The organism is Streptomyces sp. NPDC002054 (assembly GCF_040296685.1).
Lineage (GTDB): Bacteria > Actinomycetota > Actinomycetes > Streptomycetales > Streptomycetaceae > Streptomyces.
In genome coordinates this window covers 230,686-285,139 of record NZ_JBEOXT010000002.1, presented here as the reverse complement: position 1 = coordinate 285,139, position 54,454 = coordinate 230,686, and the positions used below count along the sequence as shown (strand labels likewise).

The 54,454-nt window shown below is 72.7% G+C and carries 59 protein-coding genes (2 of these 59 running past the window's edge); 26 read left to right on the top strand and 33 right to left on the bottom strand.

The window, feature by feature from the left end:
- On the bottom strand, positions 1–890 hold the 5' portion of the coding sequence (locus ABT123_RS02905; RefSeq protein ID WP_351308820.1) for an alkaline phosphatase D family protein. The gene continues 694 nt to the left of window position 1, outside the view; only the first 890 of its 1,584 coding nucleotides appear in the window; its start codon is at positions 888–890; its stop codon lies beyond the left edge, outside the window.
- A gap of 97 nt (positions 891–987) precedes the next feature.
- Positions 988–1,896 carry an alpha/beta fold hydrolase gene (locus tag ABT123_RS02900; RefSeq protein ID WP_351308817.1) on the bottom strand — a complete coding sequence of 303 codons (909 nt, stop codon included), beginning with the start codon at positions 1,894–1,896 and terminating at the stop codon, positions 988–990.
- 338 nt (positions 1,897–2,234) lie between these two features.
- Here ABT123_RS02900 and ABT123_RS02895 point away from each other — a divergent pair, with 338 nt between their 5' ends.
- The gene (locus ABT123_RS02895) at positions 2,235–2,996 is read left to right on the top strand and encodes a GntR family transcriptional regulator (protein ID WP_351308814.1); all 762 of its coding nucleotides are present in this window, start codon (positions 2,235–2,237) and stop codon (positions 2,994–2,996) included.
- Positions 2,997–3,093: 97 nt separating this feature from the next.
- On the opposite strand, the gene ABT123_RS02890 is transcribed toward ABT123_RS02895, so the two are convergent.
- From ABT123_RS02890 to ABT123_RS02880, 3 genes are all read right to left on the bottom strand, one after another.
- Positions 3,094–4,248 carry an ROK family transcriptional regulator gene (locus tag ABT123_RS02890; protein ID WP_351308811.1) on the bottom strand — a complete coding sequence of 385 codons (1,155 nt, stop codon included), beginning with the start codon at positions 4,246–4,248 and terminating at the stop codon, positions 3,094–3,096.
- 246 nt (positions 4,249–4,494) lie between these two features.
- The gene (locus ABT123_RS02885) at positions 4,495–5,145 is read right to left on the bottom strand and encodes a response regulator transcription factor (protein WP_351308808.1); all 651 of its coding nucleotides are present in this window, start codon (positions 5,143–5,145) and stop codon (positions 4,495–4,497) included.
- A 4-nt stretch (positions 5,146–5,149) separates the two neighbouring features.
- Complete coding sequence (locus ABT123_RS02880; protein WP_351308805.1) at positions 5,150–6,331, bottom strand: sensor histidine kinase; 1,182 nt, start codon at positions 6,329–6,331, stop codon at positions 5,150–5,152.
- 108 nt (positions 6,332–6,439) lie between these two features.
- Here ABT123_RS02880 and ABT123_RS02875 point away from each other — a divergent pair, with 108 nt between their 5' ends.
- From ABT123_RS02875 to ABT123_RS02865, 3 genes are read left to right on the top strand one after another with little or no spacing between them, the layout of a single operon-like run.
- Positions 6,440–7,351, top strand: a complete 912-nt coding sequence (locus ABT123_RS02875; RefSeq protein ID WP_351308802.1) for an ABC transporter ATP-binding protein — start codon at positions 6,440–6,442, stop codon at positions 7,349–7,351.
- A gap of 32 nt (positions 7,352–7,383) precedes the next feature.
- Positions 7,384–8,136, top strand: a complete 753-nt coding sequence (locus ABT123_RS02870) for an ABC transporter permease (RefSeq protein ID WP_351308799.1) — start codon at positions 7,384–7,386, stop codon at positions 8,134–8,136.
- Between the two features lie 40 nt (positions 8,137–8,176).
- Positions 8,177–8,614 carry a hypothetical protein gene (locus ABT123_RS02865; RefSeq protein WP_351308796.1) on the top strand — a complete coding sequence of 146 codons (438 nt, stop codon included), beginning with the start codon at positions 8,177–8,179 and terminating at the stop codon, positions 8,612–8,614.
- Between the two features lie 12 nt (positions 8,615–8,626).
- Here ABT123_RS02865 and mug read toward each other — a convergent pair whose 3' ends face one another.
- The 5 genes from mug to ABT123_RS02840 all read right to left on the bottom strand — a co-directional run bounded on the left by mug (position 8,627) and on the right by ABT123_RS02840 (position 13,854).
- Positions 8,627–9,172, bottom strand: coding sequence for a G/U mismatch-specific DNA glycosylase (gene mug, locus ABT123_RS02860; RefSeq protein WP_351309031.1), 546 nt, complete (start codon positions 9,170–9,172; stop codon positions 8,627–8,629).
- A 5-nt stretch (positions 9,173–9,177) separates the two neighbouring features.
- On the bottom strand, positions 9,178–10,611 hold the full coding sequence (gene purB / locus ABT123_RS02855; protein WP_351308793.1) for an adenylosuccinate lyase: 1,434 nt from the start codon (positions 10,609–10,611) through the stop codon (positions 9,178–9,180).
- Positions 10,612–10,682: 71 nt separating this feature from the next.
- Positions 10,683–11,450, bottom strand: a complete 768-nt coding sequence (locus tag ABT123_RS02850; protein WP_351308790.1) for an SGNH/GDSL hydrolase family protein — start codon at positions 11,448–11,450, stop codon at positions 10,683–10,685.
- A 38-nt stretch (positions 11,451–11,488) separates the two neighbouring features.
- Positions 11,489–12,502, bottom strand: a complete 1,014-nt coding sequence (locus ABT123_RS02845; RefSeq protein WP_351308787.1) for a hemolysin family protein — start codon at positions 12,500–12,502, stop codon at positions 11,489–11,491.
- The gene (locus ABT123_RS02840; RefSeq protein WP_351308784.1) at positions 12,499–13,854 is read right to left on the bottom strand and encodes a hemolysin family protein; all 1,356 of its coding nucleotides are present in this window, start codon (positions 13,852–13,854) and stop codon (positions 12,499–12,501) included. Before ABT123_RS02840 ends, ABT123_RS02845 begins: the two co-directional genes overlap by 4 nt.
- Before the next feature lie 229 nt (positions 13,855–14,083).
- On the opposite strand from ABT123_RS02840, the gene ABT123_RS02835 reads away from it, so the two are divergent.
- A complete protein-coding gene (locus ABT123_RS02835; protein ID WP_351308781.1) occupies positions 14,084–14,515 on the top strand; it encodes a GNAT family N-acetyltransferase in 432 nt (143 codons plus the stop codon).
- Here ABT123_RS02835 and ABT123_RS02830 read toward each other — a convergent pair.
- From ABT123_RS02830 to bioB, 5 genes are all read right to left on the bottom strand, one after another.
- Positions 14,512–15,198, bottom strand: coding sequence for a class I SAM-dependent methyltransferase (locus tag ABT123_RS02830; protein ID WP_351308778.1), 687 nt, complete (start codon positions 15,196–15,198; stop codon positions 14,512–14,514). The two genes, ABT123_RS02835 and ABT123_RS02830, sit on opposite strands and share 4 nt — an antisense overlap.
- 69 nt (positions 15,199–15,267) lie before the next feature.
- Complete coding sequence (locus ABT123_RS02825) at positions 15,268–16,356, bottom strand: SUKH-4 family immunity protein (protein ID WP_351308775.1); 1,089 nt, start codon at positions 16,354–16,356, stop codon at positions 15,268–15,270.
- Positions 16,357–16,428: 72 nt separating this feature from the next.
- The gene (gene bioD, locus ABT123_RS02820; RefSeq protein ID WP_351308772.1) at positions 16,429–17,148 is read right to left on the bottom strand and encodes a dethiobiotin synthase; all 720 of its coding nucleotides are present in this window, start codon (positions 17,146–17,148) and stop codon (positions 16,429–16,431) included.
- Between the two features lies 1 nt (position 17,149).
- Positions 17,150–18,463 (bottom strand): adenosylmethionine--8-amino-7-oxononanoate transaminase, encoded by a 1,314-nt coding sequence (locus ABT123_RS02815; RefSeq protein WP_351308769.1) that lies wholly within the window; start codon positions 18,461–18,463, stop codon positions 17,150–17,152.
- Positions 18,456–19,751 carry a biotin synthase BioB gene (gene bioB / locus ABT123_RS02810; RefSeq protein WP_351308766.1) on the bottom strand — a complete coding sequence of 432 codons (1,296 nt, stop codon included), beginning with the start codon at positions 19,749–19,751 and terminating at the stop codon, positions 18,456–18,458. The genes ABT123_RS02815 and bioB overlap by 8 nt, the downstream gene beginning before the upstream one ends.
- 158 nt (positions 19,752–19,909) lie before the next feature.
- On the opposite strand from bioB, the gene ABT123_RS02805 reads away from it, so the two are divergent.
- On the top strand, positions 19,910–21,076 hold the full coding sequence (locus tag ABT123_RS02805; protein WP_351308764.1) for an 8-amino-7-oxononanoate synthase: 1,167 nt from the start codon (positions 19,910–19,912) through the stop codon (positions 21,074–21,076).
- Between the two features lie 4 nt (positions 21,077–21,080).
- Here ABT123_RS02805 and ABT123_RS02800 read toward each other — a convergent pair whose 3' ends face one another.
- Both ABT123_RS02800 and ABT123_RS02795 read right to left on the bottom strand, forming a co-directional pair.
- Complete coding sequence (locus ABT123_RS02800; RefSeq protein ID WP_351308761.1) at positions 21,081–21,299, bottom strand: DUF397 domain-containing protein; 219 nt, start codon at positions 21,297–21,299, stop codon at positions 21,081–21,083.
- A gap of 13 nt (positions 21,300–21,312) precedes the next feature.
- Entirely contained in the window at positions 21,313–22,194 is an 882-nt protein-coding gene (locus tag ABT123_RS02795; RefSeq protein ID WP_351308758.1) for a helix-turn-helix domain-containing protein, read from the bottom strand.
- Positions 22,195–22,393: 199 nt separating this feature from the next.
- On the opposite strand from ABT123_RS02795, the gene ABT123_RS02790 reads away from it, so the two are divergent.
- On the top strand, positions 22,394–22,840 hold the full coding sequence (locus ABT123_RS02790) for an ATP-binding protein (RefSeq protein WP_351308755.1): 447 nt from the start codon (positions 22,394–22,396) through the stop codon (positions 22,838–22,840).
- Between the two features lie 27 nt (positions 22,841–22,867).
- On the opposite strand, the gene ABT123_RS02785 is transcribed toward ABT123_RS02790, so the two are convergent.
- Positions 22,868–23,257 (bottom strand): VOC family protein, encoded by a 390-nt coding sequence (locus ABT123_RS02785; RefSeq protein WP_351308752.1) that lies wholly within the window; start codon positions 23,255–23,257, stop codon positions 22,868–22,870.
- A 46-nt stretch (positions 23,258–23,303) separates the two neighbouring features.
- Positions 23,304–23,783, bottom strand: coding sequence for a C40 family peptidase (locus tag ABT123_RS02780; protein WP_351308749.1), 480 nt, complete (start codon positions 23,781–23,783; stop codon positions 23,304–23,306).
- A 485-nt stretch (positions 23,784–24,268) separates the two neighbouring features.
- Between ABT123_RS02780 and ABT123_RS02775 the strand changes: the two genes are divergently transcribed.
- The 7 genes from ABT123_RS02775 to ABT123_RS02745 all read left to right on the top strand — a co-directional run bounded on the left by ABT123_RS02775 (position 24,269) and on the right by ABT123_RS02745 (position 30,639).
- Positions 24,269–24,571: an urease subunit gamma gene (locus ABT123_RS02775; RefSeq protein WP_351308746.1), complete on the top strand. Its 303-nt coding sequence runs from the start codon at positions 24,269–24,271 to the stop codon at positions 24,569–24,571.
- 19 nt (positions 24,572–24,590) lie between these two features.
- Positions 24,591–24,902 (top strand): urease subunit beta, encoded by a 312-nt coding sequence (locus ABT123_RS02770; protein WP_351308743.1) that lies wholly within the window; start codon positions 24,591–24,593, stop codon positions 24,900–24,902.
- Positions 24,895–26,616 (top strand): urease subunit alpha, encoded by a 1,722-nt coding sequence (locus ABT123_RS02765; RefSeq protein ID WP_351308740.1) that lies wholly within the window; start codon positions 24,895–24,897, stop codon positions 26,614–26,616. Before ABT123_RS02770 ends, ABT123_RS02765 begins: the two co-directional genes overlap by 8 nt.
- 13 nt (positions 26,617–26,629) lie before the next feature.
- Complete coding sequence (locus ABT123_RS02760) at positions 26,630–27,304, top strand: urease accessory protein UreF (protein ID WP_351308737.1); 675 nt, start codon at positions 26,630–26,632, stop codon at positions 27,302–27,304.
- 45 nt (positions 27,305–27,349) lie between these two features.
- Positions 27,350–28,036, top strand: coding sequence for an urease accessory protein UreG (gene ureG / locus ABT123_RS02755; protein WP_351308734.1), 687 nt, complete (start codon positions 27,350–27,352; stop codon positions 28,034–28,036).
- Entirely contained in the window at positions 28,033–28,824 is a 792-nt protein-coding gene (locus ABT123_RS02750; protein ID WP_351308731.1) for an urease accessory protein UreD, read from the top strand. The genes ureG and ABT123_RS02750 overlap by 4 nt, the downstream gene beginning before the upstream one ends.
- A gap of 201 nt (positions 28,825–29,025) precedes the next feature.
- Positions 29,026–30,639, top strand: a complete 1,614-nt coding sequence (locus ABT123_RS02745) for an alpha/beta hydrolase (RefSeq protein ID WP_351309028.1) — start codon at positions 29,026–29,028, stop codon at positions 30,637–30,639.
- 29 nt (positions 30,640–30,668) lie between these two features.
- On the opposite strand, the gene ABT123_RS02740 is transcribed toward ABT123_RS02745, so the two are convergent.
- From ABT123_RS02740 to ABT123_RS02710, 7 genes are all read right to left on the bottom strand, one after another.
- Positions 30,669–31,379, bottom strand: a complete 711-nt coding sequence (locus tag ABT123_RS02740; RefSeq protein WP_351308728.1) for a lysophospholipid acyltransferase family protein — start codon at positions 31,377–31,379, stop codon at positions 30,669–30,671.
- A 14-nt stretch (positions 31,380–31,393) separates the two neighbouring features.
- Positions 31,394–31,861, bottom strand: coding sequence for a DUF6328 family protein (locus ABT123_RS02735; RefSeq protein WP_351308725.1), 468 nt, complete (start codon positions 31,859–31,861; stop codon positions 31,394–31,396).
- A 118-nt stretch (positions 31,862–31,979) separates the two neighbouring features.
- The gene (locus ABT123_RS02730; protein ID WP_351308722.1) at positions 31,980–32,138 is read right to left on the bottom strand and encodes a hypothetical protein; all 159 of its coding nucleotides are present in this window, start codon (positions 32,136–32,138) and stop codon (positions 31,980–31,982) included.
- 32 nt (positions 32,139–32,170) lie between these two features.
- A complete protein-coding gene (locus ABT123_RS02725; RefSeq protein WP_351308719.1) occupies positions 32,171–33,127 on the bottom strand; it encodes a cytochrome c oxidase assembly protein in 957 nt (318 codons plus the stop codon).
- An 82-nt stretch (positions 33,128–33,209) separates the two neighbouring features.
- Positions 33,210–34,235 (bottom strand): 6-phosphofructokinase, encoded by a 1,026-nt coding sequence (locus tag ABT123_RS02720; RefSeq protein WP_351308716.1) that lies wholly within the window; start codon positions 34,233–34,235, stop codon positions 33,210–33,212.
- 192 nt (positions 34,236–34,427) lie between these two features.
- Complete coding sequence (locus ABT123_RS02715; protein ID WP_351308713.1) at positions 34,428–35,156, bottom strand: type 1 glutamine amidotransferase; 729 nt, start codon at positions 35,154–35,156, stop codon at positions 34,428–34,430.
- A gap of 23 nt (positions 35,157–35,179) precedes the next feature.
- On the bottom strand, positions 35,180–36,418 hold the full coding sequence (locus tag ABT123_RS02710; RefSeq protein ID WP_351308710.1) for a MurT ligase domain-containing protein: 1,239 nt from the start codon (positions 36,416–36,418) through the stop codon (positions 35,180–35,182).
- Positions 36,419–36,542: 124 nt separating this feature from the next.
- Between ABT123_RS02710 and def the strand changes: the two genes are divergently transcribed.
- Positions 36,543–37,082 (top strand): peptide deformylase, encoded by a 540-nt coding sequence (gene def, locus ABT123_RS02705; RefSeq protein WP_351308707.1) that lies wholly within the window; start codon positions 36,543–36,545, stop codon positions 37,080–37,082.
- Between the two features lie 135 nt (positions 37,083–37,217).
- Here the strand turns inward: def and ABT123_RS02700 are convergent, their stop codons facing one another.
- Complete coding sequence (locus ABT123_RS02700; RefSeq protein WP_351308704.1) at positions 37,218–37,865, bottom strand: TetR/AcrR family transcriptional regulator; 648 nt, start codon at positions 37,863–37,865, stop codon at positions 37,218–37,220.
- A 214-nt stretch (positions 37,866–38,079) separates the two neighbouring features.
- Between ABT123_RS02700 and ABT123_RS02695 the strand changes: the two genes are divergently transcribed.
- Positions 38,080–39,309 carry an acyl-CoA dehydrogenase family protein gene (locus tag ABT123_RS02695; protein WP_150211047.1) on the top strand — a complete coding sequence of 410 codons (1,230 nt, stop codon included), beginning with the start codon at positions 38,080–38,082 and terminating at the stop codon, positions 39,307–39,309.
- On the opposite strand, the gene ABT123_RS36700 is transcribed toward ABT123_RS02695, so the two are convergent.
- Positions 39,289–39,573: a hypothetical protein gene (locus ABT123_RS36700; protein ID WP_502970839.1), complete on the bottom strand. Its 285-nt coding sequence runs from the start codon at positions 39,571–39,573 to the stop codon at positions 39,289–39,291. The genes ABT123_RS02695 and ABT123_RS36700 overlap by 21 nt on opposite strands.
- A gap of 319 nt (positions 39,574–39,892) precedes the next feature.
- Between ABT123_RS36700 and ABT123_RS02685 the strand changes: the two genes are divergently transcribed.
- On the top strand, positions 39,893–40,084 hold the full coding sequence (locus ABT123_RS02685) for a DUF5999 family protein (RefSeq protein ID WP_351308698.1): 192 nt from the start codon (positions 39,893–39,895) through the stop codon (positions 40,082–40,084).
- Positions 40,085–40,210: 126 nt separating this feature from the next.
- On the opposite strand, the gene ABT123_RS02680 is transcribed toward ABT123_RS02685, so the two are convergent.
- Positions 40,211–42,328, bottom strand: coding sequence for an ATP-binding protein (locus tag ABT123_RS02680; RefSeq protein ID WP_351308695.1), 2,118 nt, complete (start codon positions 42,326–42,328; stop codon positions 40,211–40,213).
- 87 nt (positions 42,329–42,415) lie between these two features.
- On the bottom strand, positions 42,416–43,390 hold the full coding sequence (locus tag ABT123_RS02675) for a fibronectin type III domain-containing protein (RefSeq protein ID WP_351308692.1): 975 nt from the start codon (positions 43,388–43,390) through the stop codon (positions 42,416–42,418).
- Between the two features lie 155 nt (positions 43,391–43,545).
- Between ABT123_RS02675 and ABT123_RS02670 the strand changes: the two genes are divergently transcribed.
- From ABT123_RS02670 to ABT123_RS02640, 7 genes are all read left to right on the top strand, one after another.
- Entirely contained in the window at positions 43,546–45,153 is a 1,608-nt protein-coding gene (locus tag ABT123_RS02670) for an ABC transporter substrate-binding protein (protein WP_351308689.1), read from the top strand.
- Positions 45,154–45,176: 23 nt separating this feature from the next.
- On the top strand, positions 45,177–46,142 hold the full coding sequence (locus tag ABT123_RS02665; RefSeq protein ID WP_351308687.1) for an ABC transporter permease: 966 nt from the start codon (positions 45,177–45,179) through the stop codon (positions 46,140–46,142).
- Positions 46,135–47,034 (top strand): ABC transporter permease, encoded by a 900-nt coding sequence (locus ABT123_RS02660; RefSeq protein ID WP_351308684.1) that lies wholly within the window; start codon positions 46,135–46,137, stop codon positions 47,032–47,034. Before ABT123_RS02665 ends, ABT123_RS02660 begins: the two co-directional genes overlap by 8 nt.
- A 278-nt stretch (positions 47,035–47,312) precedes the next feature.
- Positions 47,313–48,350 carry an ABC transporter ATP-binding protein gene (locus ABT123_RS02655; RefSeq protein WP_351309025.1) on the top strand — a complete coding sequence of 346 codons (1,038 nt, stop codon included), beginning with the start codon at positions 47,313–47,315 and terminating at the stop codon, positions 48,348–48,350.
- On the top strand, positions 48,343–49,002 hold the full coding sequence (locus ABT123_RS02650) for an ABC transporter ATP-binding protein (protein ID WP_351308681.1): 660 nt from the start codon (positions 48,343–48,345) through the stop codon (positions 49,000–49,002). The genes ABT123_RS02655 and ABT123_RS02650 overlap by 8 nt, the downstream gene beginning before the upstream one ends.
- Positions 49,003–49,101: 99 nt before the next feature.
- Complete coding sequence (locus ABT123_RS02645; RefSeq protein WP_351308679.1) at positions 49,102–49,296, top strand: hypothetical protein; 195 nt, start codon at positions 49,102–49,104, stop codon at positions 49,294–49,296.
- Positions 49,297–49,441: 145 nt separating this feature from the next.
- Positions 49,442–51,010, top strand: coding sequence for a PQQ-binding-like beta-propeller repeat protein (locus ABT123_RS02640; RefSeq protein ID WP_351308676.1), 1,569 nt, complete (start codon positions 49,442–49,444; stop codon positions 51,008–51,010).
- Positions 51,011–51,113: 103 nt separating this feature from the next.
- Here the strand turns inward: ABT123_RS02640 and ABT123_RS02635 are convergent, their stop codons facing one another.
- On the bottom strand, positions 51,114–51,287 hold the full coding sequence (locus ABT123_RS02635; RefSeq protein ID WP_351308673.1) for a CsbD family protein: 174 nt from the start codon (positions 51,285–51,287) through the stop codon (positions 51,114–51,116).
- A gap of 141 nt (positions 51,288–51,428) precedes the next feature.
- Between ABT123_RS02635 and ABT123_RS02630 the strand changes: the two genes are divergently transcribed.
- Both ABT123_RS02630 and ABT123_RS02625 read left to right on the top strand, forming a co-directional pair.
- On the top strand, positions 51,429–52,970 hold the full coding sequence (locus tag ABT123_RS02630) for an FAD-dependent oxidoreductase (protein ID WP_351308670.1): 1,542 nt from the start codon (positions 51,429–51,431) through the stop codon (positions 52,968–52,970).
- Positions 52,970–53,248 (top strand): hypothetical protein, encoded by a 279-nt coding sequence (locus ABT123_RS02625; RefSeq protein WP_351308667.1) that lies wholly within the window; start codon positions 52,970–52,972, stop codon positions 53,246–53,248. Before ABT123_RS02630 ends, ABT123_RS02625 begins: the two co-directional genes overlap by 1 nt.
- Before the next feature lie 19 nt (positions 53,249–53,267).
- Here ABT123_RS02625 and ABT123_RS02620 read toward each other — a convergent pair whose 3' ends face one another.
- Positions 53,268–53,900 (bottom strand): sigma-70 family RNA polymerase sigma factor, encoded by a 633-nt coding sequence (locus ABT123_RS02620; protein WP_502970838.1) that lies wholly within the window; start codon positions 53,898–53,900, stop codon positions 53,268–53,270.
- A gap of 161 nt (positions 53,901–54,061) precedes the next feature.
- On the bottom strand, positions 54,062–54,454 hold the 3' portion of the coding sequence (locus ABT123_RS02615) for a hypothetical protein (protein WP_351308664.1). The gene runs 261 nt beyond the window's last position; 393 of the gene's 654 nt are visible here — the last part of the coding sequence; its start codon lies off the right edge, out of view — the gene reads right to left on this strand; the stop codon is at positions 54,062–54,064.

Sequence of the window (54,454 nt, the reverse complement as noted above, 5' to 3'; positions counted from 1 at the left end):
GTGACCGGGAAGTACTCGGAGAACGCCCGGCGGGCGCGGTCGGCGAGGACGTCCACCTCTTTGACCGTGTACCGGGGGTCTTCGAGCAGCTGGCCCGGGTACCAGTTGTTGCGGACCTCGTGGTCGTCCCACTGGGCGATCACCGGTACCTGAGCATTGAAGGCGCGCAGGTTCCCATCCAGCAGGTTGTAGCGGAAGTTCCCGCGGAACTCGGCGAGGGTCTCGGCGACCTTGGCCTTCTCCTCGGTGGTGATGTTCCGCCAGACGGTGCCGTCGCGCAGGGGGACGGTGGCCTGGATCGGGCCGTCCGCGTACACCGTGTCTCCGCTGAAGAGGAAGAAGTCCGGGTTGCGCCGGCGCATCTCGTCGAAGACCCGGAAGCCGCCGCGGTCCGGGTTGATGCCCCAGCCCTGGCCGGCCAGATCGCCGGACCACAGGAAGCGGACCCCGGAGCGGCGGGTGACCGGGGTGGTCCGGAAGGTGCCGTACACGGGCTCGCCGGTACGGCGCGGATCCTCCGGGTCGGCGAGCAGCACCCGGTAGTGGATCTGCTGCCCGGGTGGCAGGCCGTGCAGGGTGGCGGTGCCGGTGAAGTCGGTGGCCGGGCCGAGGTAGGGGCCCGGGTGCCGGCGTACCGCGTACCGGAAGGATTCGCTGGGGGAGGTCTCCACGGACATCCGGGCGGGCCGGTCGGAGCGGGTCCAGACGCCGGCCGAGAACGGGGTGATCTCGCCGGACTGGACGCCCCAGGGAGCGCTCGGGCGGCCCGAGCGGGCGAAGGCGGGGGCGGTGGGACCGGTGGCGGCCAGCGCGGCGGGCGCGCCGGGCAGGGCGAGGACGGCGGACGCGGCAAGGGAGCCGCGGAACAGGGACCGGCGGGTGTGCGGCATCGGTGCGCCTCCAGTGACGGGTCGGGCCAGTGTGCCGCCGGTACCCCGGCCCGACCGCGTCGCCGACGCGAACCGCTGGTGAACAGCCCTCAGACATTCACCTCGCGGCGCCGGCGGCGGTGTCGGAGGCGGTGTCTGAGGTGGTGTCGGCGCCGGTGTCGGTACGGGGCCGGGGGGTGCGGGCGGTGTCGAGGATGACCCGGGCGACGAGTGCCGGGTCGTCGTTCATCGGGACGTGCCCGCAGCCGGGCAGCCGGACCAGCCGGGCGTCCGGGAGGGTGTGCTTGGCCCGGATGCCCTGGCGCGGCAGCAGCAGCCGGTCCCGGGAGCCCCAGGCGATGGTCACCGGCAGGCCGGGCACGTCGTCGGTGAAGCGGACCGAGCCGCCGGCGGCCAGGGTCTGGCGGAAGCCGGTGGCGCCCCGCAGGGCGAGGGTCTCCGCGACCACGGCCTCCGGTGCGCGGCGGGCGGGCCGGGCGTAGATGGTGCCGGTGAGGGCGGCCCGGCCGGCCGCGCTGCGGGCGAGGCCCTCGATGGCGGGCAGCGGCAGGGCCTTCGCTCCGGCCCGCATGGCGAGCAGGGCTGCGAAGGCGTACCGCCGCTCGGGCTCGGTCCAGAAGCCTGCGGGGGAGAGCGCGGTCACCGAGCGGACCAGTCCGGCCCGGCCCATCGCGAGGGCGAGCAGCCCGCCGAGCGAGTTCCCGGCGACGTGGGGCCGCTCCACTCCGAGGGCCGTGCAGAGCGCGGCGAGGGCGGGGACGACGGTGGCGAGGTCGTACGGGACGCCGTCCGGGAGCGGCTCCGAGGCGCCGAACCCGGGCAGGTCGACGGCGATCACGTCGTGCTGGGCGGCGAGGATCCCGGTGACCGGCTGCCAGGCCTGGAGGTGGTGGCCGATGCCGTGGAGCAGCAGGAGGGGTTCGCCCGCGCCCTTGCGCTCGTAGGCCGCGGTGGCGGTGCGCGGCCCGAGCGGGGAATCGATGGTGAAGGACACCGTGGCGGTCATGCTGCTCCTCTGCTCCGGGCGGGTGCGGCGTTGCGGGACTCTCCGTCCGTCATGACTACCGTATGGATCACCGCATTGGCTACCGGCCGGTAGCGCCCGGTGACGCCCGGACACAAGGCCCCGGCAGGCCACCGGCCGATCCGCGAACATCCCGTGAACGGCTTGATACGTATGCCCGATCTGCCCGGCAAAGGGATGAGGATTGGTCTTGACCAAGGGGGTGCGCCGCCCTATGGTCGCAGGGATAGTGCAGGAACCTTTAATAAATAAGGGCGCGAAACCACGGCGCGAACTGCCGCTGGAACACGGCGATTGCAGCGATCGCAGGAGGAGTCAGGGTGGGGACCACGCAGCTCGAAACGGTGCCGGAGCCGAAGTACTGGCACCTCAAGACCGTGCTCAGCGAGGCGCTCGATCAGGACTTCGCGGTGGGCGAGGTACTGCCCAACGAGCGTGATCTCGCGGCCCGCTTCGGCGTCGCCCGCGCGACCCTGCGGCAGGCGCTGGAGCAGCTGGAACTCGAAGGCCGGCTGCAGCGCCGCCGCGGTGTCGGCACCACCGTCGCCCCGCCGCGCGTCGGCGTGGCCGTCGGCAGCGCCCGGCACGGCTGGCCCGGCGAGAGCGGCGACGGCTGGCAGCCCGTCGACGCCACCGAGTCCCTGCCCACCGCCGCGGTCGTCAAGCTGCTCGGCGGCCCCGCCGACCAGCCGGTGCACACCGTGCGGCGGACCCGTGTGACCCAGGGCCAGGTCGTCGCCGCCGAACTGCTCCACGTCCCGGCCTCCTCGGTGCCCGGACTCTCCGCCATCGACGCCCCCTCCGGGCCGGCCCGCGCCCGCGCGGTCCTGCGTGAACTGCAGCGCCTGGTGCTGGAAGGCCAGGACCGTGCGGTGGAGCTGGGCTCCGCCCGCGCCGACGACGCCAAGGAACTCGACCGGCTGCCCGGCGCCCCGGTCCTGCTGGTCACCACCCGCTACATCACGGCCGCCGGCACCGCCGCGGTCTCGGTGGCCACGTACCGCGCGGACACCTGCCGGCTGACCTTCGGCGACTCGGGCGACGTCGAGATAGCGCACCAGCCCGACCGCGTCGCCTCCTGAGGCGCTTGCGCCCTGAGGTGCCTGCTCCCTGAGGCGCTTGCGCCCGGAGGCCCGGGCACTGAGCCATCGGCCCGTCGCCGACCGCTGCCGAAGCGGTTCAGCGGCGGGCCGTGACCGTCTTCTCGACGGCGAACAGCTCTTCCTCCGCCTGGTCCAGCGCCAGCCGCAGCGCCCCGGTCGCCACCGCCGCCTCGCCCAACAGCGAGAGCGCCACCCGCGGCGGGCGCAGGCAGTACCGCTCCAGCTCCCGCCGCAGCGGGTCCAGTACGCCGTCCAGGCCGGCCGCCCAGCCGCCGACCACGACCAGCTCCGGGTCCATGGCCAGCACCAGCGCGGCCACATCGTGCACCAGCCGCTGGATGAACCGGTCCAGCGCGGCCACCGCCCGCTCGTCACCGCGGCGTGCCATGGCGAAGACCTCGGCCACCGCCTGCTCGTCCAGCGGATGCAGCGGTTCACCGGTCGTCGACAGCAGCTTCTCCGGGGTGACCTCCCGGCCCAGCAGATGCAGCGCGCCGATCTCGCCCGCCGCCCCGCCGAAGCCCCGGTGCAGCCGACCGCCGATCAGCGACCCGGCGCCCGGGCTGAGCCCGGCCATCACGAACACCATGTCGTCCGTGTCGCGCGCGGAGCCCTTCCAGTGCTCGCCGACCGCCGCCGCGTTCGCGTCGTTCTCCACTTGTACCGGGCACCGGAACGACCGTTGCAGCCGTTCGCCGAGCGGCAGCCCGGTCCAGCCCGGCAGGGCCGTACCCAGCCGGACCGTGCCGTCCGCCTGCACGATCCCCGGGCTGGCCACGCCGACCGCCCGCAGTGAGTCCCGCGGCACACCGGCCCGCCGCAGCAGGTCGGCGACCATGGACCGGACCTTCTCCAGCCGCTCGTCGGCGGACGCCGTCTCGGCGACCTCCTTGGTACCGGCGCCGATCACCCGCCCGTCCAGACCCGACAGCAGGGCCGCGACCCGGTGCGAACCGATCTCGATGCCCAGCAGGTGGCCCGCCTCGGCCCGGAACCGGAACCGTCTGGCCGGCCGGCCCTGCCGGCGCGCGCCTTCCTCGGCGGAGGCCTCCACCACCAGCCCGGTGCCCATCAGCCCCTCGACGACCCCCTCCACCGTCGGCCGGGACAGCCCGGTCACCCGAGTGAGGTCGGTGAGGGTCGGCGCTTCGGCCGCGCGCAGCGCGCGCAGCACCACGGCGGAATTGATCCGCCGGAGCAGAGAGGGATCCCCGCCGGTCAGCTGCCCCAACGTGTGTCCTCCCAGCTAGGCCCTGTCCGGGCGATCTCCGCGGGCCCGCGCCGCCTGGCACGGCACCTCGCTGCGTTGTCGCATCGCGCAAGTACATCCAGTACGAGCCGCGAAGCTCCGCCTTGCGATGCACCGCACCAGACGACGCGGGCTGATCCACGGAGATCGCCCGGACAGGGCCTAGTGCGCTGTCAGGCGGATCGTACTGCCCACTCCGGGCAACGGCGAGAAGCAGCCCCCCTCAGGTCAGGCGGGGGCGACGAAACCCGACTCGTACGCCGCGATCACCGCCTGGGTCCGGTCTCGCGCGCCCAGCTTCGCCAGCACCGCACTCACATGGGACTTCACGGTCTCCGTCCCCACGAACATCTCGCCCGCGATCTCCGCATTGGTGAGCCCCCGCGCCATCAGCCGCAGCACCGCCTCCTCCCGTTCGGTCAGCGCGGCCCGCTCCAGAGCCGCCCGCGCCTTGCTGTTCCCGTACTCGCCTGCCAGCGCCCGTACCGCCGCCGGGAACAGCAGGCTCTCGCCCTCTGCGACCAGCCGCACCGCGTGCACGATCTCCGCGGGCCGGGCCCGCTTCAGCAGGAACCCGTCCGCCCCGGCCCGCAGCGCCCGGTACACGTACTCGTCGTTCTCGAAGGTGGTGACCACCAGGATCTTCGGCGGGTCGGCGACGGTCTTCAGGACCGCCTTCGTGGCCTCGATCCCGTCCATCAACGGCATCCGCACGTCCATGGCCACCACATCCGGCCGCAACTGCCGGACCAGGGGGATCACCGCCGCCCCGTCGGCGGCCTCTCCCACCACCTCGATATCGGGCTGGGCATCGAGCACGGCGCGCAGACCCGCGCGCACCAGGGGTTCGTCGTCAACGAGCAATACGGTAACCGGCATCCGGTCAGCGTATTGGCTCCAGCGGAAGCCGCACGCGCACCCTCCAATTGCCCCCGGCCGGACCGGAGTCCGCGGCTCCGCCCAGCAGCGCAGCCCGCTCCCGGATCCCCCGCAGCCCGGTTCCGCTGCCGCCTGCGTCGGCTGCCGCCCCGCTGGCCGGCAGCGGGTTGACCACCTCCAACTCCAGTCCCCCGTCCGTCATCTCCACCCTCACCCGGACCGGCACCGGACCGGAATGCCGCAACACGTTTGTGAGCGCCTCCTGCAGGATCCGGTACGCCTCCCGGGTGACCGGACCCGGCAACGACTCCAGGGGACCGTGCAGTTCGGCCTCCACCACGGCCCCGGAGGCCCGGGTCGAATCGAGCAGCCGGTCCGCGTCGGCCAGGGTGGGGCGTTGGGAGGGACGCGACCCGCTGTCCCGCAGCACCGCCAGGACCCGTTCCAGATCCTCCAGCGCCGCCCGGCCCGTCTCCTCAATCGCGCACAGAGCCCGGTCGGTGAACTCCGGGTCCCCGGCCGCCCGCGCCGCGCCGGCCTGCACCACTGCCACCGTCAGGGCATGCCCGATCGTGTCGTGCAGCTCCCGCGCGATCCGGGTCCGCTCCAACAGCTGCTCCGTACGCAGCTCCAGGGCGGTCATCCGCTCGGCGGCCGAGGGCCCCAGCAGCCGGGCCGCCGTGGCGGTGATCAGCCGGCCGAGCAGATGCACGGTCAGCAACAGCAGGACCAGCGGCACCGGCACCAGCACCGCGGCCAGCCAGCGCGGCGGGACCACCGGCAGCGCCACGTCACCCTGGACCGGATACCCGCAGGCGGTGGTGATCAGCTCGACGGTGAACATCGGCAGCCAGACGGTCGGGAACATGGCGGCGAAGGCCAGCACGAGCCGTATCTCCAGCCACAGCACGGTCCGCCAGCGGTCGCCCCAGCGCTTCGAGGCCTTGGTGGATATGGCGCTGTCCTCCGACCCCCGGTCCTGCGGGGTGAGGAGGAACTGGGCCTGCAGTCCCTCCGCCATCCGCACCCAGGGGACCAGTCCGAAGGGGGCGATGATCAGAGCCGGCGCCCAGATGGCCTCCGGCTCTATGAACATCCAGATCGCCACCAGCAGCACGGGCACGCACAGGTGCAACCAGCGTGAGTACGTGACCGGTTGGAACGGGGATCGGAGCAGTTGGTACATGCCCACATCGTGACAGCCCGACCAGCACGGCCGTCTCCCCCGTGTGGGGGAGACGTTCCCCCCGCACGGGGGAGGAACAGGGGTGGGGCGGGCGGCGAATCTTGAGCCATGAACAGCATCGAGATCCGCCGACTGACCAAGGAATACGGCACCACCCGGGCCGTGGACCACCTCTCCTTCGACGTGCTGCCCGGCCGGGTCACCGGCTTCCTCGGGCCGAACGGCGCCGGCAAGTCCACCACGATGCGCCTGCTGCTGGGCCTGGACCGGGCCACCTCGGGCACGGCCACCATCGGCGGGCGGCGGTTCACCGAATTCACCGAGCCGCTCCACCACGTGGGGGCCCTGCTGGACGCCCAGGCCGCGCACGGCGGCCGGAGCGGCCGGAACCATCTGCGGGCCCTGGCAGCCGCCAACCGGATCCCGGTGCGGCGGGTGGACGAGGTGCTGGAGCAGGCCGGTATCGCCTCCGCGGCCGGCCGGCGTATCAAGACGTACTCCCTGGGCATGCGGCAGCGACTCGGGATAGCCGCCGCACTGCTCGGCGACCCCGGTGTGCTGCTGCTGGACGAGCCGACCAACGGCCTCGACCCCGAGGGCATCATCTGGGTCCGCGAGCTGATCCGGGGCCTGGCCGCCCAGGGCCGTACCGTGCTGGTGTCCAGCCACCTGATGTCCGAGACCGCCGCCTGTGTCGACCACCTCGTCGTCCTCGGCCGCGGCAAGCTCCTCGCCGACACCTCGATGGAGGAGTTCATCGACGAGCGGAGCACCGCCCGGGTGCGGCTGCGCACCTCGGATCCGATCCGCCTGCGGGCCACCCTGGCCCGGGACGGCCTGGAGCTGATCGAGGCGCCGGAAGGCCGCTGGACGGTCGACGGGATCCAGGCCGAGCAGATCGGCGCGCTCGCCGCCCGCGAAGGCATACCGATGTTCGAACTCGCCGACGAGCGGGCCTCGCTGGAGCAGGCCTACCTCGACCTCACCGCCGACCACGCCGAATTCGCCGCAGCCCACTGACCCACCGCACCACCGAAGGAGCCAGTACCGCCATGTCCACCACCGCCCTGCCCACCCGCCCCGTTCTGCACGCGGAATGGATCAAGATACGGTCGCTGCGCGGCACCTTCTGGTCGCTGATCGCCGTCTTCGTGGCCACCGCCGGGATCCAGGTGCTCACCGCCGCCGCCATCGGTACCGCCGAGGAGGGCAGCATGGGAGAGGACCCGCTGCTCGCAGCCTTCTACGGCCTTAACTTCGGGCAGATAGCCGCCATCGCCTTCGGCGCGAGCGCGTTCTCGAACGAATTCCACAACAACGCCCTGAGGGTCACCCTGACGTCGGTGCCGGACCGCACCCGCTTCTACCTGTCGAAGGTCCTCACGGTGGGCGGGCTCGCGCTGCTGGTGGGCCAGGTCACCGGGGTCGTCACCTTCCTCGCCGGCCAGGCCTTCATGGGGCAGTACGCCATCGGGCTCGGAGATGAGGGCGCGGTCCGTGCCATGGTCGGCAGCGGGGTCTACCTGGCCCTGATGGCGCTGTTCGCCGCCGGCCTGACAGCGATCCTGCGCAGTGGTACCGCGGTGCTGAGCATGCTCATACCGTTCATCCTGATCGTCTCCTTCGTCGTGGGTGAAGTCGTGGGCGGCATCAGCCAGTACCTGCCGGACCGTGCCGGTCAGATGATCATGCGTATCGAGCCGCACGGCGAGCTCGGTCCCTGGACCGGACTGGGAGTGACCGCGCTGTGGGCGCTGGCCGCCCTGGCCGGCGGCTTGCTGGCGGTGCGCCGTCGGGACGCATGACATCACGCCAGTTGTCAGTGGCCCCACGGATACTGACGGCATGACCACGGCAGAGCATCTAGAGACGATCGACCGGCTCCGGACGCGCGAGTTCCCCGCGGTCCGAGGCCGGTCGGGGCCGGTCATCAGCGGGCCCGGATACCACCTCGCCGAGCTGGGAGGGAGCCGCTGGTACGGGGACGAGGACGCGGCCGACCGACTGGCCGGCGAGGAGCAGGTGGCGGCGGAGTACGGGGCGCTGACCGAACGGCTGACGGACCGCTGGGGGAGACCGGAGGTGCTCGGCCTCCAGGGGCTGCTGACCCGGAGCGGAGCGGGCGAGGAACTGGCGGAACCCTGGCAGGAGCTGTGCGCCACGGCCGGGCACATCCACCTGTGGCGCGCCCAGGACCGGTGGGTGGCCCTCTACACGGCCCACTGGGGTGCCGACCACTCCCCACAGCTGATGGCCGCGGTGACCGTGATCGACCCGCCCTAGGGGACGACGCCCCTAGTCCGCCGGCGCCTCCGCTGCGGCGCGCAGGCGGGCGTACTCCTGGGCCATGGTCTCCGCGGTCCAGTGGGCGTTGAGGCCGCTGGGGTTGGGGAGGGCCCAGATGCGGGTGGACCCGATGGTGCGGGGCTGCTCGCCGATCGCGGCGCGGCGCTCGCCGAAAGCGGTGCGGTAGGCGGTCACGCCCACCACGGCCAGCCACTGCGGGCGCAGGAGCTCGACCTTGGCCGTCAGGATCCGGCCGCCCTCGCGGAATTCCTCCGCCGAGAGCTCGTCCGCCCGCGCGGTGGCCCGGGCCACCACATTGGTGAGGCCGAGGCGGTGGGTGAGCAGCTCCTCCTGCTCGGCGGGGGCCAGCCGGCGGGGGGTGAAGCCCGAAAGATGCAGCACCGGCCAGAAGCGGTTGCCGGGGCGGGCGAAATGGTGGCCCGTCGCGGCGGAAAGGAGACCCGGATTGATACCGCAGAAGAGCACGCGGAGACCACCCGCGACCACGTCCGGCAGGACGCGGTCACGGGCGGCGTTCAGCTTCTCGGGCGTCAGGGGGCTCAGAGGATCGACCCCGGGGTGTACCCGGCGGCCTCCGGGTGCTGCTTGGCGATCTCCTCGATGCGGGAGACCACGGTGGCGACCTGGTCGCCCGCCGCGCCCGTGAAGGACAGCTTGTCGGCCATCAGCGCGTCGAGCTGCGCCCGGTCCAGCGGGATCCGCTCGTCGGCGGCCAGCTTGGCCAGCAGCTCGTTGCGCTCGGCACCCTGCTCGCGCATGGCGAGGGCGGAGGCCACCGCGTGCTCCTTGATGACCTCGTGGGCCACCTCGCGGCCCACACCGGCACGCACGGCACCCATCAGGACCTTGGTGGTGGCCAGGAAGGGGAGGTAGCGGTCGAGCTCGCGGGCGACGACCGCCGGGAAGGCGCCGAACTCGTCGAGGACGGTCAGGAAGGTCTCGAGCAGGCCGTCGAAGGCGAAGAACGCGTCGGGCAGGGCCACCCGGCGGACCACCGAGCAGGAGACGTCGCCCTCGTTCCACTGGTCGCCGGCCAGCTCGCCGGTCATCGAGGCGTAGCCGCGCAGGATGACCATCAGGCCGTTCACACGCTCGCAGGAGCGGGTGTTCATCTTGTGCGGCATTGCCGAGGAGCCGACCTGGCCCGGCTTGAAGCCCTCGGTGACCAGTTCGTGCCCGGCCATCAGGCGGATGGTCTTGGCGATCGAGGACGGGGCGGCGGCCAGCTGCACCAGCGCGGTCGTCACGTCGTAGTCGAGGGAGCGGGGGTAGACCTGGCCGACCGAGGTGAAGGCATGGGCGAAGCCGAGGTGGGCGGCGATCCGCTGCTCCAGGTCGGCCAGCTTGGCGGCGTCGCCGCCGAGCAGGTCCAGCATGTCCTGGGCGGTGCCGACCGGGCCCTTGATCCCGCGCAGCGGGTAGCGGCCCAGCAGGTCCTCCAGGCGGCCGTAGGCGACCAGGAGCTCGTCGGCGGCGGTCGCGAAGCGCTTGCCCAGGGTGGTGGCCTGCGCGGCGACGTTGTGGGACCGGCCGGCCATAACCAGCTCGGCGTACTCGCCGGAGAGCTTGCCCAGGCGGGCGAGGACGGCGACCGTGCGGTCCCGGGCCAGCTCCAGGGAGAGCCGGATCTGGAGCTGCTCGACGTTCTCGGTGAGGTCGCGGGAGGTCATGCCCTTGTGGACGTGCTCGTGTCCGGCGAGGGCGTTGAACTCCTCGATCCGGGCCTTCACATCGTGCCGGGTGACCTTCTCGCGCTCGGCGATGGAGGCGAGGTCGACCTGCTCGAGGACGCGCTCGTAGTCGGCCAGGGCGGCGTCCGGGACCTCGATGCCGAGGTCCTTCTGGGCGCGCAGCACGGCGAGCCAGAGCCGCCGCTCCAGGGTCACCTTGTACTCGGGGGACCACAGGACGGCGAGCTCCGGGGAAGCGTAGCGGCCGGCCAGGACATTGGGGATGCGGGGCTTGGCAGTCACGTAAAGGGATTCTACTGGCCGCAGGGCTGTGGGTTTACGCAGGTCCGGGGCCCCTCCCGGGTTGTGGGTTGCTACGAGAAGGGGAGCAGCTCCGGGCGCTTTGCCGGCCGGCCGTCGCCGGAGGAGCGCCCCGTCAGGCGGCGGCCTATCCACGGCAGCAGATGCTGCCGGGCGAACCGGAGATCTTCGGTCCGCCGGGCCGCCCAGCCCGCGGGCCGGCCGGGCGGCAGTTCGGCCCGCCAGTCCTCGGCCGGCGGCAGGCCGAGGGTCTGCCAGACGGCCTCCGCCACCCGGCGGTGCCCCTCACCGGTCAGGTGCAGCCGGTCGACGTCCCAGAGCCGCGGGTCGCCGAGCACCGGCGCCCCGTACAGGTCGACCACCAGGGCCCCGTGCCGGGCGGCGAGCTCCTCCACGACCACGAAGAGCTCCTCCATGCGCGGCCGGAAGCGTTCCATCACCGGGCCGTTGCGGCCCGGCGAGCGCATCAGGACCAGCTGCCGGCAGGACGGCGCCAGCCGTTCCACGGCCTCCTCGAGGTGACCCCGGACCCGCCCCATGTCCACCTTGGGGCGCAGCGCGTCGTTCAGCCCGCCGACCAGGGTGACCACATCGGCGCGCATCGCAGCAGCCGCACCGACCTGGTCCTCGACGATCTGCCCGATCAGCTTTCCGCGGACCGCGAGGTTGGCGTACCGGAAGCCGGGCTCCCGGGCCGCCAGCCGGGCGGCCAGCAGGTCGGCCCAGCCCCGGTAGGAGCCGTCCGGCAGTCCGTCGGACATGCCTTCGGTGAAGGAGTCGCCGACCGCGACGAAACTGGTGTAAGACGCATTCATCTCCATGGCGGAGCGATGTTACCGCGCAGTCGGCCACCCGTGGATCAGTGCGTCTTGCCGAACAGCTCGCGCAACACGTCCTCCATGGTCACCAGTCCGGCCATGGCCCCGTCCGCACCCAGCACCGCCGCCAGATGCGTCCGGCTGCGCCGCATCGCGGTCAGCACGTCGTCCAGCGGGGTGTCCGCCCGCACCTGGGCGATCGGGCGCAGCGCCGGCGGCGGGAACGGCTCGTCCCGGGCCGCCTCGTCCAGGGCGTCCTTGACGTGCAGGTATCCCAGGATCTTGCGCTGGTCGTCGACCACCGGGAAACGCGAGTACCCCGAGGACGCGGAGAGCCGTTCCAGCTGCTCGGGGGTGATGCCCAGCCGGGCCGTGACCACCTGCTCCGCCGGCAGCACCACATCCGTCACCGGCCGCCTGCCCAGCTCCAGCGCATCGTGCAGCCGCGCGCCGGCCCGGCCGTCGAGCAGCCCGGCCGCGCTGGAGTCCTTCACCATCCGCGCCAGCTCGTCGTCCGTGAAGGTCGCGGAGACCTCGTCCTTGACCTCCACCCGCAGCAGCCGCAGCAGGCCGTTGGCGAACGCGTTGATCGCGAAGATCACCGGCCGCAGCGCCCGGGTCAGCGTCACCAGCGGCGGACCCAGCACCATGGCTGTGCGCACCGGCTCGGCCAGCGCCACGTTCTTCGGCACCATCTCGCCGAACAGCATGTGCAGGTACGTTGCCAGGGCCAGCGCCACCACGAAGGAGATCGGGTGGGTGAGTCCGTGGGGGACACCGAGCAGGTCGAAGAGCGGGGTCAGCAGATGCGCGATGGCCGGCTCGGCCACCACGCCCAGCACCAGGGTGCACAGGGTGATGCCCAGCTGAGCCGCCGCCATCAGCCCCGACAGGTGCTCCAGGCCCCACAGCACGCTGCGGGCCCGCCGGTCGCCCCGCTCGGCGAACGGTTCGATCTGGCTGCGCCGGACCGAGATCAGCGCGAACTCCGCGCCGACGAAGAAGGCGTTGACGACCAGGGTCGCCAGGCCGATCAGCAACTGGACCGCGGTCATCGGGTCCCCTCCGCACCGTGCGTGCCGTCATGGCCCTCGCCCTCGGCCTCCGCGGGCGCGTGCAGCAGCACGCGTGCGGCCCGCCGCCCGCTGGCATCGACCACGTCAAGCTGCCAGCCGCCGAGCTCCAGGCTGTCGCCGACCGCCGGGATCCGGCCCAGCTCGGTCGCTATCAGCCCGGCCAGGGTTTCGTACGGGCCGTCCGGCACCCGCAGCCCGATCCGCTCCACCTGGTCGGTGCGCGCCGCGCCGACCGCCGAGTAGAGCCGGCGCCCGGCGGCGTCCGTGCCGGCCGGGGCCAGGTCGGAGGTCTCGTGCGGATCGTGCTCGTCCCGCACCTCGCCGACCACTTCCTCGACGATGTCCTCCAGGGTGGCCACCCCGGCCGTGCCGCCGTACTCGTCGATGACCACGGCCATGGTCTGCTTCCCGGACAGCCGGTCCAGTAGCCGGTCCACGGTCAGCGACTCCGGCACCAGCAGCGGTGCGCGCAGCAGGTGGGACACGGGATGGCGGTGCCGTTCGGCGGCGGGCAGCGCGAGCACGTCCTTGATGTGGACGGTGCCGACCACGGTGTCCAGGTTGTTCCGGTAGACCGGGAACCGGGACAGGCCGGTGGCCATGGTCGCGTTCGCCACGTCCTCGGCCGTGGTCTGCACGTCCAGGGCGGTCACCTGGACCCGGGGGGTCATCACGTTCTCCGCGGTCAGATCGGCCAGGTTCAGGGTCCGTACGAACAGCTCGGCGGTGTCCTTCTCGAGCGCGCCCGCTTTCGCCGAGTGCCGGGCCAGCGCGACCAGCTCCTGCGGGGTCCGCGCGGAGGCCAGCTCCTCGGCCGGCTCCAGGCCGAACCGGCGCACCATGTGGTTCGCGGTGGTGTTGAGGTGTCCGATCAGCGGCCGGAAGGCGCGGCTGAACACCCGCTGCATGGTGGCCACCCGCTTGGCGATGGCCAGCGGTGACGAGATCGCCCAGTTCTTGGGCACCAGCTCGCCGACGACCATCAGCACGACGGTCGACAGGACGGTGCCGAGGACCAGGGCGGTGGAGGAGGCGGCACCGGCGGACAGGCCCATGGCCTCGAACGGGCCCTTGAGGAGGGCGGCGATCGAGGGCTTGGAGATCATGCCGATGACCAGGCCGGTGACGGTGATGCCGAGCTGGGCGCCGGACAGCTGGAAGGTCAGGCTCCGGACGGCTGTCAGGGCACTGTCCGCCCCGCGCTCGCCGCGTTCCACGGCCCTCTCCAGATCGCTGCGCTCGACCGTGGTCAGCGAGAACTCGGCCGCGACGAACACGCCGCAGGCAAGGCAGAGCAGGAGCGCCACCAGGAGCAGAAGCACTTCGGTCATCGGTTCACCTCCATCCAATGATCATGCAGGAGGAGGAGTGGTGCGCGATGTCGGGTACTGGGAGGCTCGCCCATGGGCGGACGCTCACACCTTTCGTTCGAGTGTTCGGGTGCACTGCCGATCGCAGTGTCCCCACATGGTAAAGGACGGGCAAAGCGGCGGTGGAGCCGCGTCTCGCAGGACGGAACTCGGTGGCGTGCCCGCAGCCGGCCGTGCTTCGCTGCCGGCCATGATCGAGCCACAGATACGGACCGCAGACCCGGTCGATGCCGAAGACGTCCTCCGCTTCTGGAAGGAGGCGACCGAGGAAGGGTCCATCACGGACGACCTCGACGGCGTGACCGGCCTCATCGGCCGCGACCCCCAGGCGCTGATCCTCGCCGAGGCGGACGGCCGCATCGTCGGCTCCGTCATCGCCGGGTACGACGGCTGGCGCTGCTCCCTCTACCGGCTGGCCGTCCTGCCCTCGCACCGCCGCCTGGGCATCGCGACCCGTCTCCTCGACGCGGCCGAGCAGCGCTTCCGCGCGGTCGGCGGACGGCGCAGCGACGCGATGGTGCTGGAGGCCAACGAGCGGGCCCGGCAGACCTGGACCGCGGCCGGCTACCAGCGCCAGGACCGCTGGCGCCGCTGGGTGAAGCCCTTCCCCGACACCTTCTAAGCGGGCAGGTCTCCGAACTCGCGCCGGGCCGTGCCGATCACGCAGTACGAGGTGGGCAGCGCGGGTCCGCGCTCCGGCAGCCGGAAGGCCCGCCGCGAGGTGATCCGGAACCCGGCCGCCTCGATCGCGGCGGGCGCATCCCGCGCCGTGTGGCAGCCGCCGAACAGCCGCGGCCACACCGTCCGGTCCAGGGCCCGCTGGACGGTCGCCATGCCGCGCCCGGGAGCCACACCGTGCTCGAAGAACCGCAGCTCCGCGCCGGGCCGGAGCACCCGGTGCAGCTCGGCCAGCGCCCGCGGCAGGTCCCGTACGGTGCACAGCACCAGGGAGGCCACCGCCCCGTCGAAGGCCTCGCTCTTCACCGGGAGCGCCTCGGCGGCACCGGGCACCACGTCCACCGGGACCTCCGCGCGCAGCGCCGCCTCCGCCGCCAGCCGGCGCAGGGTGCGCTCGGGCTCCACCGCGACCACCTCGGAGACGGCCCGCGGGTAGTGGGCGAAGTTCAGGCCGTTGCCCGCGCCGATCTCGATGACCCAGCCGGACAGCCCCGCCAGCAGCTCCCGCCGCAGCTCCGCGATCCCGCCGCGGGTGTCGGCCTGCACGCTCACCCGGGCGTAGAACCGGGCGAAGAGCGGGTGGTGGACGGCATCCGGTGGCAACGGCCGGTTCGCTCGCAGGGGCATGGCACCGGACCTCCTCGAAGCGGACGGACTCCTGCCGTCAGTCTTCCCCGTGCCCGCGCCCACACCCCCCTAAAGCACCCCGCCGGCCTCGTCGTGGAACACCTGGGGCCAGTAGTGCCAGTCATCCTCGTCGTCGGTCGCCCGGCCGGGCACCGGGTCGACCGCCGCCAGCACGTCCACCATCGCGTCGGCCAGCTGGCCGTACAGGCCGTCCGTGAACCCGTGGACCTCCTCCAGAGCCTGCTCGCGCCGGTACAGCCACAGGGTGAACGCCAGGGTCGAAACATCGGAGTTGAGCGGGACCAGGCTGCCGTACCCGTGGTACCAGGCATGGACTGCGCCGGTCACGCCGTCGACGTAGACCGAGGTGTCCTCGACGAGCCCGCCGAGCGAGAACAGCGCCCGGGTGTTGGCACCCGGTATCTCCGGACCCTCCTCGGCGAACGGGGTCAGCAGCTCCTCCGGCCCGTCCAGGTAGAACATCCCGCCGTCCCTGGGCAGTCCAACGGCGGCCAGGAAACGGCGGGTCGGCTCGTGCACCAGCCCCGCCGGCAGCCGGGCGGGATCGACGCGGACCACCCCGTCGGCCCCGAACTCCTCCGCCAGCAGGGCCCCGGGCAGCTCCAGCCGCAGCCCGGCCCCCGGCCCCGCGATCAGTGACAGCGGGCGGATCACCGCGGAGAGCTCCCAGAACCGGGGTATGCCGCCCGGGCCCCAGTCCTCCTCGGCGAGAACCGACCGGAACACGGTCTCCGCCCGCGCCACCGCCGCCGGCCCCCACTGCCCGGCCAGCTCGGCGAACCGCCCCCGGAACGCCCCGAGATCCTCCACAGCGCCGAGCAGCCTGCCCAGCGCGGCCGGCGAGGGAGCCAGCTCCCGCAGCGTGCTGAGATCGGGCCGCTCCTCGTACAGCCACAGGCTGGACAGCCGCCCGGTGACCGGGTCCAGGACCACATGCTCCGCGTCCCAGTCCTGCACCCGCAGGTGCCCCACGGCCAGCCGGTCGGCCAGCCCCGGCTCGAGCAGAGCCGGATCCCCCTTGCCCTCCACCAGCCGGGCCACCGTCACGGCGGCCTCCACCGGCCCGAAGCGCATCAGATCGCTACTGCGTGGCAGTTCCCAGACCTGCACCTTGTCCGTCGCCGTGTCCGTCGCCATGTCCGTCGCCCCCTCCTCCGGCAGGTGTCCTTACCGTTCACCACCGTAGGAGAGGGCACTGACAACGCCCTCCTACGCCGGCCAGCGCCGCAGGAACTCCTCCGCCGACCAGCCGCCCCCCAGCACCGGAGCCAGCCACGAGCCCGCGCCCGCCCGGAACTCCGCCGGGGCCAGCGCACCCGCCCCGTCCGGTACGGCGCCCAGCAGCGGCACTCCCGAGACCGCCGGCAGGTCCGCCAGGTTGCAGCGGGAGGCCAGGTCCGGGGCGGCCGGCCAGCTGCCCACCACCACGCCCAGCGGTTCCAGCTCCCGTGCCCGCAGCGCTTCGGCGGTCAGCGCGGTCGAGTTCAGGGTGCCGAGCCCGGCCGGAGCCACCACCAGCACCGGCGCGCCCAGCAGCCGCGCCGCGTCGGCCAGGGTGTGCCCCGCCTCGTCGAACCGTACGAGCAGCCCGCCCGCGCCCTCGACCAGGACCAGGTCGTGCGAGGCGGCCAGCTTCTCGGCCGCCTCCGCGATCTCCTGCGGCCCCACCGGCGGCAGCCCGGAGCGCCGCGCGGCGGTGTCCGGGGCCAAGGGCTCCGGGTAGCGGACCAGTTCGACGGCGGTCACCTCCGCGCCGGCCAGCCGCACCACCTCGGCGGCGTCCCCGGGCTCGCCCGCGGCCACGCCCGTCTGCGCGGGCTTGAGCACCGCCACCGAACGGCCCGCGGCCACGGCCAGGGCCGCAACCGCCGAGGTGACCACGGTCTTTCCGATCTCGGTGCCCGTGCCGGACACCACCACGACACCCATCTCAGCCCTCCCGCGCCGCGGCGCACACCGCACGGCAGATCCGGGCCAGATCCCGGTCCGAGGTCACAAACGGCGGCATCGTGTAGACGAGGTCGCGGAACGGGCGCAGCCACACGCCCTCCCGGACCGCCGCCGCCGTGGCAGCCGCCATGTTCACGTCGTGGTCCAGCTGGACCACGCCGATGGCGCCCAGCACCCGGACGTCCCGGACCCCCGGCACCTCGCGGGCCGGGGCCAGCCCCTCCGTAAGGCCCGTCTCGATCCGCTTCACCTCCTGCGCCCAGTCCTGGCCGACCAGCAGGTCGAGCGAGGCCAGGGCGACCGAGGCAGCCAGCGGATTGGCCATGAACGTCGGACCGTGCGCCAGCACCGGCACCTCGCCCTGCGAGATGCCGTCTGCCACCCGGGGGGTGCACAGCGTGGCGGCCATCGTCAGGTACCCGCCGGTCAGCGCCTTGCCCACGCACAGCACGTCCGGGGTGATCCCGGCGTGGTCCGCCGCGAACAGGGTGCCCGTCCGCCCGAATCCGGTCGCGATCTCGTCCAGCACGAACAGCAGCCCGTACTCGTCGCACAGTTCGCGCAGCACCCGCAGATAACCGGGGTTGTGGAAGCGCATCCCGCCCGCGTTCTGGACCACCGGCTCCACGATCACCGCGGCCAGTTCGCCGGCGTGCCGGGCGATCACCGTGCGCAGGTGCTCGACGTACCCCGGATCGACCGGCGCGTCGAAGCCGCCGGGCGGGGCGTCCGCGAAGACCTGCTGCGGCAGCGCCCCCGACCACATCTCGTGCATCCCGCCCTCGGGATCGCACACCGACATCGGCTGCCAGGTGTCCCCGTGATAGCCCCCGCGCCAGGTCAGCAGCCGGGTCTTGGCCGGCTGCCCCACCGAACGCCAGTACTGGAGGCACATCTTGATGCCGACCTCGACCGACACCGAACCGGAGTCGGAGAGGAAGACGTGCTCCAGTCCGGCCGGGGTGATCTCCACCAGCTTGGCGGCCAGCCGGACGGCGGGCTCGTGGGTGAGCCCGCCGAACATGACGTGGGACATCCGGCCCAGCTGCGCGGTCACGGCCTCGTTGAGCACCGGGTGGTTGTAGCCGTGGATGGCCGACCACCAGGAGGACATGCCGTCGACCAGCTCCTCCTGCCCGTGCACTGGGGCGGCCAGCCGCAGCCGGACCCCCGAGGCGGAGGCCACGACCATCGGCTCCTGCCGCCCCGGCATGGGCGCGTACGGATGCCAGACGTGCTGCCGGTCGAGCGCGAGGAGCTCCTCGGCCGGCAGCGGGCTGTGCTGGTCAGGCATTGGGCGCGAGCTCCGTTCCGGCGCCGCGCCGGCGCACTGCCACCAGGTCGGGACGCACCTCACCGGGCGCGGCCTGCGCCGGAGTTTCGGCCTGCGCCGGAGCCTCGGCCTGCTCCGGTGCATGCGCCGCCACGGGCGTCCGCTCGGCAGCCGGTGCGTGGGAGCCGCAGCCTCCGCAGCCGGAGCCGCAGCCCGCGTCGGCCGCCGCGTCGCCCGCGGAGGAGCCGCACACCGAGCCGCCGGAGCCGTGGGATCCGCAGCCGCCGCCGGCGGACGCCACGTCCGCGCGGTGCGCGGGCAGGGTCTGCTGGCCGGCGCCCTCGACCTCGAACCCGGCGTCCGCGATCATGTCCAGGTCGGCCTGGCCGGCCTGGCCCTCGCTGGTGAGGTAGTCGCCCAGGAAGATGGAGTTGGCCAGGTGCAGGGCGAGCGGCTGAAGGGTGCGCAGGTGCACCTCGCGTCCGCCGGCCAGCCGGACCTCGACATCGGGGCAGACGAATCGCACCATCGCGAGGATCCGCAGCGCGCGCTGCGGGGTGAGGTGCCACTCCTTGGCCAGCGGGGTGCCCTCGAACGGGATCAGGAAGTTCACCGGCACCGAGTCCGGGTCCAGCTCGCGCAGCGAGTAGACGACGTCGACCAGTTCCTCGTCGCTCTCGCCCATGCCCGCGATCAGGCCCGAGCAGGCCGACAGGCCGGCCGCGTGCGCCTTCTGGACGGTGTCCACCCGGTCCGCATAGGTGTGGGTGGTCGTGATCTCCCCGTACGTCGCCTCGGACGTGTTCAGGTTGTGGTTGTAGGCGTCCGCGCCCGCGTCCCGCAGCCGCTCCGCCTGGCCGTCCGAGAGCAGGCCGAGACAGGCGCACACCTCGATGCCCTCGTTCTGCTCCTTGATCGTCTCGATGGTCTTCGAGACCCGGTCCACGTCCCGGTCCGTCGGGCCGCGCCCGCTCGCCACCAGGCAGACCCGCTTCGCGCCGCCCGCGACACCCGCGGCGGCGGCCTTCGAGGCGTCCTCCGGCTTCAGCCAGGTGTACTTGAGGATCTCCGCCTTCGAGCCCAGCCGCTGGGAGCAGTAGGAGCAGTCTTCCGGGCACAGGCCCGACTTCAGGTTGACCAGGTAGTTCAGCTTGACCCGGCGCCCGAACCAGCGCCGGCGCACCTTGCCGGCCGCGGCCACTACGTCGAGCAGTTCGTCGTCGGAGGTCGCCAGCACGGCGAGCGCCTCTTCGCGGGTCGGCAGCTCACGCCGCAGCCCCTTGTCCACCAGGGTGTTCAGCAGGTCCATGGGCCCGATCCTGGACCACACCCCCACTCCCGGCCAAGGAGAGACCGTACAAGATGGCTTGAGATGAGTGTGTGTATCACCACACCAACCACACCGGTTGCCGGCGGCTAGGGTCGGGGAAGGTCTGTGGACAGCCGACAAAACGCGAGGACCAGCCAATGGACGTGTTCGCCTGGATCGACGACGAGGCCAGGACCCGGGAGCAGGCAGGGCTCGTACGCACCCTGCGCCCCCGCCCTGCCGACTCCGGTCTGCTGGACCTCGCGAGCAACGACTATCTGGGCCTGACCCGGCACCCCGAGACGATCCGCGGGGCGCGCGAGGCCGCCGGGCGCTGGGGCGCCGGAGCCACCGGTTCCCGGCTGGTCACCGGCACCACCGAGCTCCATGCCGAGCTGGAGCGGGAGCTCGCCACCTTCTGCGGGTTCGAGGCGGCCCTGGTGCTGTCCTCCGGGTACGCCGCCAATCTGGCCGCGGTCACCGCGCTGAGCGGCCGGGGCGCCCTGGTGGTCTCCGACGCCGGCAACCACGCGTCCATCGTGGACGGCTGCCGGCTCTCCCGTGCCGAGACCGCGGTGGTCCCGCACTCCGACCCGGACGCCGCCCGCAAGAGCCTGGCCGCGCGGGCGCCCGGCACCCGGGCCCTGCTGGTCAGCGATTCGGTCTTCTCGGTCGACGGCGACGCCGCCCCGCTGACCGGGTACGCCGCGGTCTGCCGCGAGGAGGGCGCGGCCCTGGTCGTGGACGATGCGCACGGCTTGGGCGTGCTGGGCGAGGGCGGCCGGGGCGCACTGCACGCGGTGGGCCTCGCCGGTGCGCCGGGCGTGGTCGCGACCCTGACCCTGTCCAAGTCGCTGGGCAGCCAGGGCGGCGCGGTGCTGGGCCCGGCCAGGGTGATCCGGCACCTGGTCAACACGGCCCGGACCTTCATCTTCGACACCGGCCTGGCGCCGGCCGCGGCCGGTGGCGCGCTGGCGGCGCTGCGGCTGCTGGCCCGCGAACCGGAACGTGCCGGGCAGGCCCGTGCGGTGGCCGCCGAGCTGTACGAGCGGCTGACCGCGTCCGGCCTGACCGCGGCCCGGCCGGACGCGGCCGTGGTGTCGGTGCGGGCCCCGTCGCCTTCGGCGGCACTGCGCTGGGCCGCCGACTGTCGCGAGGCAGGACTGTCCGTGGGGTGCTTCCGGCCGCCGTCCGTGCCGGACGGCATTTCCCGGCTGCGGCTGACCGCTCGGGCCGATCTCACGGGGGACGAGATCTCCCGGGCTGTGGAAACGATCCTGCGGACCGCTCCGGCCGGTGCCACGGACCTGGGGGAGACGCTCTAGCGGGCTAGCGGGCGTCCGCCCGGACAGTGGCGAGGAAGCCGGTCCAGGCCGGCCCGGAGAAGAGCACGACCGGGCCGTCCGTCCGCTTGGAGTCGCGGACGGCCAGCAGGCCGCCGTCGAGGCCGGCTGCTTCCACGCAGTTGTTCATTCCGGTGCTGCGGCTGCTCCGCCGCCACCGCGCGCTGTTCGGAAGTCCGCTGGTGCGGCAGGGGGTTGCGGACACGGGGGGTGCCTCCTTACGCGTCGTCAGCGATCACGCTGATCAGATCCGACGAGTCCTGGGGCGGGAGGGCGTGCGCCTGGATGGTGCGGAATGCGGCGCTGTACGCGTCAAGGTCTTCCTTCCGCTCCAGATAGAGGCTACTCGTCAAATGGTCGAGTACCACCACATCCAGATCGGCGATGTTCGGAAATGAGAAAATTACGAACGGTCCGGTCAGGCCGAGATGACCCCCCACACTGAACGGCAATACCTGGAGCTTTACTTGGGGCAGCCGCGCCACCGCCGCCAGGTGCCGCAGCTGCTCGGTCATCACCCCCGGCCCGCCGATCTGCCGCCGCAGCACCGCCTCGTCCAGCACTGCGCTCAGCTCCAGCGGCGGATCCGCCCGGAGCACCGACTGCCGGGCCAGCCGTACGTCGACCAGCGCGTCCACCTTCGGCTCCGGCAGCCCGCCGAGCGCCGCCCGGGTCACCGCCTTCGCGTACGCGGCGGTCTGCAGCAGCCCCGGCACCACCGACAGTTCCACGGTCCGGGCGGACCGCGCTCCCGCCTCCAGGCTGATGAAGTCCCGGTACTCCTGCGGCAGCAGCCCCCGGTAGTCGTGCCACCACTCACGGCCGCGCCCGTTCTCCCGGCCGCCGGCCGGCCCGGCGGCCGAGGCCGACAGCGCCTCCAGCAGTGCGCGCTGCTGGGCGCCCACCCCTCCGTACGCGTCCAGCAGCAGCCGGACATCCTCCGGTTTCACGCCACTGCGGCCGGTCTCGATACGGCTGATTTTCGACTGGTGCCATCCCACGATCCGGGCGGCCTCACCACTGGTGAGCCCGGACCGGTCGCGCAATGCACGCAGTTCCTCGCCGAGCTTCCGCCGGCGCACCGCGGGGCCGTGCTGCATACCCGCCTCCCCTTCCACCGGCACAGCTCGCACCAGTCTGCCGTCCAAATACGCTCTCTCGTAGCAGAGTTCACCGCTTTGAGCGACAGATATATGCATATCTTGGGGAACAGCGGCAGGGGTCCCGCGAACAGTGGCAGTCTGGCGCGAAGCACAGATCCGGGGCGAATCCGCCCCGGTGGGAAAGGGACAGCGCGCCATGGCAGACCACCAGGAAGCATCCGTCACTCTGCCGAGCGATCCCGCCTCGGTGTCCGCCGCCCGCCGCTATGTCGCGGACGTGCTCAGCGAATGGGGCCTGCCGGAGGAGCATGTCACGGCCGACACCGTCCGGCTGATCGTTTCCGAACTCGCCACCAACGCCGTCCAGCACACCTTCGGCCGGTCGCCCACCTTCACGGTGGACGTCCGGCTGGAACGCGAGGAGCTGCTGCGGGTCGGGGTGACCGACAGCCACCCGCGCTGGCCCAAACGGCTCCCGGCCGCCGTCCAGCAGGACAACGGCCGGGGCATGGTGATCATCCGCTGGCTCGCCGCGGAATCGGGCGGCCGGCTGTCGGTCACCCCGACGGCCGAGGGCGGCAAGACGGTATGGATCGCCCTGCCCTGGAGCATTGGCGCCACCGCGGAATCCCAACCCTGCTGACCGCCGGCGCCCGGCCCGCCCGTACGCTCAGGCCGACCCGCGCTCCGCCGCACTGCGCTCGATGCACAATTCGTTGCCCTCCGGGTCCGCCAGGACCACCCAGCCCAGGCCGTCCGCGGTGCGCCGGTCGTCGAGGAGCCGGGCGCCGAGGGCCAGCAGCCGCTCCACCTCCTGGTCGCGGGTCCCGTCGGTGGGCTGGATGTCCAGGTGTACCCGGTTCTTGGCGGTCTTTCCCTCCGGCACCCGGATGAACAGCAGCCCCGGCACGCCGGGCTGCCCCGGCTCGAGCAGCACGTCCTCGTCGCCCTCCTTCGCCGAGCTCTCCATGGCGTAGCCGGTGACGGCCGCCCAGAACCGGGCCACCGCATAGGGCTCGAGGGCGTCGAAGGTGATGTGCCGGACGGGGTTGAGGTACACGGATCTCCTCGGACGGTGCTGGCCTGGTACGGGATCTGGCGCCGGGTCAGCGTACTCGGCCGTAGCTGACGTTGTCGGTCCAGATCTTCTCCAGCCGGACCCTGCCGCCGGGCTTGGGGGAGTGCCAGATCATGTCGTCGCCGGCGTATACGCCCACGTGGTAGACCCGTCCCCGGAACCGGAAGAAGACCAGGTCGCCCGCCAGCCGGGAGCCAGCGATTATCCGCTTCGTACGGCGGTACTGCTGGGCCGCGGTCCGCGGCAGCTTCTTGCCTGCTCGTTTGTACGAATACTGGGTCAGCCCCGAGCAGTCGAAGCTGTTCGGACCCTTGGCGCCCCACTGATAGGGCGCGCCCTGTTTGGAGGCGGCCACCCGGAGCGCTTCCCAGGCATGTGCCGTCGCGGCCTGGGCGGGCGGAGCGGCGCCCGGGGCGAGCATGGTGCCGCCGGCCACCGCGAAGGTGAGCACGGCGGTCACCCCAGCACGTCCCAGGGGGGACGGAACTGCATTCTTGAACGTGGACATCGGAACCCTTCGGTCGGGCCCGCCGGGAGGGCGGGTCTCCTGCTGGAGGGAGATCCTGGCCTAGGAATTGCCGGATTCAGGACTTTTGTTGGGCGTGTGCGCCATCATCACTTATGTGGCCCTTACGGCGTGTTGCGTGCGCCGCGCCTGCGACACTCCCGTGATCCGCCGCCCGACCAGCGGCGTTGTGCAAGCGGGGATCGGACCCCGGGCGGCAAGTCCGGGTTCGATTCCGTCCGTTCCCCCGCTGCTCCGAACGGGCGACGGCGCGGCGTGACGCCAAGTCCCGGAATGTGTACGGTCCGTATCCGGAATAGGCCACGTTGCGCCGTATACGGAGTGCCGCCCGGGGGTGGTGCAGGCCGCTGAACCGGGTGCTCGCCTGAAACGTGCGTTAACGCGACGGAAAAGCGGGGGTCCTAGCGTAAGCCGCCTGGATCCCGCAGGGCGTGTGGTGATCATGTCCATGAGACTGGGTGATACGGGTGCACTTGACACCGCACGAGCAGGAGAGACTGCTCATCCACGTGGCGGCCGACGTCGCCGAGAAGCGCAGGGCGCGCGGGGTGCTGCTCAACCACCCCGAGGCGATCGCCCTGATCACCTCGCACATCCTCGAAGGCGCCCGCGACGGGCGGACCGTGGCCGAGCTGATGGCCTCCGGCCGCACCGTCCTGACCCGCGACCAGGTCATGGACGGCATCCCCGAGATGCTCCACGACGTCCAGGTCGAGGCGACCTTCCCGGACGGGACCAAACTCGTCACCGTCCACGACCCGATCGTCTGAGCGCGAGGGGAACAACCGCATGATTCCCGGTGAGATCCAGTACGGGAACGGCCCGGTCGTCCTCAACGAAGGCCGCCCCGTCACCCGTCTGACCGTACTCAACGCCGCCGACCGGCCCGTCCAGGTCGGCTCCCACTACCACTTCGCCGAGGTCAACCCCGGCCTCGACTTCGACCGGTCCGCCGCACACGGCCTGCGCCTCAACATCGCCGCCGGCACCGCCGTCCGCTTCGAGCCCGGCATCCCGGTCGCCGTGGAACTCGTCCCGCTGGCCGGCCTGCGCACCGTACCGGGCCTGCGCGGGGAGACCGGAGGGCCGCTCGATGGCTGAGCTCTCCCGCCCGGCGTACGCCGATCTGTTCGGCCCCACGGTCGGAGACCGGATCCGGCTCGCCGACACCGACCTCCTCGTGGAGATCGAGCAGGACCTCTCCGGCGGCCCCGGCCGGGCCGGGGACGAGGCCGTGTTCGGCGGCGGCAAGGTGATCCGCGAGTCCATGGGCCAGGCCCGCACCACCCGCGCCGAGGGCGCCGCCGACACCGTGATCACCGGCGCCGTGGTGCTCGACCACTGGGGCATCGTCAAGGCCGACATCGCCCTGCGCGACGGCCGGATCGCCGGCATCGGCAAGGCCGGCAACCCGGAGACGATGGATGGGGTGGCGCCCGAGCTGGTGATCGGGCCGGAGACCGAAGTGATCTCCGGGAACGGGAAGATCCTCACCGCCGGGGCCATCGACGCCCATGTGCACTTCATCTCCCCGACCATCCTCGACGAGGCCCTCGCCTCCGGGATCACCACCCTGGTCGGCGGCGGAACCGGGCCCGCCGAGGGCACCAAGGCCACCACCATCACCCCCGGACCCTGGCACCTCGCCCGGATGTTCGCCGCCCTGGAGTCCCACCCCGTCAACATCGGCCTGCTCGGCAAGGGCAACACCACCTCCCGCAAGGCCATGTACTCCCAACTGCGCGGCGGAGCCCTCGGGTTCAAAATCCACGAGGACTGGGGGGCCACCCCCGCCGTCATCAGCGCCTGCCTGGACGTCTGCGAGCAGACCGGCGCCCAGCTCGCCGTCCACACCGACACCCTCAACGAGGCCGGATTCGTCGGCGACACCCTCGCGGCCATCGCCGGCCGCACCATCCACGCCTACCACACCGAAGGCGCGGGCGGCGGGCACGCACCCGATATCATCAGCGTGGTCTCCGAGCCGCACGTGCTGCCCAGCTCCACCAACCCCACCCGCCCGCACACCCTCAACACCGTCGAGGAACACCTCGACATGCTGATGGTCTGCCACCACCTCAACCCGGCCGTCCCCGAGGACCTCGCCTTCGCCGAGTCCCGGATCCGGCCCACCACCATCGCGGCCGAGGACATCCTGCACGACCTCGGCGCCATCTCGATCATCTCTTCCGACTCCCAGGCCATGGGCCGGGTGGGCGAGGTCATCCTGCGGACCTGGCAGACCGCCCACGTGATGAAGAAGCGGCGCGGCGCCCTGCCCGGCGACGGACCGGCCGACAACCACCGGGCCCGCCGCTACATCGCCAAGTACACGATCAACCCGGCCGTGGCCCAAGGCCTTTCCCGCGAGATCGGTTCCGTCGAAACCGGCAAACTCGCCGACCTCGTGCTGTGGGACCCCGCCTTCTTCGGCGTCAAACCCCAACTGGTCATCAAGGGCGGGCAGATCGCCTACGCGCAGATGGGCGACGCCAACGCCTCCATCCCCACCCCCCAACCCGTTCTGCCGCGGCCCATGTTCGGCAGCCACGGCCGGGCCCCCGCCCTCAACTCGGTCAACTTCACCGCCCAGTCCGCCCTCGACGACCACCTGCCCGAACGGCTCGGCCTGGGCAAGGAGTTCCTCGCCATCGACAGCACCCGCAAGGTGACCAAGGCCGACATGCGCAACAACGACGCCATGCCCCGGGTCGAGGTCGACGCCGACACCTTCACCGTGACCATCGACGGCGAAGCCGTGGAACCCGCCCCCGCCGCGGAACTTCCCATGGCCCAGCGCTACTTCCTCTTCTGATGGCAGGCCTACGATGAGCCGCGCAGCCCTCCTGGTGCTGGCCGACGGCCGCTTCCCGGCCGGCGGGCACGCCCACTCCGGCGGGGCCGAGGCCGCCGTCAAGGCCGGCCGGATCCACGACGCGGCCACCCTGGAGGAGTTCTGCCGGGGCCGGCTGCACACCGCCGGACTGGTTGCGGCGGCCCTTGCCGCAGCCGCCGCCCTCGGCCTGGACTCGGCCGGCCTCGACGCCGCCGCCGACGCCCGCACCCCCTCACCCGCGCTGCGCCTGGCCGCCCGCAAACTCGGCCGGCAGCTGCTGCGCGCCGCCCGGGCCACCTGGCCCGCCGCCGAACTGGATGCCCTGGCCGCCGCCTTCCCGCGCGGCGCCCACCAGCCCGTGGTCCTCGGCGTCACCGCCCGCGCGGCCGGTCTGGCCCCGCTCGACGCCGCCCACATCGCCGCGTACGAGGCCGTCGGCGGCCCGGCCACCGCCACCGTACGACTGCTGGGCCTGGACCCCTTCGAGGCCAGCGGGGTACTCGCCCGGCTCGCCCCCGACCTCGACACCGTCGCCGGCCGGGCAGCCGAGGCCGCCCACACGGCCCGCCGGGACGGCCCGCACACGCTGCCCGCGGCCTCCTCGCCCCTCCTCGACATCGCGGCAGAGGCCCATGCCAACTGGCCGGTACGCCTCTTCGCCTCCTGACCCACGCCACCCACGCCACCCCCGCACCCCCTTCAGGGAGTACGCATGCACCTCGACCACGCCGTGACCTTCCCGCACCGGCACACCCACAGCGCCGCACCCCTGCGGCCGGACGGATCCCGGCGCGCCCTGCGCATCGGACTCGGCGGACCCGTCGGCTCCGGCAAGACCGCCACCGTCGCCGCGCTCTGCCGGGAACTGCGCACCACCTACTCGATGGCCGTGGTCACCAACGACATCTACACCCGCGAGGACGCCGAGTTCCTGCTCCGCGAGGCCGTCCTGCCGCCCGAGCGGATCACCGCCGTGGAGACCGGCGCCTGCCCGCACACCGCCATCCGCGACGACATCTCCGCCAACCTGGAGGCCGTGGAGGAACTGGAGGAGTCCCTCGACCTGCTGGACCTGATCCTGGTGGAATCCGGCGGGGACAACCTCACCGCCACCTTCTCCCGCGGCCTGGTCGACGCCCAGATCTTCGTCATCGACGTGGCCGGCGGGGACGACATCCCCCGCAAGGGCGGCCCGGGCGTCACCACCGCCGACCTGCTGGTGGTCAACAAGACCGACCTCGCCCCCCACGTCGGCTCCGACCTGGACCGGATGGCCCGCGACGCCGCCGAACAGCGGGCCGGACTCCCCGTCACCTTCCAGTCCCTGCGCACCCCGGAAGGCATCGGCCCGGTGGCCGCCTGGGTCCGCGAGCAGGTCGCCGCCTGGGTGTCCCGGTGAGCACAGCGGCCCGGACCCCCCGCCAGCGCGGCGGCCGGGCGCTGCGCGCCACCGCCCGCCTCACGGCCCGGGCCGACGGCCGGGGCGGCACCGCCCTGCCGGTGCTGGCCGGGGAGGGGCCGCTGGCCCTGCGCCGCACCCGGGGGAACGGCACCGAAGCCGGGGTCACCCTGGTCGGCGCGATGAGCGCACCGCTCGGCGGGGACCACCTCACCCTGCGGGCCACCGCCGGGCCGGGCACCCGGCTGGCCGTCGGCTCGGCCGCCGCCACCCTCGCCCTGCCCGGCCCGGCCGGCGAACCCGCCCGGTACGACGTACACCTGACCCTGGACGGGGACGCCGCGGTGCGCTGGCTGCCCGAGCCGCTCGTCTCGGTGCGCGGCAGCGACCTGCGGGTGTCCACCCGGGCCGAACTCGCCCCGGGCGCCCGGCTGGTGCTCCGCGAGGAACAGATCCTGGGCCGCACCGGCGAGGCCCCCGGGCGGCTGCGCAGCCGGCTGACCGTGTTGTGCGACGGCCGCCCGCTGCTGGACCAGGAGACCGCCGGCGGGCCGGGCGCACCCGCCGGCTGGGACGGCCCCGCAGGCCTCGCCGGCCACCGCGCCCTGGGCCAACTCCTGGTCGTGGACCCGGCCTTCGAGACTGTTCCGGCCACGGCCCGGATGCTAGGGGAACTGGCCGCCGCCACCCCGCTCGCCGGGCCCGCCGTCCTGGTCACCGCACTTGCCCCGGACGGGCTCCGGCTGCGTGAACTCCTCGACGAGGCCTGCCGTCTGTACGCCTGGTAGCCCTACTCCGTTCAGCGGTACACCACTCTCCGGTTATCGGCTTGGCAAAGAACAAGGCCCAGCTCTGTTGCCACGACCTGCGCAGACGAAAGGATCCCCCTGACCGCGAACCGAGCCGCCCTGGGCGGCACCTGACGCAGGGGGAACAACCACGTGATACGCACCGCGGCGCTGGGGAGCGCCGCCACTCTCACCGCAGGCATGCTGGGCGCCGGCCTGCTGCTCGCCCCGCCCGCCGGCGCGGACAGCCGCTCCTACGCCGTTTCGGAAGCCGTGGGCGTGCAGATCGCCGCCGCCCGGGCGGAGCGCGCCGGCATCGACTGGAAGGACTGTCCGGCCGACTGGGGCCTGGAGAAGCCGATCCAGTGCGGCTGGGTGAAGGTCCCGCTCGACTACGCCAAGCCCTTCGGCCGGCAGATCGAGATCGCCGTCGACCGGATCGGCAACACCGGCACCAAGGAGGAGCGCCAGGGCGCGCTCGTCTACAACCCGGGCGGCCCCGGCGGCTCCGGTATGCGCTTCCCGCGCCGGGTCACGACCAAGAACCCGCTGTGGACCAACGCCTCCAAGGCCTACGACTTCGTCGGGTTCGACCCGCGCGGCGTCGGGCACTCCGCGCCGATCTCCTGCATCGACCCGCAGGAGTTCGTCAAGGCCCCCAAGGCCGACCCGGTTCCCGACAGCGAGGCCGACAAGCGCGCCCAGCGCAAGCTCGCCGCCGAGTACGCGGACGGCTGCAAGGAGCGCAGCGGCTGGATGCTGCCGCATATGACCACCGCGAACACCGCCCGCGACCTGGACGTGGTCCGGGCCGGCCTGGGCGAGAAGAAGCTCAACTTCCTCGGCGTCTCCTACGGCACCTACATCGGCGGGGTCTACGCGACCCTGTTCCCGGACCACGTCCGCCGCATGATCGTGGACAGCGTGGTCAACCCGTCGAAGGAGAAGATCTGGTACGAGGCCAACCTCGACCAGGACGTCGCCTTCCAGATGCGCTGGGACGACTGGAAGGCCTGGGTCGCCAAGAACGACGCCAGCTTCCACATCGGCGACACCCCGGAGAAGGTGGAGGCGAAGTGGCGTGAGCTGCGTGCCGCCGCCAAGGCGAACCCGATCGGCGGGAAGGTCGGACCGGCCGAGCTGATCGGCTTCTTCCAGGGCGCCCCGTACTACGACTCCTCCTGGGTGCCCGTCGCCCAGACCTGGAGCGACTACCTGGCCGGCGACACCCAGGCGCTGGTCGACGCGGCAGCCCCGGACATGACCGACACCGTGGGCAACGCGGCCTCGGAGAACGGCAACGCCGTCTACACGGCCGTGGAGTGCACCGACGCCAAGTGGCCGACCAGCTGGAAGAAGTGGGACCGGGACAACACCCGGCTGCACCAGGAATACCCCTTCCTGACCTGGTCCAACGCCTGGATGAACTACCCGTGCGCGGTGTGGAAGTCCAAGCAGCACAAGCCGGTCGAGGTGGGTGCCGAGCGCGGGCTGCCGCCGGTGCTGATCGTCCAGGCCGAGCGGGACGCGGCCACCCCCTACGAGGGTGCGAAGGAGCTCCAGCGCCGGCTGGCCGGTTCTCGCCTGATCACCGAGGAGGGCGCGGGCTCGCACGGGGTCACCGGTCTGAAGAACCCCTGTGTCAACGACCGGGTGGACCGCTACCTGCTGACCGGCAAGGTCGACGCCTATGACGTGACCTGCGCCCCGCACGCCGGCCCCGTGGCGCCGGCTCCGGCCGCCGCCAAGGCCAAGGGTGCGGTGCCGGCGCCGTCGGCGCTGCCGCAGCTCGAGGACCTGCCGGCCGTCCGGTAACCCTTCAGGTTCCGCAAGCGGGAGAAGGCCTAGCGCGAGGTGCGCCGGGCCTTCTTCCGTGCCGCCTCCGCCTCGGCCTTGACCTCGCCGGCGTACCGGTCGACGTATTCCTGGCCGGACAGAGCGTGGATCTTGTACATGATCTCGTCGGTGACGGCCCGCAGTACGGCCTTCTCGCCCTCCAGGCCGGCGTACCGGGAGAAGTCCAGCGGCCGGCCGAACCGGATGGTGACCCGGCGGATCTTGGGGACCACCTGTCCGGGCGGCTGGATCTCGAAGGTGCCCACCATCGCGCACGGGATCACCGGCACCCCGGCGCCCAGCGCCATCGCGGCCACCCCCACCTTGCCCTTGTACAGCCGCCCGTCGTGGGAACGGGTGCCCTCCGGGTAGATCCCGAGCAGCTCGCCCCGGGCCAGCACCCCCAGTCCCTCGCGGATCGCGGCCCGGCCGGCCTCCTTGCCGGAGCGGTCCACCGGGATCTGCCCGGCGCTGCGGAAGAAGGCGGCGGTCAGCCGCCCCTTCGGGCCCTTGCCGGTGAAGTACTCCGCCTTCGCCAGGAAAGTGATCCTCCGCTTGAGGATCGCGGGCATCAGGAAATGGTCGGAGAACGACAGGTGGTTCCCGGCGACGATGGCCGCGCCGTCCGCCGGAATGTTCTCCAGCCCCTCGATCCGGGGCCGGAACAGCAGCCGTAGCAGTGGGCCGAGCAGGACATGCTTGAGCACGTGGTAGAACACCGGGCTTTTCCCTTCTACCGGGCAGGAAAATCAGTGTGACGGACCCGGTGCCAGATGGGCATGGCGAACCAGAATCCGCCCAGCCAGACCAGGATGAAGCCGGCGAGAACTCCGGCGAGGGACAGTCCCACGACCAGGTTGAGGACGAGCAGGACGGCCGCCGACAGGGCCAGCATCAGCAGCAACACCCCCCACAGGGCGAGCCGCCCGGCGATCCGCACCAGACATTCCTTGTCCATGGACTCGCACAGCCGGTGCAGCGGGGTCGGGGCCGTCAGCAGTCCGACCGAGCCGAAGGCCAGCACCAGCGAGGTGACGTAGATGGTGCGGTCGGCGGTCTGGAACGAGGCGAACCGCGGCGTCACCGCCACCGCCATCAGGAAGCCGAGCAGGAACTGCACCGCTGTCTGGGCGATGCGGACCTCCTGCAGGATCTCCGCGTAGGCCTGGCAGGCCCGACTGTCGTCATCGCCGTTGGCCATGATTCCTCCAGGCACGCACCGGGGTCGTCACACGGACTTCGTGTTACCCCTAGTACGGATGGCGTTGCCTGGAGTTCATCCGTCCGCCAACGGGAATCGGCCAATTGTGCGAGACGGGTCAGCCGCTGCGGGAGGCTGCCATGCCGGCCGTGAGCAGTCCCAGGACCACCCAGCCGAACCACAGCCAGCCGTTGCTGCCCAGCGCCACCGAATACGCGGCGACGGCCACCAGAGCGGCGAAGGTCACCACGGCCATCGCCTTAACGGATCCGGTCATGCCCCATGGTGGCGCCTGGAGGCGGTCCTCCGCTACTGGCCACGCGCTTGGAGCGAGGCCAGATACGCGTTGTAGGCCTCGAGCTCCTTGTCGCCGTCCCGGTCCGCCGCCCGGTCGGCGCGCTTCGCGGCCCGCTGCTCCGAGTGGTACCACTGGTAGACCAGGGCGATCAGCACCAGCACCGAGGGGATCTCGCTGAACGCCCAGGCGATGCCGCCGGCCCACTGCTGGTCGTCGAGGGCGTCGATGCCGAGCGAGGCCGGCGGATGGGCGTACGTACCGATCATCGGCTCGCTGGCCATCATCAGGGCGATGCCGAAGAAGGCGTGGAAGGGCATCCCCGCGAAGAGCTCCAGCATCCGCATCACATAGCCGGGGCGGTGCGGGCCCGGGTCCACGCCCATGATCGGCCAGAAGAAGACCAGGCCGACGGCGAGGAAGTGCAGCATCATCGCGATGTGGCCCGTCCGGCTGCCCATGAGGAAGTCGAAGAGCGGGGTGAAGTACAGGGCGTAGAGGCTGGCGATGAACATCGGGATGGTGAACGCCGGGTGGGTGACGATCCGCATGTACCGGCTGTGCAGCAGCGCCAGCAGCAGCTCGCGGGGTCCCTTGTGGCCGCGGGGGGCCGGCGGCAGCGCCCGCAGGGCGAGGGTCATGGGGGCGCCGAGCAGCAGCAGGATCGGCGAGATCATGCTGATGATCATGTGCTGGACCATGTGCACGCTGAACATGACCATGCCGTAGTCGTTCAGCCGGGTGCACATCACCAGCGCGATGCTCAGGACGCCTGCGGTGAACGCGATGGTCCGCCCCACCGACCAGGCGTCGCCCCGGCGGCGCAGCCGGAAGACCCCCCAGCCGTAGAGCGCGAGCACCGCCAGGCAGCCGAACAGGAAGAAGGCGTCGAAGGAGAACTCCAGCCCGCGCCCGAGAGTGAACGGCGGCAGGTCCATCTCCATGTCCATGCCGTGCCCGCTGTGGTCCATCTGTTCACTCCCTTGACTGTGGCGCCCCACCACAGTAGTGCCGCCCCCGGCCGCACCTGCGGCCGGGGGCGGCATCGGGACATCAGAGGACGTTCTGGGCCTCGGCGTACCGCTCGGCCGGCACCGTCTTCAGGGTCTGGACCGCCTCACCGAGCGGCACCATCACGATGTCCGTGCCGCGCAGGGCGGTCAGCATGCCGAACTCGCCCCGGTGTGCGGCCTCCACCGCGTGCCAGCCGAACCGGGTGGCGAGCACCCGGTCGTAGGCGGTGGGGGTGCCGCCGCGCTGGACGTGGCCCAGGATGACCGGACGGGCCTCCTTGCCGAGCCGGGCCTCCAGCTCGACCGCCAGCCGGTTGCCGATGCCGGCGAACCGCTCGTGGCCGTAGATGTCCTTGCCGCCGTCCTCGAACTCCATCGAGCCCTCGCGCGGCTTGGCACCCTCGGCGACCACCACGATGGCGAAGCGCTTGCCGGCCGAGAAGCGCTCGCCGACGATCCGGGTCAGCTCCTCGATGTCGAAGGGGCGCTCGGGCACGACGATGGCGTGCGCGCCGGCGGCCATGCCGGAGTGCAGGGCGATCCAGCCGGTGTGCCGGCCCATCACCTCGACCACCATCACCCGCTGGTGCGATTCGGCGGTGGTCTTCAGCCGGTCCAGGGCCTCGGTGGCCACGCCCACGGCCGTGTCGAAACCGAAGGTGACATCGGTGGAGGCGATGTCGTTGTCGATGGTCTTCGGGACGCCGACGATCGGCAGCCCGCCCTGGGAGAGCAGGTGGGCGGCCTTCAGGGTGCCCTCGCCGCCGATCGGGATGATGGCGTCCAGGCCCAGGTCGGCGACATGTCCGCGGGCCCGCTCGACCCCGTCCCGCAGATGGGCGGGCTGCACCCGGGAGGAGCCGAGGATGGTGCCGCCCGCGGCCAGGATGCCGGAGACGGAGTCCAGGTCCAGCTTGCGGTAGTCGGCCTCCAGCAGGCCCTTCCAGCCGTCGTGGAAGCCGATGACCTCGTCGCCGTGGTCGACGACGGCGCGGTGCACGACGGAACGGATGACGGCGTTGAGGCCGGGGCAGTCGCCTCCGGAAGTGAGCACACCAATGCGCATGGCAGGAAGAACCTCTGCAACGTGGGCCGACGACCGGACCACGTCGTCCGGTTGGAACTACCTGTCACCCTACAAGCGGATGGGCGGTGGGCTGAACCATCGTCCACAGGCCGGTCGTATCCGTCGTACGAAATGACACCGGCCCGGCCCCCACAGGGGACCGGGCCGGTGCTCAGACGCGCTGGGTCACGCTCAGGCGGGCTGGGTGGCAGCCGCAATACGCTCGGCGCGCAGCGCCTCGTACCACCGGTCGTCGATCGGCGGCAGCGCGTTCACATCGAGGGCCAGCTTCAGCAGCAGGTCCGCGATCTGCGGGTTGCGGGCCATCACCGGGCCGTGCATGTAGGTGCCGAACACGGTGTCGTTGTACGCGCCTTCGGTGCCGTCCCCGGTGCCGTTGCCGCGGCCCAGCCGGGTCCGGGCGAAGGGCCGTGCGGTCGGGCCCAGGTGCGTCACGCCCTGGTGGTTCTCGAACCCGGTCAGCTGGGGCAGGTTCAGGCGCGGGTCGATGTCGGCGAGGACGTCGCCGACGCACCGCTCGCCCTCGCCGCGCACGGTCACCACGTCCAGCAGGCCGAGGCCCGCCTGGCGCTCGCCCATGTCGTTGACGAACTCCTGGCCGAGGATCTGGTACCCGGCGCAGACCGAGAAGACGATCGCCCCGTTCGACACGGCGCGCTCCAGGCCGCCGTCCCGCAGCAGCCGCTCCGCGGCCAGCCGCTGCGGCCGGTCCTCGCCGCCGCCGATCAGGTAGATGTCCCCGGAGGTGGGGATCGGCTGGTCGCTGCGGACGTCCAGGCGCTGGACGTCCAGGCCGCGCTGGCGGGCCCGGCGCTCCACGACCAGGGCGTTGCCCTGGTCTCCGTACGTGCTCAGCAGGTCCGGGTAGACCCACACCAGACGCAGGCTGTTGTCGCTCATGCTGTTGTCCTTATGGATGGGTACTAGTTGCCGACGCGGCGGCGCACGTCCTGGAAGGCGGTGTAGTTGGCGATCAGCTCGATCTGCCCGGGCGGCGCCAGCTGCACGGCCTCGTCGAGGGTCTCGCAGACCCGGAAGTCCAGGCCGGCGACCTCCAGGCGGACCGCCAGGTCCAGCTTGCGGTCACCGATCACAAAGATCGGGTGCCCGGCCAGCCGCGGGTAGTCCACGTCCCACAGCCAGGAGGTGTCGGTGCCGTCGGCGCCGCGCGCGTTGACCGAGAGGATCACCGGCGTGGGCGGCGGATCGATCAGGGAAAACGTTTCGAGCCAGCCCGCCGGGTTCTTCGCGAGCAGCAGCCGCAGCTGCCGGTTCTGGAAGGTCACCACGTCGTACCGGCCGGCCACCGCCTGCACCTGGTACATGCGCTCCAGCGCGACCTGCGGCGGCACACCGAACACGGCGGCCACGGCCGCCGAGGTCGCGGCGTTCGCCTTGTTGGCGCGGCCGGGCAGCTGGAGGTGGATCGGCCAGGCGCTGCCGTGCGGGTCGAGCACATGGTCGCCGGAGAGCGCCCAGCTCGGCATGGGGCGGCGGAAGCCGCACTCGCCGCAGAACCAGTCGTCGCCCGGGCGCTGCATCACACCGCCGCAGGAGGGGCACGACCAGGCGTCGTCCTTCCACTCCTGGCCGGCGGCCACCCACACCACGTTCTGCGAGGACGAGGCCGCCCACACGATCAGCGGGTCGTCGCAGTTCGCGACGATGACCGCCTTGGAGCCGGACAGGCCCTCCCGCCACTTCTCGGCGAGCATCCGGGTCTCGGCCGCGCGGTCCAGCTGGTCGCGGGAGAGATTCAGCAGCGCGATCGCCTTCGGCGTGACATCGCGGGCCACCCCGGCCAGGTACTTCTCGTCCACCTCGATGACGCCGTACTTGGCGTCGCTGCCGCCCGCCAGGGCGGAGGTGATGCCCGCGGGCATGTTCGCGCCGAGCGCGTTGGAGACGACCGGGCCGCTGGCCCGCAGGGCCTCCGCGATCAGCCGGGTCGTCGTGGTCTTGCCGTTCGTCGCCGACACGAGGACGACATCGAGGTGCTGCGCCAGCGCGCCCAGAAGATCGGGGTCGAGCTTGAGTGCGACCTTGCCCCCGATCACCGATCCGCTTCCGCGCCCCGCGGCCCGCGACACCGCCGCCGCGGCCTTGCCCGCCGTCACGGCCAGCTTGGCCCGCGGCGAAAGCGGCTCTGTGTTGCCTGCCATCGTCCCAGTTCCTCCTTGCGTCGGTCCGGCCCCAGCCTATCCAGAACCGGCCGGAGCCCTGACCGCGGCGCCGCTGTGACGTCGCGGATCTCCTCATATATTCGCCCGACGTACCCTTACCGCCATGCGACAGCGCCCCATTCCCGGTACGTCCGGCCTCGTCCGCACCATGAGCCTGCTCGGCGATCCGGTGCTCCACTCGGCGTGCGCCGAGGTCACCGAATTCGGGCCGGAGCTCGACCGGCTGATCGAGGACATGTTCGCGACGATGTACGCGGCGCAGGGCGTCGGGCTGGCCGCCAACCAGATCGGGGTGGCCCGGCGGGTGTTCGTGTACGACTGCCCCGACGACGAGGACGAACGTCACATCGGGCACATCGTCAATCCGCGGTTGGTGGAGGCGGACGGGGTGGAGCTCCGGGGGCCGGAGGGGTGCCTGTCCCTGCCGGGGCTGGAGGCGGGGACGGTGCGGTTCGACCGGGCCGTGGTCGAGGGGGTCACCGCGGACGGGCGGCCCGTACGGGTGGAGGGTACGGGGTTCTTCGGGCGGTGCCTGCAGCACGAGTGCGATCACCTGGACGGTGTGGTGTACCGGGACCGGGTGGCGGGCCTTCGGCGGCGGCGCCTGGAGCGGGCCATCCGCCGGGCGCCCTGGTCCGGCTGACCGGACCCGCTGCGCGGGGCCATTCCCCCACCCCGCCCCTCCCCGCAGTACCTGATATGCGGCTCCGCCGCGTGGGGGGCTTCGCCCCGGACCCCGGGCGGGGGCTGCGCCGTCCCTGGGCCCCGCCCCGCGGGGTCAGAAGCCGGGGCCGTCCGTGCGGTTGCCGGCTGTGGACAGGCGGCCCCAGAGGAGGTCCGTCAGGCCGATGACCAGGGTTTCGCGGGGGCAGGGGCGTTCGCCTAGCCACCAGTCGCCGGCCGCGTGCATCATGCCGACGATGCCGTGGCCCCAGATCCGGGCCAGCTGTTCGCCGCCGGGGCCCAGGTCCACCCGCTCCTCGATCACCTTGGCGAGCTCCTCGCCGAGCCGGCGCAGCAGCGGGGCCGAGTGCAGGCCCACGTCGAAGCCGCGCTCGGCGGTGTGCGAGTCCTCGGCCGGGTGCATCAGGAAGCGGTACACCTGCGGCCGTGCCTCGATCGCGGCGAGGTACGTGTCGAGGGTGGCCTCCACCCGGCTGCGCCGCTCGGCCGGCGCGTCCAGCGCGGCCCGCAGCGAGTCCAGCAGGGCGTCCGTGTGGCGCGTGGCGAGGGCCTGGTAGAGGCCCGCCTTGTCGCCGAAGTGCCGGTAGAGGATCGGCTTGGTGATGCCGGCCTCGGCCGCGATGGCGTTCATGGAAGCCTTCGGGCCGTCGCGCAGCACGACCCGGTCGGCCGCTTCGAGCAGCTCGCGCCGGCGGCGTTCGGCCGCCCCCGGCTGCCGGTCGGCCTGCTGCGTGGTCTCCATGACGTGTTCTCTCCCCGCCCTTGCGATGTGCGTGACGCCCACGCAACGTAACACTCTGCGACCCCGCAGCAGCTCGCGGAGCGGATGGGAGGCCGTCGACCTGTCGTTGGTGCTGTCGTTGTTGACAGTGGCTACTCGTGAGTAACACACTGGGGCCGCTGCGGTGGTTACCGCAGGTAACGCACGTGTTGTAGCAAGCATAGCTGGAGGGGACATGGCGGAGTTCACCATGGAGCTGAACGAGGACCAGAAGCAGGTCCAGGAGTGGATTCACGGCTTCGCCGCCGATGTCATCCGCCCGGCTGCCGCGGAGTGGGACGAGCGCGAGGAGACGCCCTGGCCGGTCATCCAGGAGGCCGCCAAGGTCGGCATCTACTCCCTCGATTTCTACGCGCAGCAGTTCTTCGACCCCACCGGCCTCGGCATCCCGATGGCCATGGAAGAGCTGTTCTGGGGTGACGCCGGCATCGCCCTGTCGATCGTCGGCACCGGCCTGGCGGCCATCGGCGTCGTCGCCAACGGCACCGAGGAGCAGATCGGCACCTGGATCCCGCAGATGTACGGGACCCCCGACGACGTCAAGGTCGCCGCCTTCTGCTCCTCCGAGCCGGACGCGGGATCGGACGTCGGGTCCATGCGGACCCGCGCCGTCTACGACCAGGCCAAGGACGAGTGGGTGCTCAACGGCACCAAGACCTGGGCGACCAACGGCGGTATCGCCAACGTCCACATCGTCGTGGCCGTCGTCGACCCGGAGCTGGGGACGAAGGGGCACGCCTCCTTCATCGTGCCGCCGAACACCCCCGGCCTGTCCCAGGGCCAGAAGTTCCAGAAGCACGGCATCCGCGCCTCGCACACCGCCGAGGTGGTGCTGGAGGACGTCCGGGTGCCCGGCTCCTGCCTGCTCGGCGGCAAGGAGAAGCTGGACGAGCGGCTCGCCCGGGCCCGTGAGCGGGCCGCGCAGGGCGGCGGCGAGAGGGTGAAGAACGCCGCCATGGCCACCTTCGAGGCCTCCCGCCCCGCGGTCGGCGCCATGGCGGTGGGCACCGCCCGCGCCGCGTACGAGGTGGCCCTGGACTACGCCAAGACCCGCACCCAGTTCGGCCGCCCCATCATCGACAACCAGGGCGTGGCCTTCCAGCTGGCCGACATGCGGACCCAGATCGACGCGGCCCGGCTGCTGGTGTGGCGGGCCTCCTGGATGGCCGTCGCGGGCAAGCCGTTCACCTCGGCGGAGGGCTCCATGTCGAAGCTGTTCGCGAGCGAGATGGCCAAGAAGGTCACCGCGCAGGCCGTGCAGATCCTCGGCGGCAACGGCTTCACCCGGGAGTACCCGGTGGAGCGGATGCACCGGGACAGCGCGATCTACACGATCTTCGAGGGGACCAGCGAGATCCAGCGCCTGGTGATCGCCCGCACCCTGTCAGGCATGCCGATCCGCTAGCAGCCGGTCCAGGGCGCGGGAGAAGAGGAGGTGCCCCACCGCCGCCACGGTGGGGTCCAGGAAGCGGGGGAGGCCCGTCAGGCGGAGGTCCTCCCGCCACCGGATCTCGCTGCCCCCGGCCGGCAGTGCGGCGATCTCGATCTCCGCCCAGCCGCGGACCGCCCGGCCGCGTTTCTCCAGCCGGACCAGAGCCGTCCTCCGGTCCGGTGCCGGGGGCTGCCAGCGGACGATTTCCATCCGGTCGTCGAGTGTGAGCCTTCCCACCCCGGTGCGCGCCGTGAAGCGGGTTCCGACCCCGGTGGGCGGCGCCGTATCGACAACGGTTTTCGTCAGGGGGACCTGTGCGCCGTGCCGTTCCCAGTCCGTGAGGCGCCTGAAGGCCTCGGCCGGCGGGAGCGCACTGCGTCGGACAATCCGGATGGCGGGCATGAACGCATCGTAATCGGACAGCAGCGCGCCGAACTGGACCCCCAATATGGGTTCCGCCCGGGGGCAGTGATCTGTAATGCTCCTCGCCACCGTGGATCGCGGAATCGACCGGGTGACCACCGGCCCTCCGCCCCACACTGCGAGGAGGTGCGCCATGTGCTCCCACCAGCCCCCCTGCCCCAGCGCCGACAGTGCCGACCGTGAAGCAGCCTGCGTCGTCGCTTCCCGCCCCGAACAGGGCTGGAGCCTGCTCTGCAACGGTGCCGTCGTCTTCGACGACACCGGCGAGCTGCTCCCCGACGGCCGCACGGTGGAACCGAACCGGCCGGCCCCGGCCCTGGTCTGAGCGAGGAGGCGCCCATGCGTCAGCAGCTGATCCGCAAGCCCGTTCCCAAGCCGGCCCCCCGAGACCTGGACCTGCGCACCCCGTCGGGAAGACCGCTCCCGTACTGATGCCGGGTCCGGGCGGCGGTCAGCCGGTGGGCACCTGGGCGCCGCCGCGGAAGGCGATCTCGTACGCCGCGTCGCCGATCGCCGCACGGGCCTGCCGTTCGCCCGCGTCCCGGACGGCCGTGAGCGAGGGCGAGCCCATCTGCGGCCGGCCCACCGTCCGCCACCAGGCGTGGCCGTTGCCCAGCAGCCGGGCCGCGAGCTCCCCGTCGCCCTGTGCGGCGACCGCGGCGGCCAGCAGGTCCAGGCCCAGCGCGATGCCGAACCGGTCGCCCAGCAGCCGTTTGCCCGAGAGCATGGCCCGCACGTGCCGGGCCGCCTCGTCCGGCTGCCCCAGCCGCAGCGCCGCCATGGCCAGCATGTAGTCCGCATAGGCCCGCAGCCAGCGCTCGCCGAGCTCCGCGCAGGCCTCCCGCAGCCCGGTGGCCTCCTCCACCGCCTCCTCGAACCGGCCGAGGTCGCACAGGGCGTACGAGGCCGCCAGCCGGCACAGCAGCCAGCCCGGCCCGCTCGACCGGCCGCCGATCGCCCCCCGGGCCTGTGGGCCCGACAGCTGCAGCGCCTGCTTCGGTGCGCCGGGCATCAGCACCGCCGCCGCCAGCAGGTACGCCGCCCGCAGCTCGCGCTCCGGATCGGCCAGCCGGGCCGCGGCCTCCGTGCACTGCTCGCCGTACGCCCGCGCCGTGGCCAGGTCTCCCTGGATGAGGCAGATCAGCCCGAGCGCCCACAGCCCCTGGGTGTACGCCGCACCGGTCGGCGGGGCCGTCCGCAGGGCCCGCTCCAGGTAGGTCCGGCCCTCGTGCCCGTACCCGCAGCAGAACCAGAGGAACCAGAGGGCTCCCGCCATCTCCAGGGCGGCTGCCGGGTCGGTGCCCAGCAGATGCTCCAGGGCGGTGCGCAGCTGCATGAGGTCGGCGGTCATCCGGCGGTGCCAGTCCAGCTGGCCGGGGCCCAGCCAGCCGGTGTCCGCGGCCTGCGCGAGCTGGGCGTACCAGTGGGCGTGCCGGTCGGCGAGGGTGCGTACCTCGCCCAGCTCGGCCAGCCAGTCGTGCCCGTACTCGCGGAGGGTGTCGAGCATGAGGTACCGGGTGCCCGTCCCGTACGCGCCGGCGGTGCCGGACTGCCGGACCACCGATTTGGCGACGAGCGAGGCCAGCACCTGTTCCACCCGGCCGGCCGGCAGCGGCCCGCCGGCGCAGACCGCCCGGGCCGCGGCCAGGTCGAAGTCCCCGGCGAACACCGAGAGCCGGGCCCACAGCAGCCGTTCCACCGGCGCGCACAGTTCGTGGCTCCAGCCGATGGCCGTGCGCAGGGTCTGGTGCCGGGGCAGCAGCGGAGCGGGGGCATCGGAGGGGATCTCGAAGCGGAGGTCGAGCTTCTGCGCGAGCTCCTCCAGGCTCCACCGCCGCAGCCGGGCCCCGGCCAGTTCCAGGGCGAGCGGGATCCCGTCGAGCCGGCGGCAGACCTCGGCCGCGAGGGCGGCCCGGCCGGGGTCGGCGAACAGGCCCGTGGCCCGCGCGGTGGCGGTCAGGGCCCGTTCCCGGAACAGCGTGAGGGCGTCGCTGTCGGGTCCGTCGGCGGGCAGCGGGCAGAGTTCGAGGAGGGCCTCGCCGGGGCAGCCGAGCGGTTCGCGGGTGGTGGTCAGGACCGTCAGCCCGGGTGCGGTCTGGAGGAGTTCGCCGACCAGGTGGCGGGAGGCGGCGACCAGGTGCTCGCAGGTGTCGAGGACGAGCAGCAGTTCCTTGTCCGCCATCCAGGAGCAGAGCTCCTCGTCCAGGGAGCGGGTGGACTGCACCGCGAGGCCGAGGGCGTGGGCCACGGTCGCGGTCAGCAGCTCCGGATCGCGCAGCGGGGAGAGCTCCACCCACCAGACGCCGTCGCGGTGGGCGGGTCTTCGGGGCCGGGCGAGGTCGCGGACGGCGCGCAGGGCCAGCCGTGATTTGCCGACGCCGCCCACGCCGGTCACGGTGATCAGCCTGCGCTCACGCAACAGGGCATCGAGCAGACCGAGTTCACGAACTCGGCCGACGAAACTCGCCGACTCCGGCGGCAGATTTCCCGGCACGGCGTCAGATTCTGGCTCAGAACCGCCGCCGGAGTCGCCCGCCTGACCGCTGTTGATCGCATGTGTGCCGGACATGGCTGCATTGTGTGTGGTCTTCGTCTGCCGGATGGCAGTTCCGTGCTGATCTTGGCCGAGATGGGGCGGTCGTGGTCGCGGTCGCGGTCACGGGGTGAGGGTGACCCGGCGTTCGGCGGAGAAGGCGCCCCAGCTGCCGTCGGGCAGCCGGGCGCGCAGTTTCACCCGCCACTCGGTGCCGGCCGGTTCGGCCACCGTCAGCCGGTGCTCGGCCCGCCCGGTGGGGACCGCGCCGGCGCCGAACTGGATCACCGTGGTGGCCCGTCCGTCCACGTGCAGCTCGTACTCGCGGGTCTCCCGGCCGGTGTCCGGCGGGGTCCAGGAGAGGGTCACCGTGCCGGGGGAGGCGGTGGCGGTGAAATCGCCGGGGGAGGTGCTCGGGCCCTCGCCGTCAGCGGGCTCGGTGGTGATGTCCACCGGGGGGCTGTCGGGGGAGGAGTTGTCCGCGCCGTCCCGGGCCCGCACGGTGAAGGTGTAGACGGTGTCCGGCCGCAGCCCGGTGAGCCGGGTGCCCGTCTCGGTGCCCGCCACCGTGTGGATGCGGACCCCGCCCTGGTACACGTCGTACGCCGTGACGCCCGCCTCGTCGGTGGCCGCCGACCAGGACAGCCGGGCCTCCCGGGGGCCCGCCGGGCTGCCGGCGGCGCGGGCCGGGGCGGTCGGGGCCTGCCGGTCCTCGGCCCGGGCGGCCGGGGTGGTGACCTCCGCCTGCGGCCCGGCCGGGGAGAGGTTCCCGGCCGCGTCCAGGGCCCGTACGGTGAAGGCGTACCGGGTCTGCGGGCTCAGCCCGGTGACATCGGTCATGGTCTTCTCGGCGGGCAGCTCGCGGACCATGCGGTCGCCCTGGAACACCCGGTAGCCGGTGACCCCCTCCCGGCCGTCCGCCGCCTCCCACATGACGTGGACCGAACTGGCGCTGCCCGCCTGTGCGGTGAGCCCGGCGGGGGCGGCCGGAGGTGTGGTGTCCGGACTGCTGCAGGCGGTCAGGCCGGTCCCGGCCAGGGCGCACAGCAGTGCGGCGAGGGCCGCGGCGGGCGCGGTGGGCACTGCGGAGCGTCGCACGGGGTACTCCCTCGCCTCCCGTATAAAAGGTCTGGACCTTTATGGCATGCGCGGCGGTGGCCGGACAAGAGTGGGTTCGTCTTCCACTGATCCCTTCTGGCAGTATTGCGACCGATTCGCAAGAGAAAATGAACTGCAGCAGGGATGTGCACAGCATGACGGCCCGCACGGCACGAGGACTGGCCGCGACCACGCTGGCCGCCGCACTCATCACGGGCGCAGCGGCCTGTTCGAAGCCGTCGGAGGGCAGCGCGGATGGTTCCGCCGGCCCGGACGCCGGGACCTCGGCGGTGGTGGGCATCGCCACCGAGCCGGAGAGCCTGAGCCCGCTGCTCGGCTACGGCAAGGACGGCAACTCGAAGATATTCGACGGGCTGCTGGCCCACGACGCCGACATGAAGCTGAAGCCCGCGCTCGCCGCGGCGCTCCCGCAGGTCTCCGCGGACGGCCTCACCTACACCTACCGGCTGCGGCCCGGGGTGACCTTCAGCGACGGAACGCCCTTCACCGCCAAGGACGTCGTCTTCACCTACCGGACCATCCTCGACCCGAAGACCAACAACGCCTCCAGGAGCGAGCTCGACGCCCTCGCGGCCGTCGAGGCCCAGGGCACGGACGGCGTCGTCTTCACCCTCAAGTACCCCTACGCGCCGTTCGCCGAGCGGACCGTGCTGCCGATCGTCCCCGAACACATCGCGGGCCGCCAGGACGTCAACAGCGGAGAGTTCACGACCAAGCCGGTCGGCACCGGCCCCTACCTGCTCACCGGCTGGTCCAAGGGCGAAAAGCTCAGCTTCCGGGCCAACCCCTCCTACTGGGGCGGCGAGCCCGCGGTGAAGAAGTTCACCATGGCCGTCATCAAGGACGACGACGTCCGCGCCACCCGGCTCCGGTCGGGCGAGCTCGACGCCGCCGTCCTGCCGCCGAACCTGGCCAAGGGCTTCGAGAAGGACACCCGGCGGAAGATCCACGCCGCCACCTCCTACGACTACCGCAATGTGACCCTGCCCACCCACCACCAGGTCACCGGCGACCTCGCGGTCCGCCGGGCCCTGGACATCGCCGTGGACCGCAAGGCCATGGTCGACAAGCTCCTCGAAGGAGCCGGCAAGCCCGCCTACGGCCCGGTCCCGACCGGCAGCCCCTGGTTCACCGCCGGCACCGAGCGCACCCACGACCTGGCGAAGGCCCGCGCGATCCTCGACGAAGCGGGCTGGAAGCCCGGCGAGGACGGCATCCGGGTCAAGGACGGCATCCGCGCCGCCTTCCCCCTCTGGTACACCTCCGGCGACAAGATCCGCCAGGACCACGCCCTCGCCTTCGCCTCCGACGCCAAGAAGGCCGGCATCGAGGTCACCACCCAAGCCGGCACCTGGGAGGTCATCGAGCCGCGGATGAAGACCGAGGCCGTGCTGGCCGGCGGCGGCTCCCCGGCCGACCCCGACTTCGACCAGTACCTGCTGCTCACCTCCTCGCTCGGCGGCGACGGCTTCAACAACATGGCCCGGTACGCCAACCCGGCCGTGGACCAGGCCCTGGAGACGGGCCGCAAGAGCGGGGACCCGGCCGCGCGCAAGACCGCGTACGACACGGTCCAGCGCGAGCTCGTGAAGAACCCGGGCTATGTCTTCCTCACCCACATCGACCACCTCTACGTGGTGGACGACCGGTGGGACGGACTGTCCACCCAGGTGGAGCCGCACGACCACGGACTGGGCACCGGCCCCTGGTGGAACGTCGAAGCCTGGAAGCCCAAGAAGTGACCCGCCGGCTGCCCTGGCGGCCCATGGCACGGATGGCGGTGCGGCGGACCCTGTTCGCCGCACCCGTGCTGCTCGCCGTCACCTTCGCGGTGTTCGCGGTCGCCGCGCTCTCCCCCTTCGACCCGGTCAAGGCGTACGCCGGCACCGCCGGACTCACCGCCTCCCAGGCCGAGCTCGACCAGCTCCGGGCCAACCTCGGCGTGGACCGGCCGCTGGTTACCCGCTGGTGGGACTGGCTGACCGCGGCCCTCACCGGCGACCTCGGCGACTCCGCCGTCCTGCGGCAGCCCGTCGCCGACGCCATCGCCGAACGGGTCGGCTGGTCGGCGCTGCTGGCCGCGACCGCCTTTGCGCTGGCCGTGCTGCTCGGCACCGCGCTCGGGGTGCTGGCCGCCCGCCGGCCCGGCGGCGCGCTCGACCGCTGCGCCACCTCGTTGGCCTACACCCTGGAGGCCGCCCCGGCCTTCTGGCTGGGGCTGCTCGCCATCTGGTTTTTCTCCGTCCGCCTCGGCGTGCTGCCCTCCGGCGGGCTCACCGACGCCGCCAGCGACACCGTCACCTTCGACCAGGTCGCCACCCATCTGGTGCTGCCCGCGCTGGTCCTGGGCGTCTCCCAGCTCCCCTGGTTCTTCCTGTACGTCCGGCAGGGCGTGGCCGACGCGCTGGCGGAGGACCCGGTCCGAGGCGCCCGCGCCCGCGGCCTGGCCGGGCGGACGGTCCTGCTCGGCCACGGGCTGCGGGCCGGCCTGCTGCCGATGCTGACCCTGATCGGCTCCCGGGTCCCCGAACTCATCACCGGGGCGCTGCTCGTGGAGACCGTGTTCAGCTGGCCGGGCATCGCCGCCGCGACCGTACAGGCCGCCACCGCCGTGGACTTCCCGCTGCTCGCGGCGCTGACGGTGCTGGCCACCGCCGCCGTACTGGCCGGCAACCTGCTGTCCGACCTGCTCTACGGACTGGCCGACCCGAGGGTGGGCTTCGATGGCTGAGCCGGCCGGCAGCGGCGGTGCCGGGCCGGTGTGGCGGGCGGCGGGGCGCCGGGGCCGGCCCCGGCGGTCCACTCGGACCCTGCGGGTGCGCAGCTCCGCCATCCTGGTGGGGGTGATCGTGCTCGCGGTCCTGCTGGTGCCGCCGCTGGTCCGGCTCGACCAGCAGGCCGTGGACCTCTCCGCGAGACTCCTGCCGCCGTCCTGGGCGCACCCGTTCGGCACCGACGACCTCGGCCGGGACCTGCTGCTGCGCTGCGTCTACGGGCTGCGGGTCTCGCTGCTGGTCGGGCTGGTCGCGGCCCTGGTCGCCACCGTCATCGGCACCGCGGTGGGCGCGGTGGCGGCGGCGCTCGGCGGCTGGACGGACCGGCTCGTGATGCGGGTGGTCGACGCCCTGTCGTCCGTCCCGCACCTGCTGCTGGGCGTCTTCATCGTGGCCCTGTTCCGGCCCGGGGTGTGGCCGGTGGTGGTCTCCGTGGCCCTCACCCACTGGCTGTCCACGGCCCGGATCGTGCGGGCGGAAGTGCTCTCGCTGCGGTCCCGGCCGTTCATCGACGCGGCGGTCTCCGGCGGTGCGTCACGGTGGCGGATCACCGTCCGGCACCTGATCCCGGGGGTCCTTCCGCAGGCGGGGCTCGCCGCGGTGCTGATGGTTCCGCACGCGATGTGGCACGAGTCGGCGCTGTCCTTCCTGAGCCTCGGCCTCCCGTCCCACCAGGCCAGCCTGGGCACGCTCGTGCAGAGCGGCCGGGGTTCCCTCCTGGCGGGCGACTGGTGGCCGACCCTGTTCCCGGGCCTCTGCCTGATCGTCCCCACCCTCGCCCTCGCGGGCCTGGCGGGCGCCTGGCGCGACCGCCTGAACCCCCGCCGCCGCTCGGAGCTGATGCTATGACCTCCGGTCCGTCCGCCGCCGTGCCTCCCGCCGCCGTGGGCGGCGCTGCCGCCGTGCCCGCCGGTGCCGTGGGCGGCTGCGCCGCCGTGACTGCCGGTGCGGTGGGCGGCTGCGCCGCCGTGCCTGCCGGTGCCGGTGCGGCCGTGGTGCCTGCCGGTGCGGTGGGCGGCTGCGCTGCCGTGTCTGCCGGTGCCGATGCCGCCGCTGTCGCGTCCAGCGGGACCGGCTACAGGTCTGGCGCTGTCCCGGCCGGGGCGGCCGGCGGGGCCGGGTTGCAGATGGCCGGGGCGGCGCCCAACGGGCTGCCGGTCCCCGGCCGGCCCGTGCTTACCGTGGACCGGCTCTCGGTCCGGTTCCGGATGCGCGGCGGCGGCCGGGTCGCGGCCGTCAGCGACGCCTCGTTCCGGCTCGCCGAGGGGGAGTGCCTGGCCCTCGTCGGGGAGTCCGGCTGCGGCAAGTCGGTGCTCGCCTCCGCCCTGCTCGGGCTGCTGCCCGGCAACGCGGAGACCGCCGGCTCGGCCCGGCTGGCCGACGGGCTCGACCTGCTCGCCGCCGACGAGCGGACCCTCGCCCGTACCGTACGGGGCCGCCGCGTCGGCCTGGTCCCGCAGAGCCCGGCCGCCCATCTCACCCCGGTCCGCACCGTCCGCGCCCACCTGGAGGAAACGATCCGCGAGCTGTCCCGCCCCCGTCCCGGGGCGACGGGCACGGACCGGCCGGAGGGTGCCGGCGGCGACCGGCCTGGCGGCCGGGGCCGGCGGAAGGTGTGGTTGCGGAAGGCTGCCGAAGCTGCCGCCGGGCGGGCTGCGTTTCCTGTGGGGCATCTCGACCGGTATCCGCACGAGCTGTCCGGCGGGCTCGCCCAGCGTGCCGCCAATGCCCTCGCCCTGGTCGGCGGCGCCCCCCTGCTGCTCGCCGACGAGCCGACCACCGGCCTGGACCGGGACCTGGTCGACCGTACGGTGGACGAGCTCCGCGCGCACACCCGGGAAGCCGGCCGGGCTCTGTTGATGATCACGCACGATCTGGCCGCCGCCGAGCGGATCGCCGACACCGTGGCCGTCATGTACGCCGGCCGGATCGTCGAACACGCCCCCGCCGCACGCTTCTTCGGCGACCCCGGGCCCCGCCACCCCTACGCCCGCGGACTGCTCGCCGCCCTCCCCGAGCGCGCCTTCACCCCCATCCCCGGCTCCCCGCCCGAACTCGGCGCCCTCCCTCCTGGCTGCGCCTTCGCCGCCCGCTGCCCGCGCGCCGACGCGGTCTGCGAGGTACGCCCCACCCTCACCGACGGAGTGGCCTGCCATCATGCTTGAGCTGCACGGCATCACCGCCGGCTACGCACCCGGCCCGCCCGTGGTCCGCGACGCGCACCTGACCCTGCGGCCCGGCGAAGCCCTCGGCCTGCTCGGCCCCAGCGGCTGCGGCAAGTCCACCCTCGCCCGGGTCGCCGCCCTGCTGCACCGCCCCGACCGCGGCACCCTCGTTCTCGACGGCACCACCGTCACCGGCTACCGCCACCGCGCACCCCGGGCGCTGCGCACCGCCGTCGGCGTGGTCTTCCAGCAGCCCCGGCTGGCCGCCGACCCCCGGCTGCGGCTGCACGAGATCATCGCCGAACCGCTGCGCGCCACCGGCCGCCGCACCGGCCTCGCCCGTACCACCGCCGACCTGGCCGCGCGGGTCGGGCTCGGCGCGGACCTGCTCACCCGCCGCCCCCACGAGGTCAGCGACGGCCAGCTGCAACGCGCCTGCCTGGCCCGCGCCTTGGTGCTGCGTCCGCGCTGGCTGGTCTGCGACGAGATGACCGCGATGCTGGACGCCTCCACCACCGCCGCACTGGTCGGCGTCGTCGAGGAGTACCGGGCCGAGACCGGGGCCGGGCTGCTCGCGGTCGGCCACGACCCCGTCCTGCTGGACCGCTGGTGTGACCGTACGACCCGGTGGAACGAGATCGTCAAGGGCTGAACGCCCGTCACGGACCGTCAACACCCGTACGGCGGACACGTCATGGACCCATCCGGACCTCCCGCTGCGCCACGATGACGCGGCACAAGGAGGTTTTCGATGGCGATTTCCCTCTCCGCGATCCTGCTGCTGCTGATCCTCGCGTGGATCTTCCTGCGCAGCGGCGGTCTCAAGTTCTCGCACGCCCTGGTCTGCATGCTGCTCGGCTTCTACCTGGCGAGCAGCAGCATGGCCGCGACCATCCACGACGGCCTTGCGGCCACGGCCAAGGTGGTGGCCGCCCTCAACCCCTGACGCAACGTTAGTTGATCAACTGTTGCGCCTTCGTGAATCATCCTCACCTTCCATGGACTCCTCGGTCCGTGCGATCTAGCGTCTGGCGGCGGCGCGATTGTCATACGGAACGTCAACAACGAGGAAGAGAACGGAGGAAGCCCCGATGGTACGCAGAGCCCTGAACTGCGGAGTGGTCCCGGCCCTCGCCGCCCTCGCGGTGCTGACCGGGGTCCTCCCGGCCCAGGCCGAGGAGATACCCAAGGCGCCCGGCCACCGCCTGGTCGGCCAGTACGACGGCAGCCCGGCCGCCGCCGCACCGCTGCCCGGCGAGGCCCCGCCGCAGCACCCGTACCTCGCGCCCAACGGCCGCAGCGGCATGCACGCCGACGCGGCCGGCAGCGCCACCGTCCCCTGGTCCGGCCCGCTCGGCCGGAACCCTCAGGTCACCAGCGAGAAGATCGCCGCCCTCGGCGGCGAATGCGCCACTGCCACCTTCGACTCCGGCGGCCGGCTGGTCACCGTGTGCGGCACCTTCTCCGGCTTCAAGGTCAAGCTTCTGGAGCCCCGTACGCTCGACACGCTCGCGGAGTACCAGCTCCCGCAGCGCTCCTCGACGGTCGAGGCGATCACCTCGCTCGACTTCTCGAAGATCTTCAAGGACACCTCGGGCGGCGCCTACTTCTACCTGGACCACCAGGACCGCGCCGTGCTGGCCGACTCCCGCCAGCACGTCCTGCGCCTCGCCCACAGCCGGAACCCGGACGGCAGCTGGAAGTTCACCGTCGAGGACGACTGGGACCTCACCGGCATCGTCCCGCACGACTGCGTCAGCTGGACCAATCTCCGGCCCAGCGGCACCTGCGACCCCGTGACCTCCGTGATGCCCGACTGGGACGGCCGGATCTGGTGGGTCACCCGGCTCGGCCGGGTCGGCACCGTGGACCCGGCCTCCGGCCGGATCCGCCACGTCCAACTGCGGGGCGAGGAGATCCAGAACTCCTTCTCGGTCGCCGAGGACGGCGTCTCCATCGTCTCCGACCATGCGCTCTACAGCTTCCGCGCCGCTCCCGACGGCACCCCCGAGGTGCAGTGGCGGCAGACCTACGACCGCGGTACGGGAACCAAGCCCGGCTCCGTGAACCAGGGTTCGGGCACCACCCCGGACCTGTTCGGCAACGGCTACGTCGCCATCACCGACAACGCCGACGACCGGATGAACGTCCTCGTCTTCCGGCGCGGCACGGACGAGCCGGACGGACAGCGGCTGGTCTGCAGGGTCCCGGTGTTCGGCTCCGGGGCCTCCACCACCGACAACTCCCTGATCAGCTGGGGCAACAGCCTCGTCGTCGAGAACAACTACGGCTACGAGAACCCGACCAGCCTGCTCTTCGGCAAGAGCGTCACCGGCGGCGTCAGCCGGATCGACGTCCGCGCCGACGGCAGCGGCTGCGACACGGTCTGGGAGAGCGGGATCCGCTCGCCCTCGACCGTCCCGAAGCTCTCCACCGCCAACGGGCTGCTCTACTTCTACGAGAAGGAGCCCAATTTCTGGGGCATCGACGCCTGGTACCTCACCGCGGTGGACTTCCGGACCGGTGAGCGCCGCTGGCGGCAGCTGACCGGCACCGGACCGCTGTACGACAACAACTGGGCCCCGATTACCCTCGGCCCGGACGGCACCGCCTACGTCGGCGTCTTCAACGGCATCGTGGCGGTCCGCGACAGCGATTGATCCGCGAGCTCCGTACTTCGCTGCACTGCACTGCACCGCACCGCCACGCCCCGCGCACGAGCGGGGCGGTGCGGTGCGGGCGGAGGAGGCGCCCGGCTCGTTGTTACTTGCCGGGCTTCTTCATCTTCTCGCCGGTCTTGGCCGCGGCCTCCTGCATCTTGCCGGTCATCTGCTCGCCGCGGCCTTCGGCCTCCATGCGCTTGTCGTCGGTCATATCGCCGACGGACTCCTTCATCTTGCCCTTGATCTGCTTGGCCTTCGCCTTGGCCTTGCTCATGATGAGTACTCCTTGCGCAGAGATCTAGAGATTTTGGGACGGTTTGCCCGCATTCACTCTCTGTCCGTCACGGCGGAGTCGCAACCGGTGACCCCAGCGCTTCCGGCGCATCCCCGGCCCGGTGCGGGGTACCCGCACGGCATGGACGACACCCCGGTGCGGGCCGCCGGCCCGCTCTCGCACTGGCTGGCCACCGCCCACCGGCCGCAGTACCCCCGACTCGACCAGGACCTCGACGTCGACATCGCGGTCATCGGCGGGGGAGTCGCCGGACTGGCCACAGCCCGGGAGCTCGCCGCCGCGGGCCGCGAGACGGTCCTGATCGAAGCGGACCGGATCCTCTCCGGCACCACCGGACACACCTCCGGGAAGCTCACCGCCCTGCACGGCCTGCTGTACGAGCGGCTGCGGCACAGCGTGGGCCCCGAAGGCGCCGGGCTGTACGCCGCCGCGCAGCAGGACGCCCTGGAGCGGGCCGCCGCGCTCGGCGCCGACCCGGCCGGCACCCCGGGCTGCGAACGGCTCCCCGCCCTCACCTACGTACGCGACCCCGGGCGGGTCGGGGAGATCCGCGCCGAGGTGACCGCCGCCCGGGCCGCCGGACTCGACGCGCGGGTGGTCACCGAGACCGGCCTGCCCTTCCCGGTGGCCGCCGCCGTGCAGCTCCCCGACCAGCTGCAGATCCATCCGGTCGGGTTCCTGACCGGCCTCGCCGAGGCCTTCACCGCCGCCGGCGGCCGGATCTTCGAGCAGACCCGGGTCACCGCCGTCCACGAGCACGCCCGGATCCGGATCGACACCGCGGACGGGGCCGTGGTCCATGCCGCCGAAGCGGTGCTCGCCTGCCTCTTCCCGCTGGTGGGGCCCGTCTCGCTGCTGATCCGGCTGAGCCCGCGCCGCGAGCTCGTGCTGGCCGCCCCCATCCCGGAGGCGGCGGACCCGCAGGGCATGTATCTGACCCCGGAGGACGGGATCCGCTCCGTCCGCACCGCCCCGTACGCCCCCGGACAGCGCCTGCTGATCGTCGCCGGGGAGTCCTTCCGGCCCGGCGAGAACGGCCACGCCGAGCGGTGGGCCCGGCTGGAGGGCTGGGCCCGGGACTCCTTCCCCGGCTTCGGCGCCGGCGGCGCGGTGCAGCGCTGGGCCGCCCAGGACCTGGACTCCGCCGACCACCTGCCCTTCGTGGGCCACCTCCACCCCGGCACCCAGCACCTGTACGTGGCCACCGGCTTCGGCGGCTGGGGCCTGACCGGCGGCATCATGGCCGGCCGGCTGCTGACCGCCCACATCCTCGGTGGGCCCCGCCCGTCGTGGACCGAGCTCTTCGACCCCCGCCGGCTGCCCCCGGCCCGGGAACTCCCCGCCCTGGTGACGGCACAGGCCGCCATCGCCGGGCACTACCTCGGCGACCGCCGCCACCTGGCCGCCGCGGAGGCCGCCGAGGCCCTCCCGCCGGGCGAAGGGGCCGTCGTACGCATCCACGGGCATCCCTGCGCCGTGCACCGCGATGCCGACGGCACCCTGCGGGCGGTGGCCGCCCGCTGTACCCACATGGGCTGTCTGGTGGCCTTCAACCGGGACGAACAGGCCTGGGAATGCCCCTGCCACGGCTCCCGGTTCGCCCCCGACGGCAGGGTCCTCCAAGGCCCGGCCACCACTCCTCTCGCACCGAGGGAGCTCTGATGAGAAGACGCCACCACTTCCACACCGACCACCTCGGCCACTCGGTCAGCGCCACCGTCCAGACCGGTCACACCGTGGTGGTGGAGGTGCTGGTCGACGGCAAGGAGACCGGCCACGCCACCACCCGGCGCGACGTTCCGGTCACCGTCACCGTCGAACTGCCGACCGATCCGCCCACCCGGGCCACCGTCCAGGCGGCAGCCGGGCCCGGCGCCCCGCTCTGCCACTTCGAGGCGCCGGACACCGGGCCGCGGGCCATGGACCCGCGCCCGTACTGACGGGTGGGCGGCGGGCGCGTCAGGCTGCCTGGGTAGCCGGGTGGTCGGGCTCGGCCAGCAGGCTGATCAGCGAGGTCCGGGCGCGGGCGACCCGGGACCGGACGGTGCCGACGGGACAGCCGATGGCATCGGCCGCCTCGGCGTAGGGCAGCCCCAGGACCTGGGTGAGCACGAAGGCCTCGCGGCGCTCGGCCGGGATCGCGGCCAGGAGTTCGGCGAGCGCGACCCCGTCCTCGAAGCCCGGCAGACCGCGCGGCTGGGCCTGTTCCGCCGCGGTCTGCCAGTCGTCCCGGCCCGAGAGTCTCGGCCGGGCCGCCGCATGCCGCAGGCTGTCGATCACCGTACGGCGGGCGATGGACAGCAGCCAGGTGCGGGCCGAGGAGCGGCCCTCGAACCGGTGCAGTGCACCCAGGGCGCGCAGGAACGTCTCCTGGGTGAGGTCCTCGGCGGCCTGCGGGTCGGCGCCGAGGAAGACGACGTACCGCCGGACGTCGCGGTGCAGGGCCCGGACGAACCGGTCCACCTGCTCGGGATCGCCGCCACGGGCGTCCAGGGCCAGCCGGGTCACGGCGTCGTCGGTACTGGTGCCGGTACTGGCGGTGGCGGCGGTTGCGGTTCGCGCCGGGCGCGTGGGCATCAGGGTAGGGGTCATCGCCTCGGGTCCTTCGTGAGGATGCGGGGAGCCGGTGCCGCAGCACATGGAAGGGCAGCACCGGTGAGTCGTCGTCAGGGGGTACGGCCGGGCGCGTATGCGCACCGGGCCGATGCCCGGAGGGCGCGACGGGTCACGTCGGCCGTCCGGGAAGCCGGCTGTCAGCGGACAGCGGTCCCCGGTGGTGGACCCCGTGAGGTGATGGCGTGGTCGAGGAGCAGCCGGTGCAAGGGCCGGGACCGGCGTTCGCGGCGGACCCGCAGGCGGGGCCGGTGCGGATGCGTTGGCACGGGCCGGCGCAGCAGCAGCCAAAGGGGCGTCAGGAACCGTCCGGCGAAGGAGCGCAGCAGCCGGAACAGTGCCTGCTCCCCGTACGCGAGCCAGAGCCCGCAGAGCAGGGCGGCGAGCAGGTGGGCGGCGGTCATCCCGGTCGGGGACATGCAGGCCATGTCGTGCCCGGCGGGGAGCTCTGCGGGGAGTCCCGCGGACAGGGCGCTGTCCGCCGCGGCGTGGCCGGCGTGGCCGGCGTGCAGGTGGTGGGCGGGGGCGGCGGG

Bases quoted from the DNA above. Each gene is read 5' to 3' on its own strand.
- ABT123_RS02900 (WP_351308817.1), bottom strand. From the start codon at position 1,896: ATGACCGCCACGGTGTCCTTCACCATCGATTCCCCGCTCGGGCCGCGC.
- ABT123_RS02885 (WP_351308808.1), bottom strand. From the start codon at position 5,145: ATGCCGGTTACCGTATTGCTCGTTGACGACGAACCCCTGGTGCGCGCG.
- ABT123_RS02880 (WP_351308805.1), bottom strand. From the start codon at position 6,331: ATGTACCAACTGCTCCGATCCCCGTTCCAACCGGTCACGTACTCACGC.
- ABT123_RS02875 (WP_351308802.1), top strand. From the start codon at position 6,440: ATGAACAGCATCGAGATCCGCCGACTGACCAAGGAATACGGCACCACC.
- ABT123_RS02870 (WP_351308799.1), top strand. From the start codon at position 7,384: ATGTCCACCACCGCCCTGCCCACCCGCCCCGTTCTGCACGCGGAATGG.
- ABT123_RS02865 (WP_351308796.1), top strand. From the start codon at position 8,177: ATGACCACGGCAGAGCATCTAGAGACGATCGACCGGCTCCGGACGCGC.
- ABT123_RS02850 (WP_351308790.1), bottom strand. From the start codon at position 11,450: ATGGAGATGAATGCGTCTTACACCAGTTTCGTCGCGGTCGGCGACTCC.
- ABT123_RS02845 (WP_351308787.1), bottom strand. From the start codon at position 12,502: ATGACCGCGGTCCAGTTGCTGATCGGCCTGGCGACCCTGGTCGTCAAC.
- ABT123_RS02840 (WP_351308784.1), bottom strand. From the start codon at position 13,854: ATGACCGAAGTGCTTCTGCTCCTGGTGGCGCTCCTGCTCTGCCTTGCC.
- ABT123_RS02835 (WP_351308781.1), top strand. From the start codon at position 14,084: ATGATCGAGCCACAGATACGGACCGCAGACCCGGTCGATGCCGAAGAC.
- ABT123_RS02830 (WP_351308778.1), bottom strand. From the start codon at position 15,198: ATGCCCCTGCGAGCGAACCGGCCGTTGCCACCGGATGCCGTCCACCAC.
- ABT123_RS02825 (WP_351308775.1), bottom strand. From the start codon at position 16,356: ATGGCGACGGACACGGCGACGGACAAGGTGCAGGTCTGGGAACTGCCA.
- bioD (WP_351308772.1), bottom strand. From the start codon at position 17,148: ATGGGTGTCGTGGTGGTGTCCGGCACGGGCACCGAGATCGGAAAGACC.
- ABT123_RS02815 (WP_351308769.1), bottom strand. From the start codon at position 18,463: ATGCCTGACCAGCACAGCCCGCTGCCGGCCGAGGAGCTCCTCGCGCTC.
- bioB (WP_351308766.1), bottom strand. From the start codon at position 19,751: ATGGACCTGCTGAACACCCTGGTGGACAAGGGGCTGCGGCGTGAGCTG.
- ABT123_RS02805 (WP_351308764.1), top strand. From the start codon at position 19,910: ATGGACGTGTTCGCCTGGATCGACGACGAGGCCAGGACCCGGGAGCAG.
- ABT123_RS02795 (WP_351308758.1), bottom strand. From the start codon at position 22,194: ATGCAGCACGGCCCCGCGGTGCGCCGGCGGAAGCTCGGCGAGGAACTG.
- ABT123_RS02790 (WP_351308755.1), top strand. From the start codon at position 22,394: ATGGCAGACCACCAGGAAGCATCCGTCACTCTGCCGAGCGATCCCGCC.
- ABT123_RS02780 (WP_351308749.1), bottom strand. From the start codon at position 23,783: ATGTCCACGTTCAAGAATGCAGTTCCGTCCCCCCTGGGACGTGCTGGG.
- ABT123_RS02770 (WP_351308743.1), top strand. From the start codon at position 24,591: ATGATTCCCGGTGAGATCCAGTACGGGAACGGCCCGGTCGTCCTCAAC.
- ABT123_RS02765 (WP_351308740.1), top strand. From the start codon at position 24,895: ATGGCTGAGCTCTCCCGCCCGGCGTACGCCGATCTGTTCGGCCCCACG.
- ABT123_RS02760 (WP_351308737.1), top strand. From the start codon at position 26,630: ATGAGCCGCGCAGCCCTCCTGGTGCTGGCCGACGGCCGCTTCCCGGCC.
- ureG (WP_351308734.1), top strand. From the start codon at position 27,350: ATGCACCTCGACCACGCCGTGACCTTCCCGCACCGGCACACCCACAGC.
- ABT123_RS02745 (WP_351309028.1), top strand. From the start codon at position 29,026: ATGCTGGGCGCCGGCCTGCTGCTCGCCCCGCCCGCCGGCGCGGACAGC.
- ABT123_RS02735 (WP_351308725.1), bottom strand. From the start codon at position 31,861: ATGGCCAACGGCGATGACGACAGTCGGGCCTGCCAGGCCTACGCGGAG.
- ABT123_RS02730 (WP_351308722.1), bottom strand. From the start codon at position 32,138: ATGACCGGATCCGTTAAGGCGATGGCCGTGGTGACCTTCGCCGCTCTG.
- ABT123_RS02725 (WP_351308719.1), bottom strand. From the start codon at position 33,127: ATGGACCACAGCGGGCACGGCATGGACATGGAGATGGACCTGCCGCCG.
- ABT123_RS02720 (WP_351308716.1), bottom strand. From the start codon at position 34,235: ATGCGCATTGGTGTGCTCACTTCCGGAGGCGACTGCCCCGGCCTCAAC.
- ABT123_RS02715 (WP_351308713.1), bottom strand. From the start codon at position 35,156: ATGAGCGACAACAGCCTGCGTCTGGTGTGGGTCTACCCGGACCTGCTG.
- ABT123_RS02710 (WP_351308710.1), bottom strand. From the start codon at position 36,418: ATGGCAGGCAACACAGAGCCGCTTTCGCCGCGGGCCAAGCTGGCCGTG.
- def (WP_351308707.1), top strand. From the start codon at position 36,543: ATGCGACAGCGCCCCATTCCCGGTACGTCCGGCCTCGTCCGCACCATG.
- ABT123_RS02700 (WP_351308704.1), bottom strand. From the start codon at position 37,865: ATGGAGACCACGCAGCAGGCCGACCGGCAGCCGGGGGCGGCCGAACGC.
- ABT123_RS02695 (WP_150211047.1), top strand. From the start codon at position 38,080: ATGGCGGAGTTCACCATGGAGCTGAACGAGGACCAGAAGCAGGTCCAG.
- ABT123_RS02685 (WP_351308698.1), top strand. From the start codon at position 39,893: ATGTGCTCCCACCAGCCCCCCTGCCCCAGCGCCGACAGTGCCGACCGT.
- ABT123_RS02680 (WP_351308695.1), bottom strand. From the start codon at position 42,328: ATGTCCGGCACACATGCGATCAACAGCGGTCAGGCGGGCGACTCCGGC.
- ABT123_RS02670 (WP_351308689.1), top strand. From the start codon at position 43,546: ATGACGGCCCGCACGGCACGAGGACTGGCCGCGACCACGCTGGCCGCC.
- ABT123_RS02665 (WP_351308687.1), top strand. From the start codon at position 45,177: ATGGCACGGATGGCGGTGCGGCGGACCCTGTTCGCCGCACCCGTGCTG.
- ABT123_RS02660 (WP_351308684.1), top strand. From the start codon at position 46,135: ATGGCTGAGCCGGCCGGCAGCGGCGGTGCCGGGCCGGTGTGGCGGGCG.
- ABT123_RS02655 (WP_351309025.1), top strand. From the start codon at position 47,313: ATGGCCGGGGCGGCGCCCAACGGGCTGCCGGTCCCCGGCCGGCCCGTG.
- ABT123_RS02650 (WP_351308681.1), top strand. From the start codon at position 48,343: ATGCTTGAGCTGCACGGCATCACCGCCGGCTACGCACCCGGCCCGCCC.
- ABT123_RS02645 (WP_351308679.1), top strand. From the start codon at position 49,102: ATGGCGATTTCCCTCTCCGCGATCCTGCTGCTGCTGATCCTCGCGTGG.
- ABT123_RS02640 (WP_351308676.1), top strand. From the start codon at position 49,442: ATGGTACGCAGAGCCCTGAACTGCGGAGTGGTCCCGGCCCTCGCCGCC.
- ABT123_RS02635 (WP_351308673.1), bottom strand. From the start codon at position 51,287: ATGAGCAAGGCCAAGGCGAAGGCCAAGCAGATCAAGGGCAAGATGAAG.
- ABT123_RS02630 (WP_351308670.1), top strand. From the start codon at position 51,429: ATGGACGACACCCCGGTGCGGGCCGCCGGCCCGCTCTCGCACTGGCTG.
- ABT123_RS02625 (WP_351308667.1), top strand. From the start codon at position 52,970: ATGAGAAGACGCCACCACTTCCACACCGACCACCTCGGCCACTCGGTC.
- ABT123_RS02620 (WP_502970838.1), bottom strand. From the start codon at position 53,900: ATGACCCCTACCCTGATGCCCACGCGCCCGGCGCGAACCGCAACCGCC.